Here is a 43441-nt window from a genome sequence, read left to right on the forward strand (position 1 = left end):
AAAACTTCGATTCCAATGGAGTGGTTCATTACATTTGTCTTGAATGTGGGATAAAGGAAAAAATTCCAAAGGAAGTAGTTCAATTTTTGGATGCAGGAGATGTTGCATTTGATCCTGAGAACGCTCCGCAATTTGATTGCGAAAAATGTGGTGGAGAGATGTATCCAGAATACTATAAGAACGTACTTGGATACGAATTTAGAATCAGTGATCGACAATAAAATGATTTATCTAAACAAAAAGTCCTCAGGAGCGGTTTTCTCCTGAGGTTTTCTTATGTCCAACCGACGACACGATGGACGATTCAAGGTTCATTATAGGTTGAATCGTTATAGTGGTAACACCACATTTGAACCATGTGGGTGATGAAAACAATGCGAGGGGGAGTCAGAAAATGAAGGAAATGATTTTAAAAACCAATAATCTTACAAAAAAATATTCTGGAGGCGCAGGTGCAAAGCAAATAAATATGACGTTGAGGAAGGGAGATATCTACGGTTTTATTGGCCAAAACGGTGCAGGAAAAACCACCCTTTTACGCCTGATCACCGGGCTGATCCATCCAACCAGCGGAGATCTAGAGCTTTTTGGAAGCAGCGAGGAACAGGCACTGATCCTAGCAAGAAAAAGAATTGGCGCCATGATTGAAACGCCGGCCTTTTTCCCTAAAATGACAGCGCGGGGAAATTTGGAGTATTACCGTATACAACGAGGAATCAAGAATCAAAACGAAATCGAACGTGTTCTGAAATTAGTCAATTTGGACGCGACCGGAAGCAAGCCATTCAATCAATTTTCGCTTGGAATGAAGCAGCGTTTGGGACTGGCCTTAGCAATCATGGGAGAGCCCGAATTATTGATTCTAGATGAGCCGATAAACGGCTTGGACCCAACAGGAATGATCGAGTTTCGTGAAATCATCCGCCAGCTAAATCAGGAGAAGAACCTGACCATCCTGATTTCTAGCCATATCCTTTCAGAACTCACGCAAATAGCTACAAGGTATGGCGTTATTCATCACGGAGTGCTCATAAAAGAATTTTCCAAGGAGGAACTGGATAAAAATACTCAAGGATATATCTCCATGAAGGTCAGTAGCGCGGTAAAGGCTGGAGAAATTATTCAGTCCACAATCAACACGGCACAAGTCGAGGTGCCTTCAACGGAGGAAGTTCGACTGTTTAACTTCTATCAGGATACCTCACAGGTGATTGAGCTTTTGAGTGCCAACGACATAAAAATCTATTCATCTAACGAAGTAAAAATAAATTTGGAAGACTATTTCATCCATCTAATCGGTGAAATAGCTTAAGGAGGCAGAGACCTATAGTAAATATAATAAAATCAGATATTTTTCGACTACGCAAAGGTGCCGCCGTTCGCAATGTCTTTCTGGCAGGCATCATCATTATTGTTATTACCGGCGTAAATATGGCAGGCTCCAGCAGCGGTTTTGGCGGTGTCGGAGTTCAAACCACTGCCAGTGCCGCGAGAGCCTTGCCTGGAAATGGCGCGGAATTCCTGCAGCAGATGCGTGATGATGGGCTCTTTCCTTTCTTTATTTTAGCCTTTGCTGTAGCTGTGCTGGGGGCGGAGTATCCGACCGGAACGATTCGAAACAGCTTGTCCTATTTTGTTGATCGCAGGAAAGTATTCTTTGCAAAATGCATCACTGGATTCCTATGTTGTTTAGCTTATACCTGCTTGTGCTTGATCGTAAGCTTTATAGTGGGGACGCTTCTTTTTGGTTTCGGCGGCTTTAGTCTGACGTTGTTCATAAGAGTTCTTCTCCAGATTCTCTTGTCTATTCCGTTGTATCTCGGCATGGTCGCAATCGGAAATGGGCTGCTGGTTTTTACGAAGCGGACAAGTATCACTATTGCGACCTACTTAATCGGGTTGATTGTTTTTCCATCCTTCACGAATCAACTCTTGCAATTATTTCCAAAAGCAGAATGGCTGCAGCTTTGTGATCCGTTATCGGCATTTTCTGTGTTATCAAGATTTTGGGAATTTCCTTTTGGAGTAGTTGGAATGATTCTCCTATATTTGGTTTCTCTTAGATGCACTTCTGCTGTTTGCAGGATCACACTTGTATACGAACGCAGATATTGCGTAGCGGAAGTGAAATAAAAATCAAACGATTAAACTACTAAAAGGAGACTTTATGAAAAAGATCAAAAAATCCGTTATAGCGTTTCTTGTACTCTGCTTTGCATTAAGTTCAATCTTCTATGTGCTTATTATCAAGTATCAAATGTTAAATATGGCCTATTTATTGATGTGGTGTCCAGGAGTCGCTGCGATAATCGTAAAACGCATGTATTATCGAAATGAGCCCCTTATTAATTTACAGAAATTTAAGCTGAAATACGTTTTGTTAGGGATAGGTATTCCTTTTATCTATAGTCTTTTTTCATACAGCATCTATTTAATCATGCGTGGAAAAGGAGCATTCTCGAATGATTTTATTCGGACGCTTACAAGCAATCCGTTAATCCTGCTTTTGTATGTCTCTCTCTTTTTTATCACTGCTTTAGGAGAGGAAGTAGGCTGGCGCGGCTTCTTGAATCGTAAAATGTTCCAGGTTTTTGGCTTTCGCAAAGGAGCCTTTCTAACAGGTTCTATCTGGGCGGTCTGGCATCTGCCGCTGATTCTCGCAGGCTATGTATCCGATATTCCGATCTGGTATCAGGCGCCGATTTATGTGATTCAATGTATTGCCATGTCTTATCCAATGTCGTATCTAAGTCTCAAATCAAAAAGCGTGTGGTCAGCAGCCTTCTTTCACTTTACCCACAACTTTGTCATTCAGGTCCTGCTAGATCAATCAATTAACGGACCAAACAAACCGTATTTAGTTGGCGAAACTGGCGTACTGACTATTTTGATTTTATTGACTTTCTGTTTCATGTATGCCAAGAAACCCACTGATTCGCTGAAAGAGAATCAGCTATTTTAGCCCTTTAAAAGCAAAGAGCTATGTAGATTTGTTGATCATCTACATAGCTCTTTTTGTGGATCGGTATGTCTTTTCCGGAATGGCTGTTATATCAGAACCATTTGGATCAACTAGTGTGAAATCAATAACTATCAATCTAAATCCAATTCAAATGAATCCCTGCTTTCCTTCAACTGATAGTGATAAATAGAGATAGGATCAAGGGAATAATCTTCAATTTTTTGAAGCTTCTCGTTTGATTGAATGCTTGAGTCAGGCAGAATCGCAGCGGCTTCGTGATTTTCCAACATATCAATCATCACATCGAGTGTATCGACTTCGATGCAACGGGTACGAAGTCCTGTTTGCTCAAAAAATGCAAGAGTTGCTTGTCTGTAAGGACATTCCAGGTCTCGATTAATGACGATGGTTGAGGCTTGAAGAGCCTGTTTATTTTGTTTTGATTTTATCCAGCTGATGGGTTCTTCTTTGATTTTTGTCCTAATGAATGATTTTTCCTCCAGTTTTTTATTAAGAATCATCACATCTAGCCGGTGATTTTTAAGCTGCTGGATCAGCAGCGAAGAAGTATTTGTAAAAATAACGAGTTGTTCATCAAAAAAGTGGTCCTGCAGATAATTTTTCGTGATGGTTTGAGTAGCGCCGACTCTGATTTTTTTTGGTGCGGCAATGAAGTTTTCCTCTAAGTCAGCGATGGTGCCTAGCAGGGCTTCGGCATAGGGCAGAAATTCCTCGCCATCTGTTGTTAAGGTCATGCCCTTATTTGTACGGTGGAACAGTTTTTTTCCCGATTCTTCCTCTAATTTTGCAACACGTTTACTGATATTTGATTGCACATATCCGAGGCTTTCCGCTGCTTTCATCGTGGACTTTAGATCAGCGACCTCTTTAAAAATCTTGATATCGGTAAATTCCATGGGTTCACCTCGTTTGATATTCCTATTTGGAATAGTGCTTATCTAATTTAATCATTATACAGCTAAGAAGGGCGCTTGTATAATTGAAGCCAGCAAGAAAGGAGCCGACAACAATGAACGCAATGCAGTATAAAATCACTTTACCGAATGACTATGACATGACTATCATCCGTGAAAGGGTGGAGAATAACGGCTTTAAAACGGACGGGTTTCAGGATTTGTTATTAAAGGCCTACTTGGTTTTAGACAGTGAGACAAGAAAGGAATATGCGCCTTTGTATCTGTGGAAGCAGGAGGGCGGCATGAATCGATTTATTTTTGAAGGCTTTTACGATAACATTTTGACGTCCTTTGGCTGGCAGCAGACCATTATCGCAGTGCCTCTTCAGGTCGAACTAGGAGAAGCGATTAAGAACGCGAAGTTCGTTTTAGATATTGAGCAGGATATTCCTCGTCAGGACAAAATGGCGGCTCCTGATTTTTCATTGGAAAGAACCACTGAAAATGGTCGCGTATTGGTGTACAATCCGGACAAATGGAAGTACGTTGAGTTTTATTTCTTCAGCGATTATCCAGAAAGCATTTCTGGAGATGGGGTTGTGTATGAGCTATTACTTTATCGCTTTAGCTGTCACTTAAATGAGTAATTTTCTTCTTCGTTTTTCCTACAGCCTACACAGCTTTTATTGAGATTGTTGGTGTATCCATGTATGATTAGGCTGGATGAAAAAGCAAGAATCGCAGGAAAACGGCGGTTCTTTTTTCAACAAATTGGCTACAAAGAACAGAGGAGAAGGAATGGATAAGCAACAGCTGGAAGTTATTCGGAAAAGTTTCACGTTTGAACAGCGCCTAAGTGATTATGAGGACTATTTTAAAGCCGCAGTTTTAGTACCGTTAATTGAAATTGAGGGAGAACTACACTTTTTGTTTGAAAAGCGGGCGGCAAACATTAAGCAAGGAGGAGAAATCTGTTTTCCTGGCGGGAAATTCGAAATAACTGATTCGTCTTCCTTAGCGGCTGCTATGCGTGAAACACAGGAAGAATTAGGCTGCGACCAGGACCAAATTACTGTTTTGGGCAGATTAAAAACCTTGATTCTAGCGAGTGGCGTACTGATAAATCCCTATCTCGGCGTGTTGAATTGCTCCTTGAGTGAGCTAAAAACTGATCCACAAGAGGTTGACTCAATTTTTACTTTGCCAGTAGCCTCCTTTTTAGAAAGACAGCCTGACCGCTACGACTGTCTGGTTAAGGTGCATCCCTACGTCATTGATTCTGAAACAAACGTGCGAACAGACCTGTTGCCGGTCATCAATCTAGGATTGCCAGAGCGGTATCAGGAACCGTGGGGCGATTCTATACAAAAGATTTATGCCTATCAAACGGAATCAGGGGTTATTTGGGGCCTAACCGCAAAGGTCCTCTATGATTGTTTAACCGATATCCAAGAGCTGTTGTCAATTGAGAGATAGAAATTGTTGATTAAATTTCTTCAATTTAGTCGGTTAAAAGCCAGCCATGTTACAGTTAATAAAACGAAATAGCACACTCAATGAAAGGAGCAATCTCTTGGAAGAAAATGGTTTAAAGAAGATGTGGCAAACCTACGGCAGTGAAAAACGTTTCAATTACGCGAGGATTCAGGATCGATTGGGTAAGGATTACCCCACCATGCGATTTCGAGCAAATGAGCCGATCGTGATGCGTGGGGAGTTTCCTACGTACATCTATTTTATTTGCAGCGGGGTAGCGGTTGGGATCAGAGATTATGAGGACGGCAGTGAATACGATTATTTTCAACTGGATAAAACCAATGGCAGTGTGGGGCTCCTAGAAACCTTGGCGCAAAAGGAAGCGATAATCGCTACGATCACTTGTTTAACGGACGTAGAGGTGGTACGGGTGCCGTCAGCTACAGTCTATCAATGGATTATGCAGGATTTGGAGCTGCTGCGACTTAGCGCGAACCTTCTGGCGGATGATCTTTATCATCGCTCAGGCAGTGATGGATTCTTTTACCAGCTTCACGGTGTGGATCGTTTGCGCTATTATTTGGTACAGTATTACGATAGCCATTTGAAAACCGGAGAACCTTTAGTTGAGGTACAGGAGTTTCGAGAAAAAATCGGCAACAAGCTTGGGATGAGCGTGCGGACAGTCGGTCGGGCCTTAAAAAAACTGCGGGAAAGTCAAGAAATTTTCAGCATAGATCGTAAAATCTACGTTGGACCAAAGGAAAGGCAACGGCTGCAGCAGAACTTAACGCGCAGTTAAAATTCGATTATCTACCACGAAGGGACACATGACCTTTCGTGGTCTTTTCATTTTAACTATACTAATGGCAACAGGAAGGAAGCCCTTACAAAGTGAGGGCTTGCTTTCAAAAAAGAAGGAAAGTAGGAAGAGAGATGAAACGTGGATTAAGGTATGACTTCGGTCTGCAGGCATTGATGCTGATTCCAGTCGGTGTGTCTTTAAATGTTGTCGGGTATCAGCTATGTACGATATTAAAGCTTCCAGTTTTTATTGATCAGATTGGCACGTATCTAGTGGCGATGGTAGCAGGACCCTGGGTTGGAGTGATGACCGGTTTTTTAGGCAATGTGGTCAATGGGATGCTGAATCCGGTGGCGATTCCTTATGGTTTGGTTTCCATGAGTATTGGACTATTCGCTGGATATTTTTCTCGATTTAAATTTTTCAATCATTTGATTGGGATGATTGTTGCCTGTGGTGTGTTGACGATTGTTTCAGCGGGAACAGCCGCAATTGTGACAGTGTTTATGTTTGGCGGCATCACCGGAGCGGGGACTGACCTTGTGACGGCGGCCTTTTTAGCAGCAGGGCGTCAGTTATGGGATTCGGTGTTTTCAACGAATATCATCACCGGAACCATCAATACAATTTTGAATTTTGCCATCAGTTATCTAGTCGTTAAGCGTATTCCACCGCGTTTCCTAGTCAAATTGAATTACGGCGCGACCTACATCAGTAAGGAGGTTTTGAAGCATGGCTAACCCGATCGAAAAATGGTATCCCTCCACAAAACTGATGATTGTACTTACTATCATTATCAGTAGTATGTTTTCGACGATTCCGCCGGTACAATATGTGTTGTTTGGCGTAGCGCTGTTGTTGAGCCTTTGTTCAGGAAAAATCGGGCGTTTTTTAACCACTTTCTTCAAATCGATCTTCATCATTGTGTTATTTATCTTTTTGGTTCAGGTATTTATTGTTAAGAATGAAGATAGTCAACCGATTTGGTGGTTTATCAGCTATTCACAAATAGGGCTGGACACAAGTATCGGCCTGTCCTCACGGATTGTCGCTATCAGCTCAATTATTATTTGGTTCTTCCAAGTAACGAGTGTGAAGGACATCGTTGCGGCATTAGAAAAGGCTCGAATCCCGAAGAAGGTCACCTTTGTAATTTCTGCTACGATCCAATTAGTGCCACAGATGACCAAGCTTTCGCAAACCATTACCGATGCGCAGCGTGCCAGAGGAATTGAAACAGAAGGTTCTGTGCTGGTGCGGATGAAGGCGTTTATTCCCATGATGGGACCATTGGTATTAACCTCGATCCAACAAACCGATGAACGCGTATTAACCCTGGAGGCTCGCGGCTTTTCTGCCCCCATTAAAAAGACCGCGTACTATTCCATGAAGAAAACGGCGTTGGATTATCTGATCGTAGTTGTTTGCTTGCTAGGCTTGGTCGCTTATTTTATAGGAGGTCCGCTATGAATATCATTGAACTAAAGAATGTGAGCTATCAATACCCGTTAGATTCCGAGGCGATTATCAAGAATGTCGATCTGACTATCGAACAGGGGAAGGTCTATGGATTGATTGGCAATAATCAAGCGGGGAAAACCACACTTTGCAATATTATGCGGGGTTTTATTCCAGAAATGTTTCTAGGAAAGCTCTCGGGAAGTGTCACCTATAAATCAAAAGCGATTCAAGAATACAATATCGGCGCCTTGGCAGCGGAGATCGGCTATTCTTCGCAAAATCCCTTCACGCAAATTTCAGGAGTCAAGGACACCGTCGAAGAGGAAATCGCGTACGGGATGGAAAATATCGGTATTTCACCAGCGACGATGAAGCAAAAGGTCCAAGAATTGATCGCCCTGTTCAAGCTAGAGGCGCTAAAGGAAAAAAATCCCTTCGAGCTATCCGGTGGACAAAAGCAACGAGTGGCATTGGCTTCAATCGTCGCGCTAGATCCAGATGTTGTTATCTTGGACGAACCGACAACCCAGCTAGATCCGCAGAGCACCGAAGAGGTCTTTGAGATTATCGCGATGCTGAAAAAACAAGGGAAAACGATTATTGTCGTAGAGCATAAGGTCGACCTTTTAGCGGAGTATTGTGACGAGATCATTTTATTGGAAAAGGGTCAACTCGTGAAAAAAGGTTCCGCCCATCAGGTGTTAAGCGATCCGGAGATTCTTAAGCATGGCGGGGCATTGCCGCAGGTATCGCTATTTTATTTGAAGCATTTAAAGCAAAATACTTCTGTCCCAATCACCATGGAAGAAGCAATCAAAAAATTGAAGGGAGGCGCTTTTCAATGAGCTTTTTAACCTTAGAAAATGTCAGCTTTAGTTATCCCAACGGCTTTGAGGCGACGCAGAATGTTTCTGTCGAGTTTCAATTAGGCGAAGCAGTGGCGATCATCGGGCAAAATGGTGCCGGAAAAACGACGACCGTCAAATTAATGAATGGGCTGTTGCGACCAACACAGGGACGTGTACTGATTGATGGCAAGGAAACCAAGGGCTTGACTACTGCACAAATGGCCAAACGAGTCGGCTATATTTTTCAAAATCCCGACGACCAGATTTTCCAGGATAGTATTGAAAAGGAAATCGCCTTTGGTCCTAAGAAACACAAATTGGCAGCCGAGATCGTTCAAACAAGAGTTCATGAAGCCGCAGAAGCCTGTGGATTGCAGGATGTTTTACAGGAGCATCCCTACAATTTGCCCTATTCCAAACGAAAATTCATCACGATTGCTGCCGTGATGGCGATGGACCCAGAAGTAGTCATTTTAGATGAGCCAACAGCCGGACAGGATCGCGAGTCGACAGAGCTACTCGGTAAACTGATCCGACTCTTGACCGAAAAGAAGAAAACCGTTATTACCATCACCCATGATATGGAATTTGTAACCAAGGAGTTTCAGCGGGTATTAGTCTTCGCCGAAAAACAGCTGCAAAAGGAAGGCACTCCGCGAGAAATTTTCTGGGATGAGGAATTGCTGCAACGAAGTGCCTTAAAACAGCCCTACATCTGCCAATTAGCCAAAGCTCTTGATTACCAAGATGTCATGACGATGGCTGAGCTAGAAAAGAGGATCACTGCATGAAAAACCTTCTGATTGATTGCGATCCTGGACATGACGATGCCCTGGCGATCATGGCGGCACTCGCCAATCCAGAAAGCTTTAATATACTAGGAATCACCACCATCGGCGGGAATCAAACACTAAAAAAAGTGACTGAAAATGCCAAAAATATTTTAAGCTTTCTAAATGCAGATGTTCCATTGTCAATAGGTCAAGCAGGTCCTTTAGTCAAGCCGCTGCAAACCGCACCAGAAGCCCATGGAGATTCAGGGATGGACGGTCCCTATTTTGATGGTGCAGATTATCCAATTACATCAAGCAACGGCGTTCAATTTCTCGCCGAAAAAATTCAAGCAAGTCTGGATAAGGTAACCCTTGTCGCCTTAGGTCCATTGACCAATATCGCGCTCTTGATCAAAAACTATCCCGAAGTACTCCCGAAAATTGAGGAAATTTCTTTAATGGGCGGCGGCATTCATCACGGCAACCACACAGCGCTGGCAGAGTTCAACATCTACGTCGATCCAGACGCTGCCGAGATTGTTTTTCAAAGTGGACTGCCAATCATCATGTCCGGCTTAGATGTAACAGAAAAAGCCGAGATCACTGTTAAAGAAATCCATCAACTAAAAGATAAAGGGAGAGTTAGTCAGTTAGCCTATGAATTATTGTCCTTCTATAATCAATCTGGACGACAATTTGGCTTTATCAATTCGCCGATTCATGACCTATGTGCGGTTGTCTATTTGTTAAAACCAGAACTATTCACCGGCAGCTTCGCCGATATCCACGTCATTACCGATGATTCACCCGCACGCGGCTTAACCTATGGCGATTTTCGCAGAATCGCACCAGAACCAAAGCAGACCTTTGTGTTAGAAGAGGTCGATCGAGAAGGGTTTGTGGATGTTTTGATAGAGGCACTTGTGAGATTGGATCAGGAGACAAGTGTGAAGTAGTGGAGACTTATTGAAATGAAGAAAAAAATAACGGTGCTCTTCTAGTCGGCTATGAGAAGAGCGCCGTTTTCATTTTATATATTCCCTATCTTAAACCCGCCGCGTTTATCCTCAAAGGATTTAAGCAGTTCCGCTTTTTTAGGGTCTCGTGATTTGTGTTCGTTCTTTTTGACTCTTGAAAGAGTAATCAAAGCAGCGGTTTGTTCTCTGCGTTCTTGGACAGAGGTATTTAGTATTTTTTCTTTGTCTATTTTAATCATTATAAGATACCTCCTCGATTATCTTCAAAATGGTCGCGAAGGGTTCACCATACTTTTCTATCAAGCGAATAAGAATGGTGCTTTCTACACGTTCAAAAGTATCATCATCTTCATTATACAATAGAATGCCTAAATTAGGTTTAAGTAATAGTCCAAAATAGGGACCAATGTCTGTTTTAGCACCATTTTTTAAAGGAAATGCAAGAAAGGAAAACTCTGTTTCATCGGATTCTGAGTAAAGAATATTCTTTTCATCGAGCTTCTGTTTAATAGAATAGTTGAAATATTCCGAAGCCCCCTTGGCGTCATAGATTTTAATATACTGATCCAAAATTTCCCGTTCCTCATCGCTCAACTGTTCATTTAGATAATCAAAATCCAGTGCTTCATAATGAAGCTCAAGCAATTCCAATACCCACTTACCATAATCCTTGTAGCCCCAATGCAATAAACCTCTGATTCGATCAATTAGCATATCATTTACATTGCTAAAATTTATTTTAAATCCATCTTGAGTGGTATAAGATAAGGGTTCCTTATAGATACCATCGAAGGGAATATTCGCTACCAATTCGAGGACGATTTCCAATTTTTCATGAATCCAATATTTTGCCTCTTTTTTAAAGCCTAAATCTTCCAGAACCTTCGCCAATTCTTTTTCAGCCGGGGTGATGAAGTCAATATCTTGAGTGTTGTAGCCGCCTCGAGTATAAAATTCGATAGATAATCCGCCAGTCACGATAATTTCTGAACCTGAAATACGCTGGAGATAATCGTTGATAACGGCAGCCATGCGAATATTTCGAATCCCAGAATTTGCTACCTTAACGTCCATGGATTCACTTTCTTGTTGGGTATACATTTCTTCAATTATTTTGGTATATTTTTCTAAACACACATGCTACACCTCGCGATCACCTTTATTATACATTCTAAAAGTCGTTCAGGATATGTTTCCGCAAATTTTATAATCAAGCTAGCCCTAAAAAATAGAAATCCCCTAGTAAACATCGTGAAAAATCGCTTAGAGATCACTTAGTTGCTTGACTGCAAATGTGCGGCTCCAGTTGTGTTTTCACCAAACAGTTGATTCCGCAAAATTTTAAGAAGCGCGTTAAAGACATCGTTTCAGATAATTTGATCACTTTGTTTCTAAAAGAAAGGGGTTGCATTTGTTGGTGAGTACGGTTACAATCATTTTGTAATTATTAATTACTTACTAATATACAAAAAAATGTATATTCAATTAGGAGGAGCTATCATGAAAAAAATTGTAGTAGGTGGACAGATTGACAAGCCAGAAGTGAAGGAGCTGGTTGAAAAATTTGGTGATAATCAATACGAAATTGATATCAAAAGTGATTTGGAAGCAGCAATGGCGGTAAAAAATGGACAGGCTGATTATTATGTTGGAGCGTGCAATACAGGAGGAGGCGGTGCGTTAGCCATGGCGTTAGCTTTACTAGGGCATGACAATTGTGTAACCGTTTCGATGCCGGGGAAATTGATGCCAGAAGAAGAGATTCGTGAGAATGTTCGTTGTGGAAAACAAGCATTTGGATTTACAGCGCAACATAAAGAAACAGTGATTCCAATCATTATGGATGAACTTAAAAAACAATAAAAAAACAACGGAGGAAAGAAGATGGATTCGTCAAAAATTATTGAGTTAGTTGCAATCGCGTTACTGGGTGGTTTGTGTGCGGTATTAGCGAATAAAGGAATTGCTGTTTTTAATGACGGCCTGCGACCGATCGTACCAGAATTTTTAGAAGGCAAGATCGGGAAAAAAGAAATCGCTGCTACGAGCTTTGCATTAAGCTTTGGTTTGGTTATTGGATTTGGAATACCTGTTTCAATTGGCGCATCAATTCTTTTGGTGCACAGTGTGTTACTAATGACAGATATCATCGGTTCGTGGGCTCCAGAAGGAAAAACCGGTATGATCATTTCTGCTTGTGTTGGTGCAGTATACGGTGTCGGCTTAGTTCTAGGACTTCAAGCAGTGGTGGATCTATTCGCAATGATGCCAATAAACTTTATGGACTCACTTTCTCAAGTAGGCTCTCCAGTCGTCATTGGGTTCAGTATTTTTCCTGCGGTGGCTATCGCAAGTCAGCATGGATTCAAAAAAGGGGCCATTTCATTTAGTGCGACCTTGTTAACATTGTTTATTGTAAAAAGATTTGGTACATTTGACTTAGGAAAAGGCGCGACGTTAACGTTAAGCGCTGAAGGGATGTCATTACTTGTTGGCATGATTTTTATGATTGTTTATGCTATTCAAGTAAAAAGTGATGGCAGCAACTCAAATGAAAGCCTCGTCAGCGTTTTTTTAGAACGAGTGAATCGAATTAAGAAAAACTGGATATGGCTTTCTATCACTGGCGGTTTAGTCGCTGCTTCAACAAGCTTGATGATTATCGCAGGAGACCCCATTTCTCTTAGCTTACTTTCAGAAGGAAAAATGAGTGAAGCAGCATTAGCAGCTTTTGCTAGAGGGATCGGCTTCATTCCGTTAGTATTCTCTACAGCAATCGTTACAGGTGTGTATAGTCCTGCTGGGACAACATTTGTATTTGTAGCAGGGATTTTATTACATGGAAATCCTATCGTCGCATTCCTTGTGGGCGCGCTATTGATGTTTGTGGAAGTTCAACTATTAAGCTTAATGGCAAAAGCACTAGATAAATTCCCAGGAATTCGCGAAATGGGGGAGCACATCCGTACAGCCATGAATAAGGTTCTCGAGGTTGCGTTATTAGTTGGCGGGGCAATGGCTTCGGAGCAAATCGCACCAGGAATTGGCTATTTTTGGGTGATTGGCTTGATGCTGCTAAATAGAAAAGCGAAGAAGCCAGTAGTAGAATTAGCTGTTGGACCAATTGCAGCAATCAGTTTAGGTGTAATCGTAAATATTCTGTACCTAGTTGGACTATTTGTTCCCGTTGTTACAAAATAGGAGGAGTCAAAATAGATGTTACTTGATGGAATAACGTACATGCATGAACACACAACAATTGATTTATCACGGTTAAAAAATACTGATGATACCAATTTAAACTGTTTCGATGAAACTGTCTCAGAATACAAAAAAATGTATATTAAAGGCGTGCGTAATATTGTTGATGTGACGAATATGGATATGAGAAGAAATCCGGAATATGTTCAAAAAGTCGCTGATTTATCAGGGATAAATGTCGTGCAAGCGACTGGATTTTATCAGGATAAATTTCTTCCAGAATTCGTAACAGAGGCAACCGTCGATCAGTTGACAGAATTCATGATTAAAGAAATCGAAACGGGAATTGCGGATACATCAATTAAAGCGCAAGTCATTGGTGAGATTGGAACAAGTAAAGACACCATGACTGAGCGTGAACGTAAAGTTTTTACTGCTTCAGTGATTGCTCAAAAACATACTGGAGTTCCAATCACTACTCATACCACTTTAGGAACCTATGGGCATGAACAGGTTGAATTTTTCAAAGCGCAAAAGGCAAATTTAGAAAAAATCGTCATTGGACACGTTGATTTAACAGGAAATGTCGATTACATCTTGCATATGCTGGACCAAGGAGTGTATGTTGAATTTGACACAATTGGGAAAGAAAACTACCAACCAGATTCACTACGAGCGACCATGCTAAAAGAAATCGAAAAAAGAGGCTACGACGATAAAGTATTTCTCTCAATGGATATTACACGGAAATCAAATTTGGAGTATCAGGGTGGGATTGGTTATTCCTACTTATTAGATAAGTTTGTCCCATTAGCACTCGAAACAGGTGTTTCTGAACACTTTATCAAAAAAATGCTTCAATATAATCCTCAAACATTTATGAATTAGGAGTGGATCGACACTATGGAAGCATTTCCTTTGAAAAGTTTAACAATCGAAGAAGCGACGAATTTGCAATTTAAATTGGTTGATTCAATTACACATTATTTTTCTGGTGACGAAATTTTGACTCGAGGAGATCTCGGAGTAGTAAAAGAATTAAATCAACCAAGAATGACCAACAAAGTAGAAAAAGTATTAGCTGATTTTTTCAATGTTGAAGCGGCTATGCTAGTCCGTGGTTCAGGAACGAATGCGATTAGACTTGCACTACATGCGGTTGTTGGAACAGGAAAAACAATCCTGGTTCATGATGCGCCGGTCTATCCAACCACTCAGGTCTCGATTGATATGCTGGGTATACATTTAGTTTATGCGGATTTCAATGATTTTAATAGTGTGACAGAGGTACTTCAAGAAAATAAAGTTGATGGAATTTTAATTCAAGTAACCCGTCAAAAAATTGACGATTCATATGATCTGAAAAAATTGATCTCACATATTCGCTCAATGAATAAAAAAATACCGATTGTGACGGATGACAATTACTCAGCTTTGAAAACTGAGGGAATCGGTTCACAATTTGGCGCAACTCTCGCTTGTTTTTCGACCTTCAAGCTGTTAGGGCCTGAAGGGATAGGGTGTATCGTTGGAGCTAGAGGTGCGATCGAACGCTTAAAGCAAGAGAACTACTCAGGCGGCGGTCAGGTTCAAGGCCATGAATCACTAGATGTGTTAAGAGGGATGATTTATGCGCCAGTATCGTTAGCGATTTCAGCCAAGGTTAGTGAAGAAGTCAGCGATAGAATCAATCGCCATGAGGTTGAAGGATTAGAAGCGGCATTTATCGTTAACGCGCAATCAAAAGTGATTGTTGTGAAGCTTACCAAACCATATGCTAAAAAAATAATTGAAGCAGCAACAAAATTTGGCGCTTTACCCAATCCAGTAGGCGCAGAATCGAAATATGAGTTTGCACCGCTGGTTTATAGAGTGTCGGGAACGTTTAGAAAGGCTGACCCTGCTGCGGAAGATACAATGATTCGGATCAATCCGAATAGAGCAGGAGCCGATACGATTATCAATATTTTAAAAAAGGCCATGGCGAGTATTTAAAGAATGAGGAGTTTCTATGGGAGAAGAATTTTTAAAGAAAAAAGGAATTGTTGTTAACTATTTAGCTTCCGATCTACTGCAGAAAAAAAAGGGTGATCGGGTACTGAGTGTGACGGAATATCAAAATAAGTACGCCGTTTCGCGGGGAACCGTACAAAATGCTTGGACATTTTTGAAGGAAATAAAAGCCATCAAAGTAAAAAGTCACGGACATATGGGAACCTTCATCGAAGAAATTGATTACAGCATTTTGCAAGAATACGCCTTATCCGATACGATTCTTGGAACGATGACTTTGCCCTATTCAAGACTTTACGAAGGACTGGCTACCGGCATTTACGACGTATTCAAGGAAAATAATATTAAGCTGAACCTGGCCTATATTCGAGGTTCGAAGGAAAGAGTCCGTTCTATCGCAAATAAAACGTATCGCTTTGCGGTTGTCTCAAAATTTGCCGCCGAGCAAGCCATTTCCGATGGGGAACCAATAGAAATTAGTCTTAATTTTGGTCGACATTCTTATCTAAGTGAGCACGTCTTGCTTTTTCGAGATAAGAATCAGAAGAAGATTGAAAAGAATATGAAGATAGCCATTGACTATAGCTCAATTGATCAACGATTACTGACAAAAGCGATAATCAAAGATGAACAGGTAGAGTATGTTGAAATGCAAGGACATCAAATTATTGCGGCTCTCCAAATGGGACAAATTGATGCTGGTATCTGGAACTTTGACGAAATACGTGATAAGAATCATCAAGGACTACATTATGTTCCCTTAACTGAAAGTGAGATGGAGAAGGATATGAGCACATCAGTAATCATTACCCAAAAAGATGATTCTTCAATGAAAGCATTCTTCCAAAAAAGCGTAGACAAGAAAAAAATTCTATCCATTCAAAAAGACGTATGTGATGGAAAGCTGATTCCTCAGTACTAATTTTTTTAAATTATTCTCTTTTCCATAAAAACCAAAAAAGGGTAGGTTATATGCCATGAAATTTATCCTTCAATAAATAAAAAACGTTCATTCGTAACTAGGGGGAACAGCATGATTCGAGAAAAATTAGCAATATTACTTAGCTCTGAGATTATTGATCAGGAAACACAGGATTATGTCTTGAGTGTTTTAGAGTATTTACTGAAAAAGAACGTCATCGAGGAAGAACAACAAGCAGATGTTTTTTTAACGCATCTTGCTATGGCTGATATACGTAGAAAGAAAAGCGAAACCATAAATGACTTAGAGTCTTTTATCCGCGCAGAAATTGAGGCAGATGAAAAATTTCTTCACTCAAAAGAATTATGGCAAGACCTTCAAGAAATGACTTCAAACAAGCACTTTGATGAGACAGAGTTAGACTACTTTTATCTTCACATCATCAATATGCTGAGGGAGGAATAGGATGTTTTTAGATGTCACTGCCCGAAGAAATCCAAGCTTGATTGATGCAGCAGTTGAACTTCATCAGAAAGGACTCCTCCTTCCTGATACCTATATCTTGGATCTTGACACAATTGAAGAAAATACATTAAGCCTTGTTAACGATGCAAAAAAACAAGGGATTCAATTATTTTACATGACAAAGCAATTTGGACGGAATCCATATGTTGCGCAAAAAATTCATGATGCAGGGATAGAAAAAGCTGTTGTTGTGGACTTCAAGGAAGCGTTAATCATGATGGAACAAGGGCTGCCACTTGGAAATGTTGGCCATTTAGTACAAATTCCGCAGCGACTTTTAAAAAGGATCATGCTTTATGGGACAGAGTACATGACCATCTATTCGTTGGAAGCGTTGCAGCAAATTATCAGTATTGCCGTAGAGCTGAACATCAAACAAAAAATTTTAGTCAAAGTCATTGAAAAGGACGACCAAATCTACGAGGGACAATTTGGCGGCTTTCACTTAGATGAGTTACCAAGTATCGCTCATTTATCAAATAAAACGGATTTAGTTGAAATTGCTGGTGTAACGTCTTTTCCATGTTTTCTCTTTGATGGTAAAGCGAAATTATTACCAACAAACAATGTTGAGACGATAAAAAAAGCAAAAATGATATTTAAAGAAGCTGGCATTGAAATTACAGAGGTGAATATTCCATCAGCTACTTGTCACGAAACAATTCCTTTAATCAAGGAAATCGGCGGCACACAAGGAGAGCCTGGACACGCATTAACAGGCACAACCCCTCTGCATGCCAAAATGGATTTGCCCGAAAAACCAGCAATGGTATATGTCAGTGAAGTCTCGCATAATTTAGATGGCCAGGCCTATTTTTATGGCGGAGGCTACTATCGAAGAGGCCATTTTAGCTCTGCGTTGATTGGAGATGCCCACTCTCTAGTGAGAGATAATGTGAATCCATTCAGTGATGAGAATATTGATTACTATCTTTCTACTCAAAAAGAACACCCGATAGGCTCGACGGTCATCGCGGCATTTCGAACACAAATTTTTGTCACTAGAAGTGATGTAGCAGTAGTATCTGGTATTCAAAAAGGAATAACAAAAATTGAAGGAATTTATGACAGTCTAGGAAATTTGATTAGAAGGTGAAACAATGGGAAGATTTGTCGTAATTGTTTTAGATAGTTTTGGTGTTGGAGCGATGGAAGATGTAAAGGAAGTTCGTCCAAGAGACATCGGAAGTAGCACAGCAGGACATATTATACAAAAGAATGAAGCCATTCATATTCCAACGCTTGAAAAATTGGGGTTAATGAACGCTCTTGGATATGAAATAGGCAACCATAAGTTTTCAAAAGAGGCAAACTATGGAACCAGCAATTTAGCCCATCACGGAGCAGACTCCTTTTTGGGACACCAAGAAATCATGGGAACTACCCCTAAAATACCTTTAATCCAACCTTTCAATCAAAAAATTGACGAAATTGAAGAAAACCTTATTAAGCAAGGGTATAAGGTTAGACGTGTAGGAGAAAAAGGCACACAAATTTTAGTGGTTAATGAAGCGGCAACTGTAGGAGATAATCTGGAAACGGACTATGGGCAAGTTTATAATGTATCCGCTTGTTTAGCGTTAATCAGTTTTGAAGAGCTGAAAAAACTGGGACAGGCAGTTCGAGAGGTCGTTCAAGTGTCTCGAGTAATCACTTTCGGAGGACAACAGATCACTTTGGACAATCTATTAAAGGCAAGAAAGGTGAAAAATAATGAGATAGCTGGGGTAGATGCTCCTGAATCGGGAGTTTATGATCACGGCTATCAAGTGGTCCATCTAGGTTATGGCATTGACAAAAATGTACAAACACCAACAATTTTAGATAATGCCGAAATTCCTGTTTCTTTTCTGGGTAAAGTAGCTGATATTATCCAAACGGAGAGTAAACGACTATTTCCAGGGGTGGATTCAGATAAGCTTTTCGATGACTTAATTCAAGAAGTTCAAGGGATAGAACATGGTTTTATCGCGTTGAATATTCAAGAAACAGATTTAGCCGGTCACGCAGAAGATGTCGACAGGTATTCAGACCGACTAGAACTTAGTGATCGACGAATCAAGGAATTAATCCCGTATCTGAATAAAGGGGATATCCTACTTGTTATGGCCGATCACGGAAACGATCCTACAATCGGTCATAGCAACCATACAAGAGAACGGGTTCCATTATTAATTTACAGTCCTGATATTCAAGGGAGATATGTTGGTGAGCGCAAAACCCTCGCTGACGTAGGAGCAACAGTTGCTGATTATTTCAATGTAGGTGCTCCGCAAAATGGAGAATCATTTTTAGCTGATTTAATTTCAAACTAATCAGATATGCTCGATCTACGGTGATACACCAGCTAGATCGGGCTTTTTATGGAGGGATGAGTATGGAAATTCAAAGATTTCAAGAGTATTCACTGAAAACAAGTCTGGCAATGGCAAATTTATTCCAATCAGTGATAACTGTTTATCCTAATTGCATCACAACTATTCATTCAGAAGCTGACTATTATATGGGCGTTAAACAAGTCCCTATGATTCCAGATGCATTTGTCAGTCATTTGGAACAAAATGGTTTTCATCTTCACACGATTGATAAGGCAAGTCACAAAGGAAGAGGCATTGATATAGATTTAAAAAATCCAATTACAGGTCGTTTCATGACAGGCTCATCAAGCGGTACAGCAGTAAATGTTTTCTATGGAATAAATGATCTTGGGGTTGGAACAGATGGTGGAGGCTCGGTACTATCTCCTGCAGCTGCTTTAAATTTAATTGGATATATTCATCCTAATCTCGGATCGGAATGGATAGATTATGTGAAATATTCAAAGACATCAACAGATGGAATCTCTTTTATCCCTTCTATTGGATTTATCAGTAGAGATTTGGATTTAGTCAAACAGGCATCATCATTATTCATAGCTGATAATTTAAAAAAGAAAAAGATAAAGATCGCTGTAGATTCTGAGATTGATAAAAATGAATGGGCTGAGTTTGATGAGTGTATAACTGTAGAAACTACGAATCTCGTCTATAAATATGAAGCGAGTAGAAGCGAACTGATTCATTCGCTAAAGCAGCTTCTTTCCGATTTTGATATTGTCGTTTCAAAAGAAGGACCGATTGATGTTTACGGAATTGGAGAAACACTTTTTGGACATTTTGATAAACAAACTAGGTCAATTCAGATTCAGGGAAAAAAAGGGTTTGTTCGTGTAGTGAACATGTGTAATGCAGTAGGGTTGATCGTCCCTAGTCAAGAACTTGCCACAGGGTATTTGATAATAGGTAGGAAGTACAATTTTATTGAAAAATATATATTTGAATTGGCTGAAAAATTGATAAGCAAGCAAGACTCATTAATTGAAAATTATTTTTTAGATTATCGTTCATATTTTTCCGAAGGCTATACTTTTTAATAATGAAAAATAGAATGCTCATCCATAAAAATTACCTATTTTGCTATCTTCACTTTTTTTAGTAATGATTTACGTTGGAGGGAGGAAAGCAAATCAGATCAATGATTATTTTTAACAGAATTAAGAATAGGAGAAGCAGTGTTTTTGACAGAAAAGAGGTTAATTTTGATCCTAAAAAGCTAATAATAAACTCATTTCTCACTTGAAATTCTGATATTTTTTTAAATAAGAATGTCTACACGTAATCGTTTTTATATCAGAGAATGCCCTTTTTTAAATAATACAAAATGCGAAGCAAAAGACTAATTAGCTACTAACAGCCAATTAGTCTTTTTGCTGTTTTAGGGATCTCTTATATGAATGATACCAATTATTTATAAACAATTATTTGAATGCTGGTGGTGCCTTCAAAAGTCTTTTTGAAAAGGAAGTAAAAATAACAAATAGCAGAGAAGAGATTTTACGGTTAAAATTGAATATCATCAACTTGTTGATTAGGGTGCTTAAAATTGGGTATGAAAGCGGATACTTTTCGTTGTATATATGACCTATACTATGGGTGAGCTCAAATGATAACGAAGAGAGGGTTGATGATGAAAATTTAGATTACATGAAAGGATGATTGAAGTGGATAAGAGAAGTGAACGGATTTTGAACTATCTGGTATACCATTCTCAAGTCGATAGTCGGACGCTCATGAAGGAGTTCCACATTACTCGCAATCAGTTAAATTACAGCATCAAGAAAATCAATGGCTGGTGTGAAGGATTGAATTTTCCAGAAGTTATGCGAACAAGAAATGGGTTATTTTATCTTTCGCCAGAGTTATTGGCACATTTTAAGCAAGCGAAGGGGACAGAAGCAGCAAATTCTTTTTACACAGAGAATGATCGGTGCAATATCATACTGCTGATCTTATTTTCGAAACCGAGTTATTTGTCTTTGGATCACTTCATGATTGATTTACAGATTAGCAAAAATACGGTTTTGAGATCATTGCGTTATTTGAAAAGGCATCTTCCTAATGAAATTGAGTTAACTTATTCTCGCAGTCATGGATATGATTTGGCAGGCAATGAATGGAATCTGAGAAAACTATTGATTGAGACAGTTAGCTCGCTACGAAAGTTATCCAACGGTGATCAACTGTTAATGAAATTTGCTGAGCCAGTCAGTGATAAGATCGCAATTTTTCATGAGATTTTAGAAGATGCGGAGGAAACACTGAAAGTTAAGTTTTCTGATGAGCAGGTTGAGATACTTCCCTACATTTTGGCAATTATCAACTATCGGATAGCAAATGGAAAAGTAATCCAAGAGTCATTTCAAATTAACAATAGTATGCTGGCAGATACCAAGGAATACGCGGTAGCTAGTGAGATGTTTAATAATTGGAAAGAAATTCCTGATCAAGAAAAATTATTCATCACTTTACAGCTGCTGACTACAAACATCATCTCTGGAGATATTTTGACAGAGGAGCTATCTAAAAATCTATCGTCGATTATCGAGGATTGTTTGACTACTTTTGAAAAGAAGGCTTGTGTAACGTTGAAGGATAAGCAAGATCTTAAAGAAAGAATGATCCTGCATATGAAGCCGGCCTTTTATCGAATGCGATATCACTTGAACTTAAAAATGAAAATTGAAGATATCCAATTTGATCCAAAATATGATGCGTTTAAAGAGCTGATTCGTGAGGCTTTTCAACCTCTTCAAGAGTTTATCGGTGAAAGTATTCCAGATGAAGAATTCTTGTTCATCACGTTATTCATTTTGAGTGCATTGTCTGAAGAACAGAAGGAAAGAGAAAGTTATCATGCTGTTGTAGTTTGCAAGAGCGGCATATTGATCTCTCAAACGTTGAACACTTTCCTGCAAAAGATTTTCCCAGAGTTTACTTTTTTACCTCCTTGTTCATTGAGAGATTTTTCAAAAATTAAAAGCAAAATAGATGTAGTTTTTTCAACTGTTCCAATTAAGGATGTAGAAAAGCTCTTTATTGTAAAACCTATTATGAGTCAATCAGAGTTAAAGATATTGAAAAAGCGTGTATTACGAGAAACAAATGGGGGTGCTCAGGAAGAAGCGGGGCAACTCTTAGAAAAAATAATGACAACTATAGAAGATTTTTCAACTGTTCACGATCGCACAGCCTTAGAAAAGAAGCTTATCGAGCTCTTTCAAACAAGAGATGACTATCCATACGATCAAGAAATAAATCATGAGATCAGTTTGCTGGATGTTTTAACACTCGATGCTGTTCAGATTATTGAACAGGTCGAAGATTATCAAGAAGCGATTCGTTTAGGGAGCCGCCCTCTTTTGAAAAAGGGACAAATTACCTCAAATTACATTCAATCGATGATCGAATCTCATAATATGGATGACTCTTATATTGTTTTGGGAAATGAAGTTGCAATTCCTCACTCTCGCCCAGAAGAAGGAGTTAATGAATTAGCTGTTTCATTGCTGCATGTTAGACAAGGAGTGAACTTTTCAAGAAGTGAGCGCGTTCATTTTGTGTTTATTATTGCTCCAATAAATCAAGAGAGTCACATCAATGCGCTTTTCGAAATTATGAGTATTGCTGAGGATGAACATAGGCTGCGGTATATGCGAACCTGCAGTACACCTCAAGAATTATTAAACAGTTTAAAACTAGGTGAAGGTGAGGAAGACAAATGAATGTTAATGATTTGATTAGAGAAGACCTAGTAATTTTCTCTAACGCCAAAACGAAAACAGAAGCAATAAGCGAATTAGCAGATGTATTGTATGGGAACAATAAAGTAAAAGAGTCCTACAAAAAAGCTGTATTAGAAAGGGAGGAAACCTTCCCAACTGGTTTGGAGACTGAACGTTTTGGAATCGCAATTCCTCATACGGATAGCATTCATGTCAAAGAGCCAGCAGTTTCCATCGCTCTTCTAGAAAACAAGCTCTCTTTTATTCAGATGGGTAGTAGCGATGAGGATGTACAGGTTGAAGTGATTTTCATGTTAGCGTTAAAAAAAGCAGAGGATCAATTAGAAGTTTTGCAAGTGTTTGTCGATTTAATTCAAGATGATTCCTTTATGGAGAGGCTAGTAACTAGTAAAAATGCAAAGGAAATTATCCAAACGATCCATGAATTTTCTGAACAAATGACTTAGGAGTGAGAAAAATGTTAGCACCCATTCTTGATCGTGTTTTATACTTCAATCTTGGTTCTCTTGGTAGATCAATCGTAGATGTGATCCAAAATAACCAGTGGCTCTTCCTTACCATGTTTTTACTTTACGGAGGAATCATTTTGTACGCCAAACTGATCTGGTCGCGCTATTTGCCGCAAAAAATTTACAGCTATCTGAAAAACACTGAGAAGAAAAATCTTTCAATGGAAGAGTTATATGAAGGCTGGTTAGGATATCGCAAAAAATTGCCGCAGTATATTTTAGTTCCAACACACAATGAATTTTGGGTAAAACCAGCGGCAAAGATGACTGGTACTGAACAAAAGCTATTTTACAATTCTGATAGAAAAAAGCTGAATGAAAAGGATTGCTTTATATTAATTGCTGAAAAACTATAACGATAAACAAACTTGGAGGAATTTACTATGGAAAGAAAAAGAATCTACGTATGCTGCGGATCAGGGATTGCGACATCAACTGTTATCTCAAAAAAAGTGAAAGAAGCCGTTGAAGCAAACAAAATCCCTTACACCTTGGAACAGTGTACGGTTCAACAAATCTCATCAAAAGTTGCAACCTTAAAACCTGACTTAATTGTTAGTTCTGCACAAATACCAACCGATGTAAAAGGTGTTCCGGTAGTTATGGGCCGCGCATTTTTAACAGGGATAAAAAAACAAGAAACGATCGATCAAATTATTTCTATTTTGAAACAATAATCTATCTAAAAAGGAGGAAAAAAGATGAATGCTATTTTTGATTTTTTTCAATACATCGTCAACTTAGGAGTTAGTGTGATGATGCCGCTCATCATTACAGTACTTGGGTTAATCTTTGGTAATAAATTTTCCGCGTCTTTTAAATCAGGCTTAACAGTTGGGGTAGGGTTTGTCGGGTTAAATGTCATTGCTACACTGATGACAACGGCTATCAGTCCTGTGACGAAGGCGTTGGTCGAAAACTACAACTTCCACCTTGTAGCTACTGATATTGGCTGGGGTGTAGGTTCGTCTCTAGCTTGGGGTACGCAGATTGTTCCCTTTGTTTTTATTACAGTTATTGCCACAAATGTTGTAATGATCTTATTGAATTGGACCAAGACAATGGATGTAGATATTTGGAACTTTTGGCATTCAATGATGATTGCAGGTGCCCTTTATTTAACAACTAAGAGTATGATTCTTGCTTTGCTTAGTGCTGTGATCAATATGGCTATTGTCTTTAAAATTGCTGACTGGACTCAAAATGATTTAGATGAGGTATTAGGGCTGGAGGGAATCTCATTCCCTCAGATTCAATCTAGTGGTTGGGCATTAATTGGGTACCCATTAAACTGGTTGTTTGATCGAATCCCTGGGGTAAAGAATATTTCATGGACACCAGAAAAGGTTCAAAGCAAGTTAGGGATTTTTGGCGAACCCATGCTGATTGGCTTGTTTGTAGGCGGTATCTTAGCTGCTGCAGCAAGAATGCCGTTAGATCAAATTTTACAAACAGCGGTGACGATCGCTGCAAGCTTAGTCTTGATGCCGCGAATGGTGGCCTTATTGATGGATGGCTTAACCTTGATTTCTGAATCAGCACAAGAATGGATGCAAAAAAGATTTGAAGGCCGCGAATTATATATTGGATTGGATTCAGCATTGGGGATTGGTCACCCATACGTTTTGACGACTGGACTATTGATGATTCCTGTTGCCCTTATTTTGGCATTCATTTTACCAGGAAACAAGGTCTTGCCTTTAGCAGATTTGACAGCGTTACCATATTTTATGATATTCGCCATTGTACCTTCAAAAGGTAATTTGTTCCGAGGACTGATTACAGGAGTGATTTTCACAGCAATTATCTTATACTGCGCCACATATGCTGCTCCGATCGTTACCCAACTTGCAGCTCAGGTAGGCTATCAATTGCCTGCAGATACTGAGATGGTCACTTCATTGGCAGTAGGTTCGCAATGGTATACATGGATTATTTATGCATTATTCAAGGCAATCGGTGGTATTTTCTAAGCATCCTTGTCTAATAAAAACTTAGTTTAATTGGAGGAATTTTATATGAAAGCAGCACTTATGTATGGAGCAAATGATATTCGAATTGAGGATATTGAGAAACCCGAATACGATGCGGAAGGATTATTACTTAAAGTAGAAGTCATTGGACTCTGTGGTTCTGATATTCGCAATTTGACAACGGACTCAAGAAAAGGGGACTATCCACATATTTATGGTCATGAAGTGGTTGGAACAGTTGCTGAAGTGGGGGAGAAATGTACCAAATTTGCCGTTGGCGACAGATTGTACGTCTATCCAGCAGTTCCTTGCTTAGAGTGTGAATATTGTCGAGCGGGTAACAGTCACAGCTGTAAGAATCTGAAGGCCTATGACAGAATTCAAGGCGGGTTTGCACAATACATGGCTGTTCCATCATGGGGCGTAAAGGGGCCAAACATTTATAAAATTCCAGATGATGTTCCCTTTGAGACAGCGGTCATGGCCGAACCACTTTCTTCTGTCTACGCTTGTTTGGACAATGTGAATGTTCAAATTGGTCAGACAATTGTAATTGTGGGCGCAGGACCAATTGGATGTCTCCAAGCAGAGCTTGCTAAAATTCGCGGAGCAAATAAAGTTATCATGGTTGAAATTAACGATCAACGTTTAACAGAATCCAAAGAATTTGGCGTGGACCATACGATCAATAGTTTAAAGGTTGATGCGGTTGAGGAAGTGAAGAAGCTTACTAACGGACAAGGAGCACATGTCGTTATTTCAGCTAATCCTTCTACTAAAGCACAGACGCAAGCAGTTTATATGGTGCGGCCAAATGGAACGTTAGTCTTTTTTGGAGGTGTTCCAAAGGGTGAGCTGACACCTATCGACACAAACTTTCTTCATTACAATAGTATCTGGGTTTATGGTCATTACGGGTCAAATACGATCCAAGTAAAAGAAGCCTTTGAAACGATCATTTCCGGAAGAATTGATGCTACACGATATATCTCGGAGATCATGCCTTTAGACAATCTGTATGATGCAATCCAGCTAATGAAGAGCGGAAAGGCAAACAAAGTATTGATTAAGCCTTGGATGAATTAAGCAAAGGTCACTACACGTTGAATCAATAAGTATAAAAAAGTTCAATTGGAGGAAACAGCTTTGGAAAATATCATGCAATTTAGACCTATTCAAGAAATGATTGAGGTAACATCGAATCTTTATCGTTTAGGATGGGATGAAAGAAATGGTGGGAATATCACCTATCTAGTAGATGAAGCAGAAGTTCAAAAATATATCGATACAACAAAGGTAATTAGAAATATTCCGATGAGCTTTGATGGAAAAGAATTAGTTGGGAAATATTTCTTGGTTACTGGTTCAGGGAAATATTTCAAAAATGTTCAATCTGATCCTGAGAACAATTTAGGGATCTTACGGGTAGCTGAAGATGCTCATAGTGTGGATCTTTTATGGGGATATAGTGATGGAGGATTGCCAACGAGCGAATTACCAGCTCATTTTATGAGCCATATTGCTCGACTAGCAGTTGATCCTGAGAATCGAGTAATCATGCATTGTCATGCGACACATTTGCTTGCGATGACATTCTCACATGAGATAACTTCTAAAGCGATTACTCGGACGTTATGGGAAATGTGTACCGAGTGCCTCGTTGTTTTTCCTGAAGGAATCAAAGTCTTGCCTTGGTTAGTTCCTGGATCAAATGAGATTGGGGAAGCAACTGCAAAAGCGATGAAGGACTTCCGTTTAGTGTTATGGTCCTTCCATGGCGTATACGGTGCCGGAAGAACAATTGATGAAACATTTGGGTTAATTGAGACAGCAGAAAAAGCAGCAGAGGTTTATACCTATGTTCAAGCTCAAGGCGGCATGAAGCAAATGATTACAGATGAAAATTTCAAGGCGCTGGCTAAGCAATTTGGTGTAACCCCAAACAAAGACTTTTTTGAAATGTAAGGAGGAGAAAACATGGCCAATCGAATTATTTTGAATGAAACATCTTATTTTGGAAAAGGCGCAATCCAGCATATAACTGAAGAATTGAATAAGCGGAACTATCAAAAAATTGTGGTCGTCACAGATAAAACTCTGATTGATCACGGTGTTGCAACTAAGGTAATGGATCTGTTAGATGAAGCAAGTGTACATTATGACACTTATGACGGTATCGTTCCAAATCCTACCATTGAAAATGTGAAGGATGGGGTAGATTTTGTTAAGAAATCAAATGCTGAATGTATGATAGCTATCGGCGGCGGTTCACCAATCGACACGGCAAAGGCAATTGGAATCATTATGACAAACCCGGAGTTTTCTGATGTTGTGAGTTTGGAAGGCGTGGCCGATACGAAAAATCCTAGTTTGCCAATTTTTGCAGTCCCAACCACATCAGGAACTGCTGCAGAAGTAACGATAAATTATGTAATCACGGATAAAGAAAACCAACGTAAATTTGTCTGCGTTGACCCCCATGATATTCCGGTCGTAGCTTTTGTAGACAGCGATATGATGATGGGAATGCCAAAAGCTTTATGCGCCGCAACAGGAATGGATGCCATGACTCACGCGATTGAAGGCTATATAACTAAAGGAGCATGGGAAATGACGGACATGCTGCATATCAAAGCTATTGAACTCATTGGTCGTTTCTTGCCGGATTCTGTTGCAGGAGATCAAATTGGTCGAGAAAAAATGGCTCTTGCTCAATATATCGCTGGAATGGGATTCTCAAATGTCGGCTTAGGTTTAGTGCATGGAATGGCTCATCCATTGTCTGCTTGGTACAACATTCCTCATGGTGTTGCGTGTGCTTCATTGCTACCAACGGTTATGCGTTTCAATAAAGATTTCACTGGAGAAAAATACCGTGATATTGCGATAGCTTTAGGAGTTTCGGACGCTGAGAAAATGGATTTGACAAAGGTTCGCAACGCGGCATGTGATGCAATTGATCAGCTTAGCAAGGCAGTCGGAATTCCTAGTACAATCTCAGAGCTTGGGGTAAAAGAAGCAGATTTATCAAAAATCGCCGAAGATGCCTTCAACGATGTTTGCAGTCCCGGTAATCCTCGCGATGCCTCGATTGAAGAGATTATCGAGTTATATCAAACGCTAATGTAGAAGAATGCCTTATTTGAAGTCACTTGAAAAGATTGCTATTTATAAAAGGAGACGAATCAATTGTTAGTTTCTACAAAGGAAATGCTACAACGAGCAAGAAGGGAAGGATATGCGGTACCTGCGCCAAATTTCTTTGATTTACGTTCTGCTTCAGCTTATCTAGAAGTTGCCGAAGCTCTTAATAAACCATTGATTTTGGCTTTTGCACAAGCACATATGGATCAATTTGACTTGGAAGATGCCGCAATGATAGGTCGCTACTTAGCTAAAAAGGCAAGTGTCCCAGTAGCGCTGCATTTAGATCATGGAACAGACGAGACGATAATAAAGCAGGCGATAGATTTAGGATTTACATCAGTTATGATTGACGCTTCTCAAGAGAAAATCGAGGAGAATATTATGAAAACCAAAGCTATTGTAGCGTTTGCCCGTCCAAGAGAAGTGGCTGTGGAGGCAGAGCTGGGGCATGTAGGTGCTGGAGATAATTATGAGGATCATGAGCATTCGGATTCCATCTATACAAAGGCTTCTGAAGTGGAAAAATTTATTGAAATGACCGATGTTGATTCCTTAGCGATTTCTATCGGAACAGCTCACGGTATTTATAAAGGAAAGCCTAAGATCAGCTTTAACACATTACATGATATTTTTTCAAAAACTGCTATCCCATTAGTATTACATGGCGGCTCCTCATCGGGAGAAGAAAATTTGCATCGTTGTGCCACAGAAGGCATAGCTAAGATCAATATATTCACAGATATAGTCGAGGGCGGAATGAAAGCCATCAATAATGGACGACCAACGGAGCTTTTTGAATTAGAAAATCTTCGGAGTCGGGGAATGAAAGCGGTACTGGAAGAATATTATCACCTGCTTGCTACTAAAACTTGGAGATAAGAATATGAAGAAAATTCAAGCACCATTTTTTTGTGTGAATCCAAAGGGATACTTATTTGGATCAGAGCTGCTGGAATTAGCAAAAGCAGCGGATGAGCTTTCAAAACGTTATCAATTGACGGTATTCTTTACAGTTCCATTTACTGAAGCTTACCCAATTATAAGAAATACTGAGAATTTAATTGTTACCGCTCAGCACATGGATGGTATTTCCAGAGGAAAAGGTATGGGACGTATTTTTCCCGAGTCATTAATTTCAGCCGGTTTCAAAGCGACCTTCTTAAATCATGCAGAACATCCTATGACGTATCATGAATTGGAACAAGCAGTAAGAAGAGCCAAAGAATCAGAGCTATACACGATTGTTTGTGCAAACTCAGTGACTGAAGGAAAAGCAGTGGCCTTACTTGAACCCTCAATCATCGTTTGTGAGCCCACTGATTTGATTGGTACAGGGAAAACAAGTGATTCTAGCTACATGAAAGAATGCAATCTAGCTATCAAAGAAATTTCTCGAAAAACCAAAGTGCTACAGGCAGCTGGAATAAGCACCGCAGCGGATGTAAAGAAGGCACTTGATTCTGGAGCGGATGGAACCGGAGGGACGAGTGGAATCGTTTGTTCCGACTCTCCTAAAGAGGCGTTGACAGAATTGATACAATATGTCGCAAAATATAAGGAGAGCTAATAAATGAAAGTTTTAACAAAAGAGCTTATTTTAGAATCCAATGGACGTCGCGTGACGTATCATAATATTACCGAACAGGTAAAAGCATTTGTTGAAGAAACAGGAGTGAAAAACGGCTTATGCTTAGTTCAGTCACAGCACACAACCTGCTCTGTTATCTTTGAAGAGTTTATGCATGATCTTGATTTTAATGGGGATGACTATCTTCAGGTCGATATGAATGCATTTTTAGATCGTCTGATACCTAGAGAGCTATCTGAAAATACAAATTATCGTTATCCTGGTCCGGCGCATAAGGATTTTCTATTCAGCTTGTCCCATTCAGATCATCCTTCAGATCCAGCAGTATTATTGAATGGAGATGCTCATATTCGTGCCTCTATGTTTGGAGCAAGCGAGACGTTTGCATTAAATGACGGTTTATTGGCTATTGGTGTTGTTGGCTCAATTTACTTTATTGATTTCGATCAAAACCGCATTCGAAAACGTGTATGTCGAATCCAAGTGCTGGGTGAATAATAGGCAAAGGCAATAAACTTATCGTAATCAATAAAAGTGATGCTAATGAATTAATCAATCGGAAATTCTTTTATTTGCGAGGAGACTTTAAATCAGCTGCTTCTTTATTTATAGTATGGTACTCACCACTTTCGTTTGGATTCCAATCCGTCATCAATATCTTATAAAAGAATCTTAGCACAAGCCAAAATATAAAACATGGAAATTATGGGTTACTCAAATTTTCTTCATAAATCCAAACTTCGTACAGCTGTATTCTATCTTCTTGGGTGATACCGATATATTGTAACTGGACGATCATTGGTTAGATGATCGAGGCGACAACTGAATACAACTGTCTACCTGACCACGCGCCAGCTGTCGCATCTGGTGATAAAAAATGCCCTACTCCTGGCCGAGTAGGGCTTTCGTGTTTCTAGCACTCGAAATCTTCAAATTTCGAAAAATCATTCTAGCATGAATAATGAATATTTCCCTGGTGGTAAGTTACGATCCACCTTATCAGTAGATAAAATGCTTCTCCATTCTCTCATAAGTATAAATCGTATTCACTTGAAATTAATCGACATTTTGGCGGATCGCTATGAATCTGTTCATGATCAATCTGTGGGATAAAACTTCTTGTTTCTGAAGTAATGGGATTTACGCTCGAATTTTTCGCTTCAATTTCTGAATTAACTTTGACCATAATAAAGCTGGGTGTAGCAAGTGAATTCTTGAATTGATATAATCAGAATAATTCTATTGGCTGGGTTCGCTGAATGAGCGGTAACTGATTCTACATGTCGAGAGGAGATCATACGAAGCTGTTCTCTTAAAATAGAGGACTTGAACTATCAAATTGATCGCAATCACCTCCCCAGCCACCAAAAAAGTAAGAAAGGATAAGAGGGGAATTATATGGGTGTAAAATTAGAAGAATTGTTAAAGCTTCCTTCATTGAAAGAAGCGAAAGTAGTGAGTGGCGCGACGAATCTGAATAATACCGTGACTTCTTTATCCTTTCTGGAAGTATCTGACATGTCGTTTTTCAATGAAAAAATTGGTCTGCCAGATGAGTATTACGCAGGGGAACTAGTCATTGGTTCCTTTTTTACAATCAAGGACGATGTTGAAAAGCAATGTGAAGCAATTCGCCGGCTGCATGGACTAGGAGAGCTCGGTATTATCCTGTATTATGTCGGCATTGTTTTAGATGACTTGGCGCAAGAGGTTATCGATGTGGCCGAGGAGCTAGGCTTTGTCATCATAAAAATGCCTGAGAATGATTATTCGTTGAGATACAACGAAGTAATAGTCGAAGTGATGACCGAACTGCTCAAGCAAAAATCAACGGAAAATATCGTAAATGAAGTGTTAGAGAAAACGTCTTCCTTACCAGAGCACCTTAGAAATGTTGAAATGAGTTTAAAATCTCTTTCGGACTTGCTGCGGGCCAACATTATTTTGACGGATGATGAAGGAGAAATAATCAATCAAATAAGATGGCCGAGAAATTCAAAACTAAAGTTGGCAAACTTTTTATTGAGTGCTGATCGAAATGCTAATGCGCCAATAAAAAAAGAGAATTGTTGGGTATTTTCTAGAGAAATCTTTCATAAGGATAATGGCGTATTGAACGTATATTTAGTCAAGGAGCATGAACCTCTAACGCCATCTGAATGCGAGCAGTCGGTGGAGCTGATTCAAGTCGCATTAAATCTGTGGGGGAAAAAGCATGGCGAAGTGAGTGAGCATGGACTGGTCAAAGCCATCTTGAATGATGAAAGCGAGAAAATGTATCGCTTGGCCAACAAACTGTCCATTGATGTCAAGAGCATCAATTTAATGTGGCTATTTCAACTGAAGGGACCTGAAAAAGAAAAGGAGATAAAAGCGGAGGTTCTTGACTACGTGACTAAGTATTATCACACAAGTATCGTCCAGCTAGTGGAGGACCAATTAATTGTTTTGCTAGGAAATTATCGATACAACGAGCAGGAGGTAGCTCTGAGTGAAAACTTTTTAGGCAGCAGTCAGTTTGTGATGGAAATTGAGAGTCTGGCGGTTTGTCCCCGTTTGAGAAACACGACAGACGTTCGAAAAAATTATCAATTGATCAACAGCTTAAAGGAAGAACTTTCGACCCTGTTTATCGGTAAAAAGCATTTTACAATCAGCGAAGTGCGCCAAGTTCAGCAAGCAATCGAGTGCGTACGTTCTGGAGAAGTAAAAGTCGATGAGGTATTGAGGAACATCCAACCAATTATTGAGAATACCGAGCAAATGCACACTTTATGTACGTTTCTGCTGGATGCTGATGCCGATTATCAAAAATGCGGGGAATATTTATTTATCCATAAAAATACAGTGAAATACAGAATTAAGCGAATCAATGAGCTTTTGGGCTGCGACGTGACGAGAATCTCTGATAGCTATGAATATTCAATTACTTGTCTGGTTCATCGAATCGTTCGTCGTTCGAATACCATTTAATCGAAGAACTTCACAAGAATTCTGCTTGGCTGCCTGCACTATCCAATCTCTGCTGGATAGTGCAGGCAGTCTTATTTGCATTGTAAAAAAACAAAAAATATTCTCATTTATTTTTCATTTAGAAAAAGACATCTGCTTTTGCCTCACGTATAATCGGGATTTATACAAGGGGGGAACGATATGAAAGATAAAAATAAAACACAATCCTGGTACAGCTTAGCATTTATTTGGGGCGGTTCGATGGTCTGTGTCCCGAGTTTATTAATTGGCAGTACCTTAGTATCGGGAATGAGTTTGGGAAAAGCGTTGTTGGTTGGGCTGATCGGATATGCGATTACAGTAGTCATTATGATTCTTCAGGGAACGCAAAGCGTGGATCTGCATAAACCAACTGTTCAAATTGCAAAACAGGTTTTTGGCGAGGTCGGATCGCAACGAATCATTTCCATTATTTTAGCGATTGCTTGCTTAGGATGGTTTGGTATCCAAACAAATGTCGCAGGAGCAGCCTTTGCGAATCTTTTAGGTCTATACGATATTCATATTTCAGTCCCAGTCTCTTCAATAATATGGGGAATCATTATGCTTGTTACAGCAATTTATGGGATTCGTTTGATTCGTCTGATCAACTACATTGCGGTTCCATATCTTGTCATCGTGTGTCTATATGGCCTATTCGAGGCTCTTTCCTCTGGGCAAGGCAACCAACTTTTGCAGGCGTATCAGCCGACGAGTCAGCTTTCATTTTTTGACGGCTTGGCGGTAACGATCGGTTCATTTGCCTTAGGAGCAGTCATTGCCGGCGACTATTCGCAGTTTTCAGAAAAGCGTTCAGATGTTGTAAAGGCCGCAAGTGCTGGGATTATTCCGGCAGGCGTATTGATGATTGCTGTAGGAGCAATTTTGGCTATCGTCAATAAAACCTCTGATATTAGCAGTGTGTTCATGAACATTGGCTCACCGCTGATCGGAGGGATTGCACTAATCTTGGCTACTTGGAAAACAAACGTCATTAACGCGTTTTCGGGCGGGTTAGCCATTATTAATGTGTTTGGTATTTCAAAAGAAAAAGAAAAAATCGCTGTAGCAATTGCTGGTGGTATCGGAACCTTACTAGCAGTTGTGGGGATTTTAAATTATTTTGTCCCTATTATGTCCATCTTATCAGCGATGGTTCCAGCAGTTGCTGGAGTAATGATCGCCTCTTACTGGGTCGTCCAAAAAGGCGAACCCTCAAATTGGGCACCCGTTTCAGGAGTCAATTGGCTGGGAATCATTTCTTGGTTAATCGGTGCAGTTATTGCAGTAATTCCTGTAGTGCTAGGCTTTTTCCCATCGCTGCCGCAATTTCCTAATCAGCCATTGATTGGAATCATCTTATCCTTTGGCTGCTACCTAGTTGGGAACAAGCTTTTTGTCAAAGAAGAAAATAAAGGAACCATGCATACAAAGGAAATGGAGGAATAGCAATGCGTTATTTAGATGAAGAAGCAATTGAAAATATTGCTGTTGGAGCAGCGTTCTTAGGAACAGGAGGAGGCGGAGATCCCTATATTGGTAAAATGATGGCCCTATCAGCGATCAAGGAACACGGTCCGGTACGTTTGATTTCTCCAGATGAAGTTCAGGATGACGACTTCTTTATTCCTTCAGCCATGATGGGTGCTCCTTCAGTATTGATCGAGAAATTTCCAAAAGGCGACGAGTTTCTTCGGGTTTTCCAGAAGCTGAGCCGCTATTTAGGAATCGAAGAAATCGCAGGAACATTTCCAATGGAGGCAGGCGGTGTGAATTCCATGATTCCTATTGTGGTAGCCGCTTCTCAAGGGATTCCGATTGTCGATTGTGATGGAATGGGTCGGGCATTTCCAGAGCTTCAGATGACGACCTTTAATCTAGGCGGAGTCTCCTCAACACCGATGGCCATCACAGATGAAAAAGGGAATATCGGCATTTCAGAAACAATCAGCAACAAATGGACAGAACGATTGGCCAGAGTACAAACAGTGGAGATGGGAGCCAGTTCATTGATCAGCATTTACCCAGCTACCGGTCGTCAATTAAAAGATCATGGTATTCACGGCATCGTGACTTTTTCAGAGAAAATCGGGGAAGTAATCCGCAGCAACGATTTAGAAGAGGCAACCAAATTAGAAAAATTGCTTAAATTAATCGATGGTCTAGAGCTGTTCCAAGGAAAAATGATGGATGTCATCCGTAAAGTAGAAGGCGGCTTTAACTTCGGGGAAGCGACTCTGGAAGGCTTGAATCAGGATGCAGAATCGACTATGAAGATCTATTTCCAAAATGAAAACCTGATCGCTGAAAAAGATGGCAGTGTCATCACCATGACGCCCGATCTGATCTGTATGGTTGATTTAGAAACCTTGATGCCCGTAACCACCGAGGCGTTAAAATACGGGAAAAGAATCCGTGTTTTAGCCTTACCTTGTCATGAAAAATGGCAAACCAAAGAAGGCATCAACACTGTTGGGCCGCGCTATTTTGGCTACGATTTAGATTATATTCCGTTGAAGGAGTTAGCGATAAAAGGGGGGCATAAGCATGTATAGAATTGGAATTGACGTAGGCGGGACCAATACGGATGCTGTGATCATTAATGAAAATTTGGAGCTTGTTCATGGTGTCAAGGTTCCTACAAGCGGGGATATTCAAACAGGGATCGAGTCGGCTTTGCATAAGGTCATGGCTGAATCTCAGATTGAAGCAGGCAGTATTAGCCACGCGATGCTTGGCACCACTCAATGTACCAATGCGATCGTTGAACGAAAAAAACTATCGAAGGTCGGCGTGATTCGTCTAGGCTATCCTGCCACTGCTTCCGTTAAACCCTTCACGGCTTGGCCAGAGGACATGATCGAATGTCTCGGAGAAAAATTCGAATTATTGCACGGCGGCTATGAATATGATGGTCAGATTTTGTCGGAAATGGATGAAGACGAAGTTAAGACAGTTTTAGCTAATTGGCAGGGAAAAATTGAATCATTAGCGATTGTCGGAGTCTTTTCTTCGCTAAAAAATGATCAAGAGCTGCTTGTAGAAAAATGGGCAAAAGAAATATTGGGCGAATCCATTCCGATATCCTGCTCCTCGCAAATCGGTTCTGTCGGACTGTTGGAAAGAGAAAATGCCACGATTTTAAACGCCGCGTTAGACAAGGTCATGGCGTTAACCAGCAGCGGTTTTGAACGCGCACTGAAAAGTGAAGGAATCAATGATGCTGAGATTTATCTCTGTCAAAATGATGGCACACTAATGTCGATTGAATACGCGAAACGTTTTCCTATTTTAACCATCGCCTGTGGACCGACAAACAGTATTCGCGGAGCTTCTTATTTGGCTAGAATTACAAATGCCATCGTCTTGGATGTTGGAGGAACGACCTCCGATTTAGGTGTACTAGCAGATGGATTTCCGCGAGAATCCTCAATAGCGGTTGATGTTGGGGGGATTCGAACGAACTTCAGAATGCCGGACATCGTTTCCATTGGTCTTGGTGGCGGAAGTATCGTTCGTGAGGTAGGTGATCAGGTTACTGTTGGTCCAGATAGTGTTGGCTACAAGATCACTGAAGAAGCACGGGTATTTGGCGGAAAGCAATTAACCACCACTGACATCGCCGTGCGCTTGGGTCTTGCTGATATTGGAGACAAAACACTGGTTGAAGATGTTCCGCTGGAGCTTGCTGAAAAAGCCTATGCAACGATCAAACAAATGACCGAAGAAGCGATTGATAAAATGAAAACCAGCTCAGGCGATGTGGATTTGATATTAGTTGGCGGAGGCGCAATCATTATTCCGCAAGAACTAGCCGGAGTAGCAAACGTTTACCACAATCCACATGGCGGCGTCGCCAATGCAATCGGAGCATCCATTGCGCAAATAAGCGGGCAATACGAACAAATTTACATTTATTCGAAACTATCAAGAGAAGATAGTATGAATGATGCTAAAGAAAAGGCGGCGCATCAAGCAAAATTGGCGGGAGCTATCGAAGAAACCATAGAGCTGGTTGAAGTCGAAGAAACCCCACTGGCCTATCATCCAGAAAATGCGACACGACTACGAGTGAAAGTTGTAGGGAAGATGGAATAACCTATGAATGAAAATAGAGCTGATTTAGAAAATAAACTTTCTAAATCGGCTCTGTTTTTGTTTAATGACTCTGAAATTTTAAGATATTAAGAACTCTATAATAACTCGTTTTTTATGAATCTTGATTCTAATAGCGGTTATCAAAAACTTTAGCATAATTAGAAAAACTATTTACATTTATGGATAAAGGGAATTTCACAAGAATTGGTGAGACAAAACCACGTAAAGCTGAGGTACGTTTGGCTTTTGAAACAACAGAAAAACCTCAAGAATTTATGCAAACATTTTTAAGAAGAATTCCGATCCATATCTATATTCCCAATATGGATGGACGAGGAATAATGGAGAAACGCCAGATGATCGAATATTTATTTGGTAAAGAAAGTCGAAAGCTGAACAAACCGATTGAAGTTACGCCAAGAGTAATGAACATTTTACTGCAGACGTATTATGAGGGAAATATTGGAAAGATTGAGAATACGATCAAATATGCCTGTGATAGTGCCATTGCCCGGAACGAACAGATTCAAGTGAGAATTCAGTTACGAGATTTACCGCAAAAAATCTATGCTCGTAATACTCAGCAAGAAAAATGGTCGACATTTGAAGGGTCAAATCTTATCTTTTCTGGTTTCTGTGAAAGAAAGCAGGTTTCTAGCCGAACTAAGGAGCTGGCTAGTTTTATTTCTCGGATAGTACTGTTTCACGAGCACTTTGAGAATGGTGAGGAGACTTTACATGAATTGAAAAAGCAATGGTTACAACAGGTAACTCAATTCATGGATGAGTTAGTGTATCAAGATAAATATGATTAATCTTTTTGTTTTCAGTTTTAATTTTTTTTAATCAATTGGACATCTGGACTTCGAAAGTGGTTTCACTAAATGACTACTTATGAAGCCCAAGATGTCTTTTTTTGTATAGACTTCAATATTTATATATTTAATTATTTTGTGTGATGGAATGCTGAACCTAAGCTATGATAAAATATTTACAAACAAAAAGGAATAGGGGATTACGGATGATTAATAAAAAAGTCAGAGTATATCAGACTCCTTTGGAAAGGGCTAACACATCATATGATACAGAGGTACATAAAGAAATTATTCATCAAGAGAAAAATTTTTACAATGTACTTTTTGATAATATACAAGTAGGAAAGGTAATAGAACGGCGTTTTCTAATAAAAAAAGATGATTGTCCTATAGCATTTATAAAATCTTTTATTCCGTGTATCCACTCAAATATTAAATCAAATGAATGTGTTAACCTAGAAAAAGAAGTAGATGATTTACTACAGGTTAAAATAGTTAAAAAGGAGTTTTCATTAACTTGGCCAACGAATGAAGAGGCGGAAATACTGCATATCATTGGTGATGGTCAAATAATAGTTGAGAAACAATACTTATTGAACCGCGAAAATAAAATAATCAGATATGAAGAAGAAAGTTCAAGTCCAGAGATATTCATTTTTGAGGAATAGTAGGTGATTGCATGGGAAAATTTTTATATCAAAAAGCTCGAGAAGAAATAATTTCTTTGATACAAGATGGAGATATTAAACCTAGTGAAAAAATAATGCCTGAGCGAGAGTTATCAGAATTGCTTGGATACAATAGGATGACTATAAAAAAAGCAATCAACTCATTAGTTGCTGAGGGTGTTCTTATAAAAAAAAGGGGAGCGGGTACTTTTTTGTTAGGTACAGATAATTCCAATAAGTTTGATATTGGAGATGAGGCACCTATTTCTTTAAGCCAAGGCATAAAAGTAAAAGGTATGATTTCTTCTAGTTTCGTTGAATCCTTTAAGATTATCTATGATACACCTGAATTGATGACTATTTTCGGTGATTATTTTGAGTTCTTTGAGTTGATTCGAGTAAGAGAGGCTGATAGTGAAGCAGTGTCAATACAAAAAGCATATTTTCCATTTAGATTATTTAAGGATGCACACCGTTATGATTTTAGTCAATTTTCTCTTTATGACTACATGGAATATAAAAATAAACGACCAATAAAATTTAAGAAAAGGTTCTTCGCTCGGCGTGTTGAGAAAAATATGAATTTAGAAAAAATTGGTGCTCGTGCTGGTGAGTACGTCCTATGTATAGAGTACTTAGGTTACACAGAACAAAATGAGCTCGTTGAATATACACAATCATTTTTTGATTCCAACAAAGTTAACTTAGCTATAGAAATACCAAGATGATTGGTTCCTTAATTGATTCCTAAAAGAGACCTATTTTGAAAATTGGTCTCTTTTTTATTGTTTTAAAGCGTTTTCCAACATATTATTAAGATAAAGAAAGATAGAAAAAAATAAAAACTGGAGGATAAAAATGGAGATAGTTTTAGCTAGTCATTCCAACTTATCCGTTGGAATGAAGGAAACCACTGAGTTTATCATGGGAAAACAAGATAATCTTCATGCAATTGCAGCGTATGTTGAAGAAGGGAAAAGTGTAGGTGATCAGTTAGAAGAATTGGTTTCTAGTCTCGCAACAAATGAGGTGATTTTCATAACCGATTTAAAGGGAGGTAGCGTAAATAGTACAGTGAGTGAGTATATGATTGGAAAAGAGAAATATTTCCTGATTTCAGGAATGAATCTTGCTTTAGTATTAGAATTGTTATCAGTATCATTCAAGGAAAAAAGAGAAGAGGTGATAAAACAATTGGAAGAAATCGTCGTTAACTCGGCTAGTGGAACTGAAGTAATCGATGTAAATAATTTGGGAACCCAAATAGATGAAGATTTTTAAACTTAGGAGGTTTTAAAAAAGATGATTAAAATGACAAGAATTGACTACAGATTATTACATGGACAAGTAGCTTTTGCATGGACAAAGAACCTATCAGCAAATGCAATACTGATCGCAAACGATGATGTTGTAAATGATTCGTTTAGAAAACAAACGTTAAACTTAGCAAAACCGAATGATACGAAGCTTATTTTTAAAAGTATAGAGGATTCAATTAAAGCAATAAAAAGTGGTGTTACAGATAAATATAGTGTGTTTATCGTAGTCGAAAATGTTCATGATGCTTATAGATTAACTAAAGCTGTCCCAGAGATTAATAAGGTCAATTTAGGTTTATCTGCTAAGAGAGAGAATACTGAAAACATTGCCAAAGCTGTTTATGTTACAGAAACTGAGATTAAGGAATTAAATGAATTAGTTGGTTCAGGAGTAGAAGTCTTAGTAAAACAAGCACCAAACGATGCGAATGTTGAATTTAGATCACTTTTGAAATAGAAAGAAGGAGATGAGTTCTATGGTTGTACAAACGATTGGAATATTTTTAATTGCCTTGATTGCAAATATGCAAGACTTTTTGGGAGCCTCATTTATTGGTAGACCCTTGGTTACAGGTCTTTTTGTAGGATTACTTTTTGGTGATGTAACGCAAGGATTGATCATGGGAGCTACTTTAGAATTAGCTTTCTTAGGTTTGATGGGGGTAGGTGCAACAGTTCCCCCAGATGAAATCATTGGAGGAATTTTAGCAACAGCACTTGTTCTAAAAAATGGATATGGCGTAGATGTAGCATTAACACTCGTTTTACCAATAGCCGCTTTAGGATTAGCAATCAAAAATATTTTATACGTTATCATTTTTCCAGCGATGACACATAAAGCGGATAAATTAGTTGAACAGGGGAAAATTAAACAAGCAGCAAATATGCATCTAATCGCATCATTTACCAGAATTATTATGATGACAACCGTAACCACAGTTGCATTTGTTATCGGTAGTAGTACTGTTGATATGATTTTAGATTTGATTCCACAAGCTTTTATTGATGGTATGAACATTGCTACTAATATTTTACCAGCGGTCGGATTTGCAATGTTAATTAATATGACTTTTTCAAAAAAAGTTGCACCCTTTTTCTTCTTGGGATTTGTTTGTTCAGCTTATCTACAATTGGATATGATTGCTACAGCAATTGTGGGAGCAATCTTTGCAGGAATTATGTATATTATCTTGGATACCATTGAAAAGAGCAAAGGACAAAATAACAACGGTGGAGAGGAGCAATACGATGACTTCTAAAAACTTAACTAAAAAAGATTTAATGGGAATTTTTTGGAGATCTATGCCGATGGAGGCCTCATTTAACTACGAACGTATGATGAGTTTAGCCTTCTCTTACTCAATGAGTGGAGTAATTCAAAAGCTTTATTCCGACGTTAATGATCAAAAAGCAGCAATGCAAAGACATTTAGAATTCTTTAATTGTACTTCTGCGACATCTCCATTTATTGCTGGTGTAGCTGCTTCAATGGAAGAGAGAAAAGCAAATGATCCTTCATTCGATGAAAGTTCGATTAATGCGATGAAAGCTGGTTTGATGGGACCGATTTCAGGTATAGGTGATTCAATTTTCTGGGGAAGCTTAAGAATTATCGCAAGTGGGATAGGTATTTCACTAGCAAAGCAAGGTAGTATTTTAGGTCCTATTCTATTTTTAATAGTGTTTAATGTCCCAAATGTATTGGTCAGATATTTTGGAACATTATGGGGATATAAAGCTGGAGTCACATTTATAGAAAAAATGTCTAGCGGTTTAATGGAAAATATTACGTATGCGATAAATATTCTCGGTAATACCGTTATTGGAGGTATGGTAGCGTCAATGGTAATCATTAACATCCCTGTAAAACTAACCAATGGGAAAGATGCTCAAACTATTCAAGGCTTACTAGATTCTATGATGCCTGCACTATTACCGTTACTGATTACTTTCTTGTTTTGCAGACTGTTAAAGAAAGACGTTAAAGTAATTTATATCTTACTAGCTATTTTAATTGTTAGTGTTCTAGGTGCTATTTTTGGATTTTTATCTGTATAAAAAGGAGAGTAAATTGATGTATTTCAAATCAGAAAATTTTGTGAACGATTACCAAAAGGTTGTAACCCAGTTTAATGATGTAGAAAAAATTGCTAGAAATTTGCAACAAAGAAATATTACAAAACTTTACCTAATAGGTTCTGGCGGAACATATACAAAGTTTGTTGATATGCGGCCAATGCTTTTTGAAAAAATTGATATTCCATTTTTAATTGTCAGCCCAGAAGAACTGTCTGAGTTATATTTTGATCAAATTGATGAAAATACATTGCTGATCGTGGGAACAAAGACTGGAGCTACTGAAGAACTAATTGATGTTTTGAAGAAAGCGAAAGAAAAAATTCCTGAAGTTATGATTTATGGATTTATTGGTGATGACGAGACAGAGTTAGATAAATTAAATATTTTAAGCTATCGTACTAGTTCTGTGGATACAGATGTACATTTAGTTCTTTTTGGTTGGTTCATTCTATGCTTTACAGAGAATGATGATATCATTTTATCTGAATTCAAAAAGGAGTTAGAGTTAGTAGGAGAAAAGGTAGCTTCAGAAATTTCGAGAAATGAGGAAACCGCTATTAACTTAGTACAATCTTCAGATCCAAGCCGCATGCAAATGTGGGTTACATCTGGGCGATTATGGGGTGAAGCGTGTTGCTTTTGCAATTACATTTTGGAAGAAATTCAATGGATTCAGGCACAAGCTATCCATTCATCAGAATTCTTCCATGGTCCTTTCGAATTGATAAGTGATGACTTTCAGGTAAATGTGGTTTTGAATTCTAGAGAAACTCGAAATCAAGATCTTCGTGTAAAACAATTTATTGATCAACACTCAACTGCTTCAAATACAATTGATATGAAAAATTTCAACATCGAAGATTTTGCTGATGAGTTAATCAAATTTATTGAGCCATGGTTGCTAAATCATTATTATGACTTACTACTACGTATCTATGAACAAAAAACAGGAAAGTCAGCAAAAACTCGTCGATATTATCGTGTAATGGAATACTAATGGACGTTTATACCCTCTTTGAATTTCTATCGATTCATTTTCAAATCATCCATTTTCAAAACAAAAAGAAAAAATTTGTTAAATGGTTTAGTAGTGTATTTACAAATGATTCGATAACTCAAAAAAGTCCTAATTTTTTTTATCGAGATGAGTCAACAAAGACAATTGTTGTGAATATTACTACTCCAGAATGGAGCATATTTGGAGATCGTTTTCAGACACAAAAAAATAGAGAAAGATATTTGAAGAAGTTAGG

46 protein-coding genes and 2 pseudogenes are annotated in these 43441 nt (G+C 39.1%); 45 read left to right on the top strand and 3 right to left on the bottom strand.

Going from position 1 to position 43441, the window contains the following annotated elements:
• The 4 genes and pseudogenes from OMU_RS06055 to OMU_RS06070 all read left to right on the top strand — a co-directional run.
• Positions 1-221 (top strand): annotated as a pseudogene (locus tag OMU_RS06055) (hypothetical protein); the annotation flags it as partial.
• Positions 222-394: 173 nt separating this feature from the next.
• Positions 395-1312, top strand: a complete 918-nt coding sequence (locus OMU_RS06060; RefSeq protein ID WP_016179087.1) for an ATP-binding cassette domain-containing protein — start codon at positions 395-397, stop codon at positions 1310-1312.
• Between the two features lie 119 nt (positions 1313-1431).
• Complete coding sequence (locus OMU_RS06065; protein ID WP_016179088.1) at positions 1432-2133, top strand: ABC transporter permease subunit; 702 nt, start codon at positions 1432-1434, stop codon at positions 2131-2133.
• Between the two features lie 34 nt (positions 2134-2167).
• On the top strand, positions 2168-2962 hold the full coding sequence (locus OMU_RS06070; protein WP_016179089.1) for a CPBP family intramembrane glutamic endopeptidase: 795 nt from the start codon (positions 2168-2170) through the stop codon (positions 2960-2962).
• Positions 2963-3093: 131 nt separating this feature from the next.
• Here the strand turns inward: OMU_RS06070 and OMU_RS06075 are convergent, their stop codons facing one another.
• On the bottom strand, positions 3094-3879 hold the full coding sequence (locus OMU_RS06075) for a LysR family transcriptional regulator (RefSeq protein ID WP_016179090.1): 786 nt from the start codon (positions 3877-3879) through the stop codon (positions 3094-3096).
• Between the two features lie 113 nt (positions 3880-3992).
• Here OMU_RS06075 and OMU_RS06080 point away from each other — a divergent pair, with 113 nt between their 5' ends.
• The 8 genes from OMU_RS06080 (at position 3993) to OMU_RS06115 (ending at position 10198) form a co-directional block, all read left to right on the top strand.
• Positions 3993-4526: a DUF4865 family protein gene (locus OMU_RS06080; RefSeq protein ID WP_016179091.1), complete on the top strand. Its 534-nt coding sequence runs from the start codon at positions 3993-3995 to the stop codon at positions 4524-4526.
• Positions 4527-4602: 76 nt separating this feature from the next.
• Positions 4603-5355 (top strand): NUDIX hydrolase, encoded by a 753-nt coding sequence (locus OMU_RS06085; protein WP_233421595.1) that lies wholly within the window; start codon positions 4603-4605, stop codon positions 5353-5355.
• A gap of 97 nt (positions 5356-5452) precedes the next feature.
• Positions 5453-6157: a Crp/Fnr family transcriptional regulator gene (locus tag OMU_RS06090; protein WP_016179093.1), complete on the top strand. Its 705-nt coding sequence runs from the start codon at positions 5453-5455 to the stop codon at positions 6155-6157.
• A 134-nt stretch (positions 6158-6291) separates the two neighbouring features.
• Entirely contained in the window at positions 6292-6900 is a 609-nt protein-coding gene (locus OMU_RS06095) for an ECF transporter S component (protein WP_016179094.1), read from the top strand.
• Entirely contained in the window at positions 6893-7630 is a 738-nt protein-coding gene (locus tag OMU_RS06100; RefSeq protein ID WP_016179095.1) for an energy-coupling factor transporter transmembrane component T, read from the top strand. Before OMU_RS06095 ends, OMU_RS06100 begins: the two co-directional genes overlap by 8 nt.
• Entirely contained in the window at positions 7627-8466 is an 840-nt protein-coding gene (locus OMU_RS06105) for an energy-coupling factor ABC transporter ATP-binding protein (protein WP_016179096.1), read from the top strand. The genes OMU_RS06100 and OMU_RS06105 overlap by 4 nt, the downstream gene beginning before the upstream one ends.
• Complete coding sequence (locus OMU_RS06110) at positions 8463-9260, top strand: energy-coupling factor ABC transporter ATP-binding protein (RefSeq protein ID WP_016179097.1); 798 nt, start codon at positions 8463-8465, stop codon at positions 9258-9260. Before OMU_RS06105 ends, OMU_RS06110 begins: the two co-directional genes overlap by 4 nt.
• Entirely contained in the window at positions 9257-10198 is a 942-nt protein-coding gene (locus OMU_RS06115; RefSeq protein WP_016179098.1) for a nucleoside hydrolase, read from the top strand. Before OMU_RS06110 ends, OMU_RS06115 begins: the two co-directional genes overlap by 4 nt.
• Positions 10199-10272: 74 nt before the next feature.
• Here the strand turns inward: OMU_RS06115 and OMU_RS06120 are convergent, their stop codons facing one another.
• Both OMU_RS06120 and OMU_RS06125 read right to left on the bottom strand, forming a co-directional pair.
• Complete coding sequence (locus OMU_RS06120; RefSeq protein ID WP_016179099.1) at positions 10273-10458, bottom strand: hypothetical protein; 186 nt, start codon at positions 10456-10458, stop codon at positions 10273-10275.
• On the bottom strand, positions 10451-11356 hold the full coding sequence (locus tag OMU_RS06125) for a hypothetical protein (RefSeq protein ID WP_016179100.1): 906 nt from the start codon (positions 11354-11356) through the stop codon (positions 10451-10453). Before OMU_RS06125 ends, OMU_RS06120 begins: the two co-directional genes overlap by 8 nt.
• A 363-nt stretch (positions 11357-11719) precedes the next feature.
• Here OMU_RS06125 and OMU_RS06130 point away from each other — a divergent pair, with 363 nt between their 5' ends.
• The 33 genes and pseudogenes from OMU_RS06130 to OMU_RS23550 form a co-directional block, all read left to right on the top strand.
• The gene (locus OMU_RS06130) at positions 11720-12082 is read left to right on the top strand and encodes a DUF2620 domain-containing protein (protein ID WP_016179101.1); all 363 of its coding nucleotides are present in this window, start codon (positions 11720-11722) and stop codon (positions 12080-12082) included.
• A 21-nt stretch (positions 12083-12103) separates the two neighbouring features.
• Positions 12104-13420, top strand: coding sequence for a YhfT family protein (locus OMU_RS06135; RefSeq protein WP_016179102.1), 1317 nt, complete (start codon positions 12104-12106; stop codon positions 13418-13420).
• Positions 13421-13435: 15 nt separating this feature from the next.
• On the top strand, positions 13436-14308 hold the full coding sequence (locus tag OMU_RS06140) for a phosphotriesterase family protein (RefSeq protein ID WP_016179103.1): 873 nt from the start codon (positions 13436-13438) through the stop codon (positions 14306-14308).
• 15 nt (positions 14309-14323) lie between these two features.
• Positions 14324-15415: an aminotransferase class V-fold PLP-dependent enzyme gene (locus OMU_RS06145; RefSeq protein WP_016179104.1), complete on the top strand. Its 1092-nt coding sequence runs from the start codon at positions 14324-14326 to the stop codon at positions 15413-15415.
• A gap of 16 nt (positions 15416-15431) precedes the next feature.
• Complete coding sequence (yhfZ, locus tag OMU_RS06150; RefSeq protein WP_016179105.1) at positions 15432-16355, top strand: GntR family transcriptional regulator YhfZ; 924 nt, start codon at positions 15432-15434, stop codon at positions 16353-16355.
• Between the two features lie 111 nt (positions 16356-16466).
• Positions 16467-16820: a hypothetical protein gene (locus OMU_RS06155; RefSeq protein ID WP_016179106.1), complete on the top strand. Its 354-nt coding sequence runs from the start codon at positions 16467-16469 to the stop codon at positions 16818-16820.
• Position 16821: 1 nt separating this feature from the next.
• Positions 16822-17976 carry a YhfX family PLP-dependent enzyme gene (locus tag OMU_RS06160; RefSeq protein WP_016179107.1) on the top strand — a complete coding sequence of 385 codons (1155 nt, stop codon included), beginning with the start codon at positions 16822-16824 and terminating at the stop codon, positions 17974-17976.
• Positions 17977-17980: 4 nt separating this feature from the next.
• Positions 17981-19195 (top strand): phosphopentomutase, encoded by a 1215-nt coding sequence (locus OMU_RS06165; RefSeq protein WP_016179108.1) that lies wholly within the window; start codon positions 17981-17983, stop codon positions 19193-19195.
• Between the two features lie 62 nt (positions 19196-19257).
• Complete coding sequence (locus tag OMU_RS06170) at positions 19258-20292, top strand: amidase family protein (RefSeq protein ID WP_016179109.1); 1035 nt, start codon at positions 19258-19260, stop codon at positions 20290-20292.
• A gap of 618 nt (positions 20293-20910) precedes the next feature.
• Positions 20911-22980: a BglG family transcription antiterminator gene (locus OMU_RS06175; protein ID WP_218109286.1), complete on the top strand. Its 2070-nt coding sequence runs from the start codon at positions 20911-20913 to the stop codon at positions 22978-22980.
• The gene (locus tag OMU_RS06180; RefSeq protein WP_016179111.1) at positions 22977-23447 is read left to right on the top strand and encodes a PTS sugar transporter subunit IIA; all 471 of its coding nucleotides are present in this window, start codon (positions 22977-22979) and stop codon (positions 23445-23447) included. The genes OMU_RS06175 and OMU_RS06180 overlap by 4 nt, the downstream gene beginning before the upstream one ends.
• A gap of 11 nt (positions 23448-23458) precedes the next feature.
• Positions 23459-23866 carry a hypothetical protein gene (locus OMU_RS06185; RefSeq protein WP_016179112.1) on the top strand — a complete coding sequence of 136 codons (408 nt, stop codon included), beginning with the start codon at positions 23459-23461 and terminating at the stop codon, positions 23864-23866.
• Positions 23867-23893: 27 nt separating this feature from the next.
• Positions 23894-24187, top strand: coding sequence for a PTS sugar transporter subunit IIB (locus tag OMU_RS06190; protein ID WP_016179113.1), 294 nt, complete (start codon positions 23894-23896; stop codon positions 24185-24187).
• A 24-nt stretch (positions 24188-24211) separates the two neighbouring features.
• On the top strand, positions 24212-25483 hold the full coding sequence (locus OMU_RS06195; protein WP_016179114.1) for a PTS galactitol transporter subunit IIC: 1272 nt from the start codon (positions 24212-24214) through the stop codon (positions 25481-25483).
• A gap of 45 nt (positions 25484-25528) precedes the next feature.
• Positions 25529-26569: a zinc-binding dehydrogenase gene (locus OMU_RS06200; RefSeq protein WP_016179115.1), complete on the top strand. Its 1041-nt coding sequence runs from the start codon at positions 25529-25531 to the stop codon at positions 26567-26569.
• Between the two features lie 72 nt (positions 26570-26641).
• Entirely contained in the window at positions 26642-27448 is an 807-nt protein-coding gene (gene rhaD / locus OMU_RS06205) for a rhamnulose-1-phosphate aldolase (RefSeq protein WP_034875957.1), read from the top strand.
• 12 nt (positions 27449-27460) lie between these two features.
• Positions 27461-28612 carry a lactaldehyde reductase gene (gene fucO, locus OMU_RS06210; RefSeq protein ID WP_016179117.1) on the top strand — a complete coding sequence of 384 codons (1152 nt, stop codon included), beginning with the start codon at positions 27461-27463 and terminating at the stop codon, positions 28610-28612.
• A gap of 60 nt (positions 28613-28672) precedes the next feature.
• Positions 28673-29509 (top strand): class II fructose-bisphosphate aldolase, encoded by an 837-nt coding sequence (locus tag OMU_RS06215; protein ID WP_016179118.1) that lies wholly within the window; start codon positions 28673-28675, stop codon positions 29507-29509.
• A gap of 4 nt (positions 29510-29513) precedes the next feature.
• Positions 29514-30197: a triose-phosphate isomerase gene (locus tag OMU_RS06220; protein ID WP_016179119.1), complete on the top strand. Its 684-nt coding sequence runs from the start codon at positions 29514-29516 to the stop codon at positions 30195-30197.
• Between the two features lie 3 nt (positions 30198-30200).
• The gene (locus OMU_RS06225; RefSeq protein ID WP_016179120.1) at positions 30201-30716 is read left to right on the top strand and encodes a YjbQ family protein; all 516 of its coding nucleotides are present in this window, start codon (positions 30201-30203) and stop codon (positions 30714-30716) included.
• Positions 30717-31616: 900 nt separating this feature from the next.
• Positions 31617-33191 (top strand): PucR family transcriptional regulator, encoded by a 1575-nt coding sequence (locus tag OMU_RS06230; RefSeq protein ID WP_016179121.1) that lies wholly within the window; start codon positions 31617-31619, stop codon positions 33189-33191.
• A gap of 180 nt (positions 33192-33371) precedes the next feature.
• Positions 33372-34658, top strand: a complete 1287-nt coding sequence (locus OMU_RS06235) for a cytosine permease (protein WP_016179122.1) — start codon at positions 33372-33374, stop codon at positions 34656-34658.
• A gap of 2 nt (positions 34659-34660) precedes the next feature.
• The gene (locus OMU_RS06240; RefSeq protein WP_016179123.1) at positions 34661-35764 is read left to right on the top strand and encodes an S-methyl thiohydantoin desulfurase family protein; all 1104 of its coding nucleotides are present in this window, start codon (positions 34661-34663) and stop codon (positions 35762-35764) included.
• Positions 35757-37307, top strand: a complete 1551-nt coding sequence (locus OMU_RS06245; protein ID WP_016179124.1) for a hydantoinase/oxoprolinase N-terminal domain-containing protein — start codon at positions 35757-35759, stop codon at positions 37305-37307. The genes OMU_RS06240 and OMU_RS06245 overlap by 8 nt, the downstream gene beginning before the upstream one ends.
• Positions 37308-37486: 179 nt before the next feature.
• Positions 37487-38122 carry an AAA-type ATPase lid domain-containing protein gene (locus tag OMU_RS06250; RefSeq protein ID WP_016179125.1) on the top strand — a complete coding sequence of 212 codons (636 nt, stop codon included), beginning with the start codon at positions 37487-37489 and terminating at the stop codon, positions 38120-38122.
• Between the two features lie 206 nt (positions 38123-38328).
• Positions 38329-38790 carry a hypothetical protein gene (locus tag OMU_RS06255; protein WP_016179126.1) on the top strand — a complete coding sequence of 154 codons (462 nt, stop codon included), beginning with the start codon at positions 38329-38331 and terminating at the stop codon, positions 38788-38790.
• 11 nt (positions 38791-38801) lie between these two features.
• Positions 38802-39518 (top strand): GntR family transcriptional regulator, encoded by a 717-nt coding sequence (locus OMU_RS06260; protein WP_016179127.1) that lies wholly within the window; start codon positions 38802-38804, stop codon positions 39516-39518.
• Between the two features lie 130 nt (positions 39519-39648).
• Entirely contained in the window at positions 39649-40071 is a 423-nt protein-coding gene (locus OMU_RS06265) for a PTS sugar transporter subunit IIA (protein ID WP_016179128.1), read from the top strand.
• Positions 40072-40092: 21 nt separating this feature from the next.
• The gene (locus tag OMU_RS06270) at positions 40093-40566 is read left to right on the top strand and encodes a PTS sugar transporter subunit IIB (RefSeq protein ID WP_016179129.1); all 474 of its coding nucleotides are present in this window, start codon (positions 40093-40095) and stop codon (positions 40564-40566) included.
• 19 nt (positions 40567-40585) lie between these two features.
• A complete protein-coding gene (locus OMU_RS06275) occupies positions 40586-41368 on the top strand; it encodes a PTS mannose/fructose/sorbose/N-acetylgalactosamine transporter subunit IIC (protein ID WP_016179130.1) in 783 nt (260 codons plus the stop codon).
• Positions 41358-42167: a PTS system mannose/fructose/sorbose family transporter subunit IID gene (locus OMU_RS06280; RefSeq protein ID WP_016179131.1), complete on the top strand. Its 810-nt coding sequence runs from the start codon at positions 41358-41360 to the stop codon at positions 42165-42167. Before OMU_RS06275 ends, OMU_RS06280 begins: the two co-directional genes overlap by 11 nt.
• 16 nt (positions 42168-42183) lie before the next feature.
• Entirely contained in the window at positions 42184-43185 is a 1002-nt protein-coding gene (locus tag OMU_RS06285; RefSeq protein WP_016179132.1) for a hypothetical protein, read from the top strand.
• Positions 43185-43441, top strand: a pseudogene (locus tag OMU_RS23550) (hypothetical protein); the annotation flags it as partial. The gene OMU_RS06285 and the pseudogene OMU_RS23550, both read left to right, overlap by 1 nt.

Source organism: Enterococcus avium ATCC 14025 (assembly GCF_000406965.1).
Taxonomy (GTDB): Bacteria; Bacillota; Bacilli; order Lactobacillales; family Enterococcaceae; genus Enterococcus_A; species Enterococcus_A avium.

What these genes read in the sequence shown, in the direction of transcription:
- OMU_RS06060 (WP_016179087.1), top strand. Translation starts at nt 395, where the DNA reads ATGAAGGAAATGATTTTAAAAACCAATAATCTTACAAAAAAATATTCT.
- OMU_RS06065 (WP_016179088.1), top strand. Translation starts at nt 1,432, where the DNA reads ATGGCAGGCTCCAGCAGCGGTTTTGGCGGTGTCGGAGTTCAAACCACT.
- OMU_RS06070 (WP_016179089.1), top strand. Translation starts at nt 2,168, where the DNA reads ATGAAAAAGATCAAAAAATCCGTTATAGCGTTTCTTGTACTCTGCTTT.
- OMU_RS06075 (WP_016179090.1), bottom strand. Translation starts at nt 3,879, where the DNA reads ATGGAATTTACCGATATCAAGATTTTTAAAGAGGTCGCTGATCTAAAG.
- OMU_RS06080 (WP_016179091.1), top strand. Translation starts at nt 3,993, where the DNA reads ATGAACGCAATGCAGTATAAAATCACTTTACCGAATGACTATGACATG.
- OMU_RS06085 (WP_233421595.1), top strand. Translation starts at nt 4,603, where the DNA reads ATGAAAAAGCAAGAATCGCAGGAAAACGGCGGTTCTTTTTTCAACAAA.
- OMU_RS06095 (WP_016179094.1), top strand. Translation starts at nt 6,292, where the DNA reads ATGAAACGTGGATTAAGGTATGACTTCGGTCTGCAGGCATTGATGCTG.
- OMU_RS06100 (WP_016179095.1), top strand. Translation starts at nt 6,893, where the DNA reads ATGGCTAACCCGATCGAAAAATGGTATCCCTCCACAAAACTGATGATT.
- OMU_RS06105 (WP_016179096.1), top strand. Translation starts at nt 7,627, where the DNA reads ATGAATATCATTGAACTAAAGAATGTGAGCTATCAATACCCGTTAGAT.
- OMU_RS06110 (WP_016179097.1), top strand. Translation starts at nt 8,463, where the DNA reads ATGAGCTTTTTAACCTTAGAAAATGTCAGCTTTAGTTATCCCAACGGC.
- OMU_RS06115 (WP_016179098.1), top strand. Translation starts at nt 9,257, where the DNA reads ATGAAAAACCTTCTGATTGATTGCGATCCTGGACATGACGATGCCCTG.
- OMU_RS06120 (WP_016179099.1), bottom strand. Translation starts at nt 10,458, where the DNA reads ATGATTAAAATAGACAAAGAAAAAATACTAAATACCTCTGTCCAAGAA.
- OMU_RS06130 (WP_016179101.1), top strand. Translation starts at nt 11,720, where the DNA reads ATGAAAAAAATTGTAGTAGGTGGACAGATTGACAAGCCAGAAGTGAAG.
- OMU_RS06135 (WP_016179102.1), top strand. Translation starts at nt 12,104, where the DNA reads ATGGATTCGTCAAAAATTATTGAGTTAGTTGCAATCGCGTTACTGGGT.
- OMU_RS06140 (WP_016179103.1), top strand. Translation starts at nt 13,436, where the DNA reads ATGTTACTTGATGGAATAACGTACATGCATGAACACACAACAATTGAT.
- OMU_RS06145 (WP_016179104.1), top strand. Translation starts at nt 14,324, where the DNA reads ATGGAAGCATTTCCTTTGAAAAGTTTAACAATCGAAGAAGCGACGAAT.
- yhfZ (WP_016179105.1), top strand. Translation starts at nt 15,432, where the DNA reads ATGGGAGAAGAATTTTTAAAGAAAAAAGGAATTGTTGTTAACTATTTA.
- OMU_RS06155 (WP_016179106.1), top strand. Translation starts at nt 16,467, where the DNA reads ATGATTCGAGAAAAATTAGCAATATTACTTAGCTCTGAGATTATTGAT.
- OMU_RS06160 (WP_016179107.1), top strand. Translation starts at nt 16,822, where the DNA reads ATGTTTTTAGATGTCACTGCCCGAAGAAATCCAAGCTTGATTGATGCA.
- OMU_RS06165 (WP_016179108.1), top strand. Translation starts at nt 17,981, where the DNA reads ATGGGAAGATTTGTCGTAATTGTTTTAGATAGTTTTGGTGTTGGAGCG.
- OMU_RS06170 (WP_016179109.1), top strand. Translation starts at nt 19,258, where the DNA reads ATGGAAATTCAAAGATTTCAAGAGTATTCACTGAAAACAAGTCTGGCA.
- OMU_RS06175 (WP_218109286.1), top strand. Translation starts at nt 20,911, where the DNA reads ATGATTGAAGTGGATAAGAGAAGTGAACGGATTTTGAACTATCTGGTA.
- OMU_RS06180 (WP_016179111.1), top strand. Translation starts at nt 22,977, where the DNA reads ATGAATGTTAATGATTTGATTAGAGAAGACCTAGTAATTTTCTCTAAC.
- OMU_RS06185 (WP_016179112.1), top strand. Translation starts at nt 23,459, where the DNA reads ATGTTAGCACCCATTCTTGATCGTGTTTTATACTTCAATCTTGGTTCT.
- OMU_RS06190 (WP_016179113.1), top strand. Translation starts at nt 23,894, where the DNA reads ATGGAAAGAAAAAGAATCTACGTATGCTGCGGATCAGGGATTGCGACA.
- OMU_RS06195 (WP_016179114.1), top strand. Translation starts at nt 24,212, where the DNA reads ATGAATGCTATTTTTGATTTTTTTCAATACATCGTCAACTTAGGAGTT.
- OMU_RS06200 (WP_016179115.1), top strand. Translation starts at nt 25,529, where the DNA reads ATGAAAGCAGCACTTATGTATGGAGCAAATGATATTCGAATTGAGGAT.
- rhaD (WP_034875957.1), top strand. Translation starts at nt 26,642, where the DNA reads ATGCAATTTAGACCTATTCAAGAAATGATTGAGGTAACATCGAATCTT.
- fucO (WP_016179117.1), top strand. Translation starts at nt 27,461, where the DNA reads ATGGCCAATCGAATTATTTTGAATGAAACATCTTATTTTGGAAAAGGC.
- OMU_RS06220 (WP_016179119.1), top strand. Translation starts at nt 29,514, where the DNA reads ATGAAGAAAATTCAAGCACCATTTTTTTGTGTGAATCCAAAGGGATAC.
- OMU_RS06225 (WP_016179120.1), top strand. Translation starts at nt 30,201, where the DNA reads ATGAAAGTTTTAACAAAAGAGCTTATTTTAGAATCCAATGGACGTCGC.
- OMU_RS06230 (WP_016179121.1), top strand. Translation starts at nt 31,617, where the DNA reads ATGGGTGTAAAATTAGAAGAATTGTTAAAGCTTCCTTCATTGAAAGAA.
- OMU_RS06235 (WP_016179122.1), top strand. Translation starts at nt 33,372, where the DNA reads ATGAAAGATAAAAATAAAACACAATCCTGGTACAGCTTAGCATTTATT.
- OMU_RS06240 (WP_016179123.1), top strand. Translation starts at nt 34,661, where the DNA reads ATGCGTTATTTAGATGAAGAAGCAATTGAAAATATTGCTGTTGGAGCA.
- OMU_RS06245 (WP_016179124.1), top strand. Translation starts at nt 35,757, where the DNA reads ATGTATAGAATTGGAATTGACGTAGGCGGGACCAATACGGATGCTGTG.
- OMU_RS06250 (WP_016179125.1), top strand. Translation starts at nt 37,487, where the DNA reads ATGGATAAAGGGAATTTCACAAGAATTGGTGAGACAAAACCACGTAAA.
- OMU_RS06255 (WP_016179126.1), top strand. Translation starts at nt 38,329, where the DNA reads ATGATTAATAAAAAAGTCAGAGTATATCAGACTCCTTTGGAAAGGGCT.
- OMU_RS06260 (WP_016179127.1), top strand. Translation starts at nt 38,802, where the DNA reads ATGGGAAAATTTTTATATCAAAAAGCTCGAGAAGAAATAATTTCTTTG.
- OMU_RS06265 (WP_016179128.1), top strand. Translation starts at nt 39,649, where the DNA reads ATGGAGATAGTTTTAGCTAGTCATTCCAACTTATCCGTTGGAATGAAG.
- OMU_RS06270 (WP_016179129.1), top strand. Translation starts at nt 40,093, where the DNA reads ATGATTAAAATGACAAGAATTGACTACAGATTATTACATGGACAAGTA.
- OMU_RS06275 (WP_016179130.1), top strand. Translation starts at nt 40,586, where the DNA reads ATGGTTGTACAAACGATTGGAATATTTTTAATTGCCTTGATTGCAAAT.
- OMU_RS06280 (WP_016179131.1), top strand. Translation starts at nt 41,358, where the DNA reads ATGACTTCTAAAAACTTAACTAAAAAAGATTTAATGGGAATTTTTTGG.
- OMU_RS06285 (WP_016179132.1), top strand. Translation starts at nt 42,184, where the DNA reads ATGTATTTCAAATCAGAAAATTTTGTGAACGATTACCAAAAGGTTGTA.